The sequence below is a fragment of the Streptomyces sp. NPDC059994 genome, from assembly GCF_042737755.1.
GTDB lineage: Bacteria > Actinomycetota > Actinomycetes > Streptomycetales > Streptomycetaceae > Streptomyces.
Window position 1 is genome coordinate 1 of sequence record NZ_JBHWUR010000011.1, and the last position, 41,752, is coordinate 41,752.

Consider the following 41,752-nt stretch of genomic DNA (forward strand, 5'->3'; position numbering starts at 1 on the left):
CCCCTGCACCCCAGGCGGAGCTGCTACCCCGCACCCCTTCACGGGGCCTGCGGCCCCTGCACCCCTAGCGGGGGCTCTGCCCCCGGTACCCCTCTGGCGGAGCTGCGGCCCTGCGGCCCTTCGCGGGGGGCTACGCCCCCGGACCCCCGGGCGGGGCTGCACCCCTGCACCCCTGGCGGAGCTGCGGCCCCGCGCCCCTTCGCTGGGGCTCTACCCCTCGGTACCCCTGGCGGAGCTACGACCCTGCGGCCCCTGCACCCCGCTCACGGGGGGCCCTCGCCCCCGGTGCCCCGCTGGGGCTGCGCCCCCGCCCCCGGCTCCGCCCCGGGCCCCGTTCCTCTGCGGGTCGCCTGTGGCTGGGCGCGCAGTTCCCCGCGCCCCTGAAGGGGCCCGCTCCTTGCACGCCGGAGGGGCCGGGGGTGCCCAAGGGGCGCGGGGAACTGCGCGACCAGCCCCGACCGGTCCGCAGACGACGCACCCTGCCGCCCGGCTGAGGGCTTTCGGTGGAGCGCGGGGAACCGCGCGGCCAGCCCCCACCGGTCCGCAGACGACGCACCCGGCCGCCCGGCTGAGGGCTTTCGGGAAGGGGCGGGGTGGGGGATACACCCGCCGCAGGCGTCAGGCGCGCCGCACCTCGTAGAGGAAGCACCCGTACTCCAGCGCCCGCACATGCACCAACACCACCTCCGGGTCCGCGAACGCCTCCGCGAAGGCCTCCTCGTAGCCCGACGTCGCGTCCTCCGGGACCGACAACATACGGCCACCCACGATCCGCCCCTCCGCGTCGTACCGGCGGACCGTCCGCAGCGCGCCCGCGCGGGCGAACGGATAGCCCTCCACCCCGCGCCCCGGCCCGTCGCACCGCGCGCAGATGAACACCGGCCCCTGCTCGTCGTACGCCCCCGGCTTCGCCCACGTCTCGGCCGCCCAGCGGCGCAGCGGCGCGTACGAGACGAGCGCGATGCGCTCGCCCGGCTCACTGGGACGCAGGCAGCAGCGCAGCGGGGCGCCGCCCTCCTCGTCGGTGAAGGGGACACAGGGGTGCCCGGCGTCGTCCGTGGCGCGGAGCTCCTCAAGTGCGGCGGGCGGGATCGCGTGTGCGGTGTAGGCCGTCGTCTTCTTCATGGGTCCAGCGTGCCGACCCGTCCCGCCCCCCACCGGCGGAATTCGGACTTGGAGCCCCCGGGCAAAAGCCCTGTACGCCCCCGGTACGTCTCGTGCAAGGATGGCCGGAACCGTCACGATCTGATGGATCTAGCTGAGTTTTTCTGAAGGAGATGGCCGGGTGCCTGGCACGAATCTGACCCGTGAAGAGGCCCAGCGGCGCGCGGAGCTGCTGAGCGTCGACTCGTACGCGATCGAGCTCGATCTGAGCGGCGCGCAGGAGGGCGGGACCTACAGGTCCGTGACCACCGTGCGCTTCGACTCCGCCGAGGCCGGTGCGCAGACGTTCATCGACCTCGTCGCGCCCGCCGTGCACGAGGTCGTCCTCAACGGGACCGCGCTCGACCCGGCCGCCGTGTTCGCGGACTCGCGGATCGCGCTGGCCGGTCTGGAGGCGGGCCCGAACGAGCTGAAGGTGGTCGCGGACTGCGCGTACACCAACACGGGTGAGGGCCTCCACCGGTTCGTCGACCCGGTCGACGACCAGGCGTACCTGTACACCCAGTTCGAGGTGCCGGACGCGCGCCGCGTCTTCGCCTCCTTCGAGCAGCCGGACCTGAAGGCGACCTTCCAGTTCACCGTGAAGGCCCCCTCCGGCTGGACCGTGATCTCGAACTCGCCGACGCCCGAGCCCGCCGACGACGTGTGGGTCTTCGAGCCGACGCCCCGGATCTCCAGCTACATCACGGCGCTGATCGTCGGCCCGTACCACTCGGTGCACAGCGTGTACGAGAAGGACGGCCAGTCGGTGCCGCTGGGCATCTACTGCCGTCCCTCGCTCGCCGAGTTCCTCGACGCGGACGAGATCTTCGACGTGACCCGGCAGGGCTTCGACTGGTTCCAGGAGAAGTTCGACTACGACTACCCGTTCGCCAAGTACGACCAGCTCTTCGTGCCGGAGTTCAACGCGGGCGCGATGGAGAACGCGGGCGCGGTGACGATCCGCGACCAGTACGTGTTCCGGTCCAAGGTGACCGACGCCGCGTACGAGGTGCGCGCCGAGACCGTCCTGCACGAGCTCGCCCACATGTGGTTCGGCGACCTGGTCACCATGGAGTGGTGGAACGACCTGTGGCTGAACGAGTCGTTCGCCACCTACACCTCGATCGCCTGCCAGGCGTACGCGCCGGGCTCCAAGTGGCCGCACGCCTGGACCACGTTCGCCAACTCCATGAAGACCTGGGCGTACCGGCAGGACCAGCTGCCGTCCACGCACCCGATCATGGCGGACATCCGCGACCTCGACGACGTGCTCGTCAACTTCGACGGCATCACGTACGCCAAGGGCGCCTCCGTCCTCAAGCAGCTCGTGGCCTACGTCGGCATGGACGAGTTCTTCCAGGGCGTGCAGGCGTACTTCAAGGCGCACGCGTTCGGCAACACGCGCCTTTCCGACCTGCTGGGCGCGCTGGAGAAGACCTCCGGGCGCGACCTGAAGACCTGGTCGAAGGCGTGGCTGGAGACGGCCGGCATCAACATCCTGCGCCCGGAGATCGAGGTCGACGGCGAGGGCGCCATCACCTCCTTCACCGTCCTCCAGGAGGCACCCGCGCTGCCCGCCGGCGCCCAGGGCGAGCCGACCCTGCGTCCGCACCGGATCGCGATCGGCTTCTACGAGCTGAACGAGACGGGCAAGCTGGTCCGCACCGACCGCATCGAGCTGGACGTGGACGGGGCGCGCACGGCCGTCGAGCTCCCGGCGGGCACCCGCCGTCCGGCCGTCGTCCTCCTCAACGACGACGACCTCTCGTACGCGAAGGTGCGCCTCGACGAGGAGTCCCTGAAGGTCGTCACCGCGCACCTCGGCGACTTCGCCGAGTCGCTGCCGCGCGCGCTGTGCTGGGCCTCCGCCTGGGACATGACGCGCGACGGCGAGCTGGCAACCCGCGACTACCTGGCGCTGGTGCTCTCGGGCATCGCCAAGGAGTCCGACATCGGCGTCGTGCAGTCCCTGCACCGCCAGGTGAAGCTGGCCATCGAGCTGTACGCGGCGCCCGAGTGGCGCGAGACGGGTCTGGCCCGCTGGACCGAGGCGTCCCTGGAGCAGCTGCGCGCGGCGGCGCCCGGCAGCGACCACCAGCTGGCGTGGGCGCGGGCGTTCGCGGCCACGGCCCGTACGGCCGAGCAGCTCGACCTGCTGCAGGGGCTGATGGACGGCACCGAGACGGTGGACGGCCTGGCCGTCGACACCGAGCTGCGCTGGGCGTTCCTTGAGCGGCTCGCGGCGACCGGCCGGGCCGACGAGAAGGCCATCGCGGCGGAGCTGGAGCGGGACCGTACGGCGGCGGGCGAGCGCCACGCCGCCACCGCGCGCGCCGCGCGTCCGACGGCCTCGGCGAAGGCCGAGGCGTGGGCGTCCGTGGTCGAGGGTGACGCTCTGCCGAACGCGGTGCAGGAAGCGGTGATCGGCGGCTTCGTCCAGACGGACCAGCGGGAACTCCTCGCCCCCTACACGGAGAAGTTCTTCGCGGCGGTGAAGGGCGTGTGGGAGTCGCGTTCCCACGAGATCGCGCAGCAGATCGCGACGGGACTGTACCCGTCTCTCCAGGTCTCCCGGGCGACCCTGGACGCCACGGACGCATGGCTGGCCTCCGCCGCTCCCAACGCGTCCCTGCGCCGCCTGATCTCGGAGTCCCGGGCGGGAGTGGAGCGGGCGCTCCGTGCCCAGGAGGCGGACGCGGCGTCGTCGTAGCGGTTTTGCCCCCCACCCCCGCCCGTTCCCTCAACCCTCCGGGGGTGGGGGTCGGGGTGGGGTCGGGGTGGGGCCCTGGTTCGTCTGCGGGTTCGGTGGGGGCTGGTCGCGCAGTTCCCCGCGCCCCTAGGTAGGCAGAACGGGGCCCGGCCGGAATTCAGCCCCTCCGGCGTTCGCGGACCGGGGGCCGGGCGGAGCCCCGAAGCCGCAGGCCCCGCGACGGGGGTCCGGAGGCGCAGCCCCCGTGTTGCCCGCCGAGGTGGAGAGTCCGGCCTGGTTGACGGGGGTGTCGCAGACCGTGACGCCGAGGAGGGCGGCCGGCAGGAGGAGGCGCAAGTGGCGGCGGATCAGGGCCCGTTGGCGCCAGGTCTCGCGGGCCGCGACCGGCGCCACCCCACCGCGCCGCCACCGCCACCGCGCCGCCACCGCCACCCCACCGCACCGCCACCGCCACCGCCACCGCCACCGCCACCACCACCACCACCACCACCACCACCACCACCACCACCACCACCAGCGCGATGATCCAGCGCCAGAAGCCGGCCCGCAGGGGGGACCGAGTCGCGCAGGGCCCGGGAGGCGACGAAGCTGCCCGACCAGACGACGGTCGCGACGCCCGCGAGGGCGAGCCCGGGCCCGTTGGCCCGCCTCGCCCTCGTGAGGGTCGCGGTGGTTCGGTCACGCTCCAGGACTGCCCCGGCGGTCGCTGCCCCTTCGGTGGTCGGCGGTGGGTGCCGGATTACCGTCGCACCGCCGGAACCATCAGGTCCATCGAATCTTTTCGGCTGATCTGTCCAGTAGAACTGAACGGTTCGACCTTCGTCGGCGCCGTTCGGACCCTCGGCACGTACTGGCCCGCCAGCGTCGCCCCGAAGGCGATCGCCATCCCGGTGAGCTGGAGCGGGGTGAGCGCCTGGCCGAGCGCGGCCCAGCCGATGACGGCGGCGGTGAGCGGCGACAGCGGGCCGAGGAAAGTGACCGAGGTGGCGGTGAGGCGGCCGATACCGCGGAACCAGAGCCAGTACGCGACAGCGGTGTTGACCAGGGCGAGGTAGAGGTAGCCCGCGAGGTTGCGCCCGTCGAGCGCGGGCGGCGCGCCCTCGATCAGGAAGGCGACCGGCGCGATCAGCAGCCCGCCCGCGGTCAGCTGCCACGCGGTGAGCACCAGCGGCCCGACCCCCTCGGGCCGCCCCCACCGCTTGGTGAACACGGTCCCGGCGGCCATCGACGCGGACGAGGCGACCCCGGCCACGACCCCGACGGTGTCCAGCGCCCCCGTCGCCTTCAGGACCACCAGGCTCACCCCGAGGGCCGCCGCGATCCCGGTGAGCAGGGTCCGCAGGGACGGGCGTTCACCGAGGAAGAGCGCGGCGAGCCCGGCCACCCACAGCGGCCCGAGGGAGCCGATCACGGCGGCCATGCCACCGGGCAGCCGGTAGGCGGCGAGGAAGAGGAGCGGGAAGAAGGCCCCAATGTTGAGCGCCCCCAGGACCACCGCCTTCCACCACCACTCCCCCCGCGGCAATCGCCGGGTGACGAGGAGGAGTGCGAGCCCGGCGGGCAGTGCCCGCATCATGCCCGTGAACAACGGCCGGTCCGCCGGGAGGAATTCAGTCGTCACGGCGTAGGTGGAACCCCAGGAGACCGGGGCGAGGGCGGTGAGGGCGACGGTGGCTATGCGGCTCTGGGTTCGCTTCATAGGAAGTAGCTTACTCGTAAGCTACTTTCCGTCAAGCAACTTTCTTGCGTCCGATCCAATCCGCTCGGATACTGGTGTCCATGACTGCGACCCCCAGTGACCCCGTCGACGCCATCACCGCACAGTGGGCGGAGGTCAGACCCGACCTCGACACCGTTCCGATGGCCGTCTACGGGCGCGTCTACCGCATCTCCCGGGCCATGGGCGACCGGATCGAGAAGGAGTACAAGCGGTTCGGGATCTCGCGCGGTGAGTTCGACGTACTGGCGACGCTACGGCGCTCCGGCGAGCCCTACACGCTCTCGCCGCGCCAGCTCTCGGCGACCCTGATGCTCACCACCGGCGGGATGACCGGACGGCTGGACAAGCTGGAGAACGCCGGGCTGCTGAGCCGCAGCCCGGATCCGAACGACCGGCGCGGGCTGCGCGTCACCCTCTCCGACAAGGGCCGGGAGATCGTCGACGAGTCGGTGACGGCGGGCCTGGAGATGCAGCACGAGGTGCTGGACGGGGTGCTCGACGCGGCGGAGGCGGAGCAGCTGAACGCCCTGCTGCGCAAGCTGCTCTCGGCGCACTGAGGCGACCGGAAGAGCCGGGAGAGAACGAAGAAAAGGCGCTTTGCGGTACGAGTGCCACTCGTACCGCAAAGCGCCTCACAGCGCGTGAAACGTGGTCGGTCAGGCCTTCTTCGACTTGTCGAGGACCATGACCAGACCGGCGATGACCGCGAAGAGCGCGAGGGGCGCGATCACGTACAGGCCGATCGTGTCGAACACGCTCAGGCCGGAGCCCGGGTCGTCGCCGTCGTCGCGGGTGACCGCGAGGGCGGGGGCCGACATGAGCAGCATCATCAGCGTCGTACCGGCTGCCACGGCGCCGGCGCGCAGGGTGTTCTTCTTGTCCACGGTGCAAACGTAGCGAACGCCTAAGTGGGGCGCGCGCCCGGGGGTGCCGTACGAGTCCGCACACCCGCCGCCGCGGCGCCCGGGCCGGCCGCGAACAACCGCATCAGGCCGTGCAGCCGGGGTGAGGAGACCACGTCCTCCAGGGCGAGCGGGCGGCCGTCCGGCCCGGCCACCGGCAGGCGCCAGTTGGGGTACTGGTCCCAGGTGCCCGGCAGGTTCTGCGGACGGCGGTCGCCCACGGCGTCCGGCAGCCACACGCCGATCATCCGGGCCGGGGTGCGCAGCAGGAACCGGTAGACCGCCCGCACCGCGCCCTCCTCGCCCCGGGCGCCCTCGGGCAGCAGCCCGAGCCGGGCCAGATAGGACAGCCACTCCCCCACCTCGGCCGCGTCCTCGGCCTGTTCCTCGGCCAGCGGGCGGGTGAGCAGCCCCAGGCGGTGGCGCAGCCCGACGTGCTCGCCGGTGAGCCGGGCGGCCGTGGAGGGCAGGTCGTGGGTGGTGGCGGTGGCCACGCACGCCTCGCGCCAGGCGGCCGGGGGCAGCGGGCGGCCGGTGCCCTCCCAGTCGCGCTCGAACCAGAGCACCGAGGTGCCGAGCACCCCGCGCCGGCTCAGGGCCTCCCGTACGCCGGGCTCGACCGTGCCCAGGTCCTCCCCTATGACCACGGCGCCCGCCCGGTGGGCCTCCAGGACGAGCACGGCGAGCATCGCCTCGGCGTCGTAGCGCACATAGGTGCCCGCCGTCGGCTCCTGTCCCCGCGGTACCCACCACAGCCGGAAGAGGCCCATCACATGGTCGATGCGCAGGGCTCCGGCATGCCGCAGCAGATTGCGCAGGAGTCCTCGGTACGGGGCGTATCCGGAGGCGGCGAGGGCGTCGGGGCGCCAGGGCGGCAGCCCCCAGTCCTGGCCGCGCGCGTTGAAGGCGTCGGGGGGCGCGCCCACCGACATGCCCTGGGCGAAGGTGCGCTGCTGCGCCCAGGCGTCGGCGCCGCCCGGGTGCACCCCGACGGCGAGGTCGTGGACGAGGCCGACCGCCATCCCGGCGTCCCGGGCGGCCCGCTGGGCGGCGGCGAGCTGGGTGTCGGTGAGCCAGGCGAGCCGGGTGTGGAAGTCGACCCGGTCGATGAGCTCGCGCCGGGCGCGGGCGGTGGCGGCCGAGCGGGGGTCGCGCAGCCCGCCCGGCCAGCGGGTCCAGTCGGGCCCGTACCGCTCGGCGAGCGCGCACCAGGTGGCGTGGTCCTCCAGGGCCTGGCCCTGGTGCGCCAGGTAGTCGCAGTACGCGGCCCGCCGCCCGGGCGCCTGCGGCACCGCGTGGACGGCTTCCAGGGCTTCGCGCTTCAGTGCCCACACCGCGTCCCGGTCGATCAGCTCACCGTCGTCGAGCACCGACCGGCGCAGCGCGTCCGCCGCCTTCAGCAGCTCGTCGAGCCGCTTCCGCTCGCGTACGTAGGCGTACTCCGGGATGTCCTCGATCCGCAGGTGTACGGGGTCGGGGAAGCGGCGTGAGGAGGGGCGGTACGGGGATGGGTCGGTGGGGGTGCCGGGGACGGCCGCGTGCAACGGGTTGACCTGGAGGAACCCCGCCCCCACGGCCCGCCCGGCCCAGCCCGCGACCTCGGCGAGGTCCCCGAGGTCGCCCATGCCCCAGGAGCGGGCGGAGAGCAGCGAGTAGAGCTGCACGAGGAACCCGTGGGTGCGGGCGGGGGGTTGCGGGGTGCGCTCGGGGGCGACGACGAGGGTGGTGCGGGCCGCGCGGCCGTCGGGGGTTCGGGCGGTCGCCCGGTGGACGCCGAGGGGGAGGTCGGGCCAGGGGGCCCGCGGCCCGGCTCCCTTGGTGCCCGGCGCCGTCCAGTCGGCCTCCCCGCCGTCCTCCGTCTCGACGCGGACGTGGGTGCCGGGCGGCAGGGCGGCGAGCGACGGGGGCGCGGACGGCGGGGGCGCGGACGGCGGGCCCTGGGCGTGCCAGTGGACCACGGTCGGGGGCAACAGGCGGGCCGCCGAGGCCAGTTCGGCGGTGGCGAGGGACGCGCTCACCGCCTCCGGGGTGGCCGCGTCGACGCCCAGCGCCGCGAGGACGGCGACGACCGTGGCGTCCGGGACCGGGACCGTGCGGTCGGCCGACGGGGCGTAGGACGTGGCGACGCCGTGCAGCGCGGCGAGCCGGGCGAGGGTCATGGCGTCAGGCTCCGGCTGGCGCGGCCACCGGGGTCGGTTCGCTGGTCAGGGGCGCCGCCTCGGTCAGCGGAGGCTCGCTGGTCAGCGGGGCGGCGTCGGCCAGCGGAGGTTCGCTGGTCAGCGGGGCGGCGTCGGCCAGCGGAGGTTCGCTGGTCAGGGGCTGTTCAAGGGCGGAGACGGCCACGGAGGGCTCCACGAGGGTCGGCAACGGGGGACACAGCAGCCCTACCCAGTGGGCGGACTCCCAGACGTACAACGCCGGGGGTGTCACGACCGTCACCGCACCCGTGTGACTCAGGTCACCGGAACGGGCAATTCCGGCACAACAGTCACGCGCATTGACACCCTCGCCACGGGGGTGGTGGGCTCGGGGCCGGTTGCGGTGCGGGCGGTCGCAAGAGCGGTGCCTAAGGCGCTCCGCTGGAAACGGGGTTCGCTGTCTTCGGGCTGTCCGTGGCTCGTCGCGCAGCTCCCCGCGCCCCTGAAGTGGCGCGGTACCGCACCGGACTTCCACAAGTCCGCCCAGGCGAGGAGATCGGCGTGCAGTTCGGGCGCGGGAAGCGGGCGACGGCCGTCGCGGTCGCCGTCATCGGCGGGCTGCTCGGCGCGGCACCCGGCGCCCTCGCGGCACCCGTGGATCCCCCCGCCCCCGAACAGCCCTCCGCCACGGGCCTGCCGAAGGACGCGGTACGGGACGACACCCCGGCGGTCTGGCCCCGGCCGCAGTCCGTCAAGCACGCGGGGCCCGGGCTGCGCTTCGGCTCCGAGGCCGTCCTGATCGCCGACCCGGGCGCGGACCCGTACGCGGTGGCCGCGCTCGCGGACGTACTGGACCGGGCCGGTGTCACCACCCTGCACTACGGACTCCGGGGCGCCGGGCCGGTGTTCCGCGTCGGCGGGAGCGGCGCGCAGGACGCGCTGCGCGCCCTGCGGGTGGCCGAGCGCGGGGACCTGCCGTCCGGCGGGTACCGGATCGGCGTCGGCCGGGCCGGCGGGCGGGACACGGTCGCGCTCGACGGGGTCGGCGAGGACGGGCTCTTCCACGCCGTACAGACCCTGCGCCAGCTCCTCGGGCAGGACCGGCGGGGCGACGCCACACTGCCCGGGGTGCGGGTGCGCGACTGGCCCGCCACCGCGGTGCGCGGCACGACCGAAGGTTTCTACGGGCAGCCCTGGACGCGCGAACAGCGCCTGGGCCAGCTCGACTTCATGGGCCGAACCAAGCAGAACCGCTATCTGTACGCGCCGGGCGACGACCCGTACCGCCAGGCCCGCTGGCGCGACCCCTACCCGGCCGACCAGCGCGCCGGCTTCCGGGCGATCGCCGCCCGCGCCGCCGCCAACCACGTCACGCTCGCCTGGGCGGTCGCGCCCGGCCAGGAGATGTGCCTGTCCTCCGACAAGGACCTCAAGGCGCTGCTCCGCAAGCTCGACTCGATGTGGGCGCTGGGTGTGCGCGCCTTCCAGCTCCAGTTCCAGGACGTCAGCTACAGCGAGTGGCACTGCGGGCAGGACGCGCACACCTTCGGGCGGGGACCCGCCGCCGCGGCCCGCGCCCACGCGCGCGTGGCGAACGCCGTCGCCGCGCACCTGGCCGAGCGCCACCCCGGCGCGCAGCCGCTGTCGCTGATGCCGACCGAGTACTACCAGGACGGCGCCACCACCTACCGCTCCGCCCTGGCGGACGGGCTCGACGCGCGCGTACAGGTCGCCTGGACGGGCGTCGGGGTGGTGCCGCGCACCATCACCGGGCGCGAACTGGCGGGCGCGCGGGCCGCGTTCGGGCATCCTCTGGTGACGATGGACAACTACCCGGTGAACGACTGGGCGCCGGGACGGATCTTCCTCGGCCCCTACACGGGCCGCGAGCCCGCCGTCGCCACCGGCTCGGCCGCCCTGCTCACCAACGCCATGGCGCAGGCGTCGGCCTCCCGCATCCCGCTGTTCACGGCGGCCGACTACGCCTGGAACCCGCAGGGTTACGAGCCGGAGGCCTCCTGGCGGGCGGCCATCGCGGACCTCGCGGACGGGGACGCGCCGCTGGGCGAGGCGCTCACGGCGCTGGCGGGCAACGACTCGTCGTCGGTCCTCAGCAGCGCCGAGTCGGCCTATCTGCGCCCGCTGCTCGACGCGTTCTGGACCTCGCGCGGCTCGGCGGACGCGGCGGCGCGGGACCGGGCCGCGGCGCGGCTGCGGGCGGCGTTCACGGTGATGCGCCAGACCCCCGCGCGGCTCGCGGACAGCGGCGCGCTCGCCGACGAGGTGCGCCCCTGGGCCGACCGGCTCGCCCGGTACGGCCGGGCCGGGGAGACCGCCGTCGACATGCTCCAGGCGCAGGCGCACGGCGACGGCGCGGCCGCCTGGCGGGCCACGCTCGCCCTGGAGCCGCTGCGCCGGGCCGCCGCCACCGGCTCGGTCACCGTCGGCAAGGGCGTCCTGGACGTGTTCCTGACCCGCGCGGCCGGGGCGTCGGCCACCTGGACGGGCGCGGACCGGCCCACCGGGGACGTCAGCGTCTCGCCGGACGCGTACACCGTGCGCCTGGACCGGGTCCGCCCGGTGGAGGCGGTCACCGTCATGGACGACTCCGGCGCCGGGCCGAGCCCCTCGGTCGGCCCGGGCTCCGGCCCGCCGGCCTGGGCCACGGCGGGCGCCCAGCCCGTCGAGGACGCCGCGTGGGGGCCGGGGCCCGGTCCCGGGCGGGTCGCCTGGGCCGAGGGCGGGGCGCTGGTGCAGGTACATCTGCCCGGCGTGGGCTGGCGCAGCCTGGGGCCGCTCTCGCCCAGCGGCTGGACCCAGAGCGCCGCGCGGGGCGTGCGCGCCGACGCCGTCCGCGTGACCGGCCCGGCCTCCTCCGTACGGTCCGTACGGCATCTGGTCCCGTGGTTCGCCGACGAGCCGCGGGCCCGGCTCGATCTGGCCCGGGACGAGGCGGACGCGGAGATCGGCGGGAAGCCGCAGCGGGTGGCGGCCGTGCTGACGTCCACCCGGCCCGCGGATGTGAGGGGCACGCTCAGCGCGAAGGCGCCCCGGGGCATCACCGTCAAGGCCCCCGGCGCGCTCACGGTGCCGCGCGGAGCGGCGGTGAGCGTCCCGGTGGAGGTGTCGGTGGCGCCGGGCACCCCGGCGGGCGAGTACCGGGTGCCGGTCGTCTTCTCCGGGCAGGAGCGCGTCCTGACCGTACGGGCGTATCCGCGCACGGCCGGTCCCGATCTGATCGCGGGGGCCGCGGCCGCCTCCTCGGGCGACGAGACCCCGGCGTTCCCGGCGCGCGCGGCGTCCGACGGCGACCCGTCGACCCGCTGGTCCTCCCCGGCGCAGGACAACGCCTGGTGGCAGGCCGAGCTGCCGGCCCGGACCCGGATCGGCCTGGTGGTGCTGACCTGGCAGGACGCGTACGCCAGCGCCTACACCGTGCAGGTCTCCCCGGACGGCCGCACCTGGCGCACGGCGGCGACCGTGCGCGACGGCAAGGGCGGCCGGGAGGCGGTCCGCATGGACGCGCCCGACGCCCGATTCATCCGGGTGCAGGGCGTGACACGGGCGACCCCGTACGGGTACTCGCTGTGGTCGGTGGAGGCGTACGGCGTGGCGCCGTAGCAGGACACGGACGAGCTGGGGACCGGCGGACCGGTCCCCGCTCAGGGACGACGAAGGCCCGGTCTCAGGCGGAGATGCCGTCGATCCGGGCCAGGGCGTCGTCCGCGCCGAACGGTTGGAGGTACGGGAGCCAGCGTGGGTCCCGGTGCCCCGTGCCGATGATGCGCCAGGCCAGACCGCTGGGCGGAGCGGGCTGGTGGCGCAGGCGCCAGCCGAGCTCCAGCAGGTGCCGGTCGGCCTTGACGTGGTTGCAGCGGCGGCAGGCCGCCACCACGTTGTCCCAGACGTGCTGACCGCCGCGGCTGCGCGGAATCACGTGGTCGACGCTGGTTGCGACGCCACCGCAGTACATACAGCGCCCGCCGTCTCGCGCGAAGAGCGCACGGCGGGTCAGCGGAACGGGCCCCCGGTAGGGGACCCGTACGAATCTTTTGAGCCGGACCACGCTGGGAGCGGGCACGGCCCGGGTCGCGCTGTGCATGAAGGCGCCGGATTCCTCTAGGCAGACTGCCTTGTTTTCGAGCACGAGGACGAGCGCGCGGCGGAGCGGTACGACGCCGAGGGGCTCGTACGACGCGTTGAGGACCAGGACGTGCGGCACGGTGGATGCCTCCTTGTACGCCGGCGGCGCGTGGCTCGCGCCGGGACGATCTGCCTTCAGTCTCTCCTCATGCCTGGTCGAAGCGCCACCACGTCCGGGTAACGGCCCTGAAGTGTTTTCGACCACACTCCACTACATCCCCAGGTCCGCCGTGTCCCTCCCTCGAACACGGCAACCAAGCACTCCGGTTGCCCCGTTAGTGTGGTTGGCCTGCCGTCGCACCGTCGGCAGCGCAATGCCTGGAGGTTCCCCCCGTGCACTGGCCCGCTGTACTGGCCGCCGGATCCCCGTCCGATCCCACCGCTCCGACGACCACGCCGGTCACCCTCGACGACGCCCAGAAGTCGGCCACGGAGGCCGCGGGCTGGGTCGAGGAGAACTGGTCGACGTGGCTCGCCCTCGGCCTGCGCATCCTCCTGATCGTGATCATCGCGTCGGTGCTGCGGGTACTGGTCCGCCGGGCGCTGACCAAACTCATAGACCGGATGAACCGCAGTGCCCAGGCGGTGGAGGGCACGGCGCTCGGCGGCCTCCTGGTCAACGCGGAGCGCCGCCGCCAGCGCTCGGAGGCCATCGGCTCGGTCCTGCGCTCGGTGGCGTCCTTCCTGATCATGGGCACCGCGGCCCTGATGGTCCTGGGCGTCCTCAACATCGACCTGGCGCCACTGCTCGCCTCGGCGGGTGTCGCGGGTGTGGCGATCGGTTTCGGCGCGCGCAACCTCGTCACGGACTTCCTCTCCGGCGTCTTCATGATTCTGGAGGACCAGTACGGGGTCGGCGACTCGATCGACGCGGGCGTGGCCTCCGGCGAGGTGGTCGAGGTCGGCCTGCGCGTGACGAAGCTGCGCGGCGACAACGGTGAGATCTGGTACGTGCGCAACGGAGAGATCAAGCGCATCGGCAACCTCAGCCAGGGCTGGGCCACGGCGGCCGTCGACGTCCAGGTCCGCCCGACGGAGGACCTGGACCGCGTCCGCGCGGCCATCACCCAGGCCGCGGAGTCCATGGCCAAGGACGAGCCGTGGAACGAGCGGCTGTGGGGCCCGGTCGAGGTCCTCGGCCTCAACGAGGTGCTGCTCGACTCGATGGTGATCCGCGTCTCGGCGAAGACGATGCCGGGCAAGGCGCTGGGCGTGGAGCGCGAACTGCGCTGGCGCGTCAAGCGCTCCCTGGACGCGGCGGGCATCCGCATCGTGGGCGGCGCGCCGCTCCCGGCCGAGGACCCGGCCCCGGACCCGTCGGCCGCCGTGGCCGCCCCTTCGGCCCTGAACAACCCGACTTCTCCGCAGTCGCTGGCGACGGCGCCGATACCGCCGGGGCAGAGCTTGGCGAAGTAGTACCCGCGTACGTGGGCGAGGGGCGCCCCTGCCGGTGGCCGGCGGGGGCGCCCCTCGCGTTCAGGACGCAGCGCCTTCGGTATTCAGGTTCTCCACGCCACCAGAGCCGCCACGACGAAGCCCGCGACGGCGAGCCAGGCGATCCACTCCCCCACACGAAAATTCTTGCCCCACATCCTCGACGGCCCCAGCCTTCACATATGAGGTGATCTCGTGAAGGCGTCGACACTATGGGCGAATACATGGTTCCGGAGCGTCATATCCCGCCAGAAAGCGGCTCTCCGGGAACACGAGCCCCACAGGCCCCGGCCAACTCGCCACATATGCACAGGAGATGGGTCGAAGTGGGGTGCGACGCCGCCACGATCGCCGCCAACCCCGCCCAGGTAACGCTTTGGTAGCCCCCGGAGCCCCACCCATTGACGCCGCCTGAACCGCGGCCTACTTTCTCCCCCAACGGATAGGAAACTTTCCTAACAGTGACGTGGGAAAGCCGCCTCAGAGGTGAAGGGCAGGTGCAGCCGTCGTGGCCGGTACTACCCCGGGAACGCCGCGCGTACTCCGCGCCATGAACGACCGCGCCGCCCTCGATCTGCTCCTTGAGCACGGGCCCCTGTCCCGTACCCGGATCGGGAAGCTCACCGGGCTCTCCAAGCCGACCGCGTCGCAGCTGCTCGCGCGGCTCGAAGCGGCGGGGCTGGTCGTCGCGACCGGGACCACCGAGGGGCGGCCCGGGCCCAACGCGCAGCTGTACGCGGTCAACGCGCGTGCCGCGTACGTCGCCGGGCTCGATGTGACGCCCGAGCGGATCCGGGCCGCCGTCGCGGACGTCGCCGGGGACGTGGTCGGGGAGTTCGAGGTGCGCACCCCGGGGCGCAGGGCCGGCGAGTCCGTGGTGCGGCAGGTCACCGACGCGCTCGACGGCGCCGTGAAGGCCGCCGACCTCGTCCGGGGCGATCTGCACCGCGTCGTCATCGGCACGCCCGGCGCCTTCGACCCCGGCACCGGGCGGCTGCGGTACGCCTCCCATCTGCCCGGCTGGCACTCCCCCGCCCTCCTCGACGAGCTCGCGGCCGCGCTGCCGATGCCGGTCGAGTACGAGAACGACGTCAACCTCGCCGCCATCGCGGAGCAGCGGCTCGGCGCCGCGCGCGGCCACGACGACTTCGTGCTGCTGTGGAACGAGGGCGGCCTCGGCGCCGCGCTCGTCCTCGGCGGGCGGCTGCACCGCGGGTTCACCGGCGGCGCCGGCGAGGTCGGCTTCCTGCCGGTGCCGGGCGCCCCGCTCGTACGGCACGTCACCAAGGCGAACTCCGGCGGCTTCCAGGAGCTGGCGGGCGGGCAGGCAGTGCCCCGGCTGGCCAGGGAGTTCGGCGTCGCGGACATCCCCGGCGGCACGCCCATCGAGGTCGCCACCGCCCTGGTCGCGCGGGCGGCCCAGGCCATGGAGACGTCCGCCCCCGACGCCTCCGCCCCCGACTCCCCCACCCGCCGTCTCCTCGAAACCTTCGCCACCGGCCTCGCCACCGGTCTCGCCTCCATGGTCGCCGTGCTCGACCCCGAGCTCGTCGTACTGTCCGGCGCGCTGATCTCCGCCGGCGGTGAGCCGCTGCGCGCGCTCGTGCAGCACGAGCTGGGCGAGCTCGCCGCCTCCCGGCCCCGGCTCGTGATCGGCGAGGTCCGCCACCACCCCGTACTGCGCGGCGCGTTGGAGAGCGCCCTCGCCGCCACCCGCGACGAGGTCTTCGACACCTCCCGCTGACCCCCTTCGCACGTGAGAACCACACATCCCCGTTCCTCCGCCCCCGCCCCGGGAGACACCGCCATGTCCGGAAACAGCCCAAACCGCCGGAAGTCGGCCGCCGCGCTCGCCGTGACCGCCTCCATCGCCCTGTTCGCCTCCGCCTGTACGGGCCAGAGCAGCTCCTCCGCCGAGGACGACGCCTCCAAGGAGACGACGATCACCTTCTGGCACGGGTGGAGCGCCCCGGAGGAGGTCAAGGCGATCCAGGCCGACGTGGACGCCTTCCAGAAGGCGCACCCCAACATCCATGTGAAGGTCGTCGGCAACATCAACGACGACAAGATCAACCAGGCGCTGCGCGCGGGCGGTTCGAGCGCGCCGGACGTGGTCTCCTCCTTCACCACCAACAACGTCGGCAAGTTCTGCTCGTCCAAGGCCTTCGTCGACCTCGCCCCCTTCCTGAAGAAGGACGGGATCGACCCCGCGAAGACCTTCCCGAAGGCGATGAACGAGTACACGCAGTTCGAGGGCATGCGCTGCACGCTCCCGCTGCTCGGCGACGCCTACGCGCTCTACTACAACAAGGACGCCTTCAAGGCCGCCGGGATCGCCGGTCCGCCCAGGACGTGGGGCGAGTTCGCCGCGGACGCCAAGAAGCTGACCAAGGCGAAGGGCGGCTCGTACGAGCAGCTCGGGTTCATGCCGGACTACCACGGCTACGAGTCGACGACCGAGCACTACATCGCGCAGTGGTCGCCCACGTACTTCGACTCCAGCGGCAGGTCGAACATCGCCAAGGACCCGGTCTTCGCCAAGGGGTTCGCCTTCCAGAAGCAGCTGGTGGAGGACCTCGGCGGGTTCCAGAAGCTGGAGCGGTTCCGGTCGGGCTTCGGTGACGAGTTCGGCGCCAAGCACCCCTTCCACCTGGGCCAGGTCGCCATGCAGATGGACGGCGAGTGGCGGCTCGGAATGGCCGAGGACACCAAGCCGAAGTTCGAGATCGGGGTCGCGCCGCTGCCCGTACCGGACGACCAGGCCGCGACCTACGGGAAGGGCTACATCACCGGGACCATCGCGGGCATCGCCGCCACCTCCAGCAAGCAGAACGCCGCCTGGGAGCTGGTGAAGTACATGACGACCAACACCGAGGCGGTCGTGGACTTCGCCAACGCGATCCACAACGTGCCCTCCACGCTGGAGGCGCTCAAGTCGCCGAACCTGAAGTACGACCCGCGCTTCAAGACGTTCCTGGACATCGCGCAGAACCCGAACTCGACGACCAGCCCGGCCTCCGTCAACGGCGGACAGTACCTGGTGTCGATCCAGAGCCTCGGCTACGACGTCGAGAAGGGCAAGCAGGGCGACATCCAGGCCGGTCTGGAGAAGACCGCCAAGGAGATCGACACCGCGATCGACCAGGCCAAGTAGGCCGGGCCCGGACCGACGAGCATCGCGGAGCACCCATGACCACGTACACACTGCGCGCCAAGCGCCGCCGGGCGGCGCTGCGGACGGCCGCCTTCATGTCCCCGTGGCTGATCGGCTTCGGCGTCTTCTTCGCCTACCCGCTGATCTCCACGGTCTACTTCTCCTTCACCCACTACGACGGGTTCGCCGACCCCACCTTCAACGGGTTCAAGAACTGGTCGTACGTCTTCAACGACTACCCGCTGTTCTGGCCCGCGCTGCGCAACACGCTGTGGCTGGTGGTGGTCATGGTGGTCTGCCGGGTGGCCTTCGGGCTCGGCATCGGGCTGCTCATCACCAAGATCAAGACGGCCACCGGGGTCTTCCGGACGCTGTTCTACCTGCCCTACCTCGCGCCGCCCGTCGCCGCCACGCTCGCCTTCGTCTTCCTGCTCAACCCCGGTACGGGGCCGGTCAACTCGGTCCTGTCCGACCTCGGGATACCGGCGCCGGACTGGTTCACCGACCCCGCCTGGTCCAAGCCCGCGCTGACCATGCTCGCGGTGTGGGGCGTCGGGGACCTGATGGTGATCTTCATGGCCGCGCTGCTCGACGTGCCCAAGGAGCAGTACGAGGCGGCCGAGCTGGACGGGGCCTCGTCCTGGCAGCGGTTCCGGTTCGTGACGCTGCCGAACATCTCGCCCATCGTGATGTTCGCGGTGGTCACCGGGATCATCCAGACCATGCAGTACTACACCCAGCCACTGGTGGCCGGAAAGGTCGCCTCGGGGATCATCGGCAGCTCCGGGCAGCCGTTCGAGCCCGGCTATCCGGACAGGTCGACGCTGACCCTGCCGCAGCTGGTGTACAACCTCGGCTTCCAGCGCTTCGACTACGGCTCCGCCTGCGTGGTCGCCCTGGTCCTCTTCGCCCTCTCCATGGCCTTCACCGCACTCCTGATGCGGCGCCGTGGCGGACTGATCCAAGCAGGTGACTAGGCAGATGGCCGACATGACGTACGCACTGGATGCCCCGGTGACGACCCCGGCGGCCCGTGTCGCCCGCCGCAAGGCGCTCCTGCACTGGATCGGCGTGCACGCCCTCGGCGTCGCGGCGGCGCTCTTCTTCGTGCTGCCGTTCGTGTTCATCGTGCTCACCTCGCTGATGGACAACCAGCAGACACTCACCCGCGACCTGGTCCCCGACCACTGGCAGTGGTCCAACTACAAGAAGGTGTTCGACACCCCCGGCTTTCTCACCTGGTGGAAGAACACCCTGCTCTACGCCGGGCTCGGCACCGTCCTGACGGTGGTGTCCTCCGTCCCGGTGGCCTACGCGCTCGCCAAGTTCCGCTTCCGCGGCCGCAATCTGTCGATGATGCTGGTCATCTCGATGATGATGCTGCCGCCCCAGGTGATCATCATCCCGATGTACCTGTTCTGGGCGAAGCAGCTGGACCTGTCCGGCACGCTCTGGCCGCTGATCATCCCGATGGCGTTCGGCGACGCGTTCTCCATCTTCCTGCTGCGGCAGTTCCTGATGACCATCCCCAACGAGTACCTGGACGCGGCGAAGGTCGACGGCTGCGGGGAGCTGCGGACCCTGCTGCGGGTCGTGCTGCCGATGGCCAGGCCGGGGATCGCCGCGGTCGCGCTCTTCCAGTTCTTCTACGCCTGGAACGACTACTTCGGGCCACAGATCTACGCCTCGGAGAACCCGGGCGCCTGGACGCTGTCGTACGGCCTGGAGTCCTTCAAGGGCGCGCACCACACCGACTGGAACCTGACCATGGCCGCGACCGTACTGGTCATGGCCCCCGTGATCCTCGTGTTCTTCTTCGCGCAGAAGGCGTTCGTCGAGGGTGTCACGCTCACCGGAGTGAAGGGTTAGAAATGAAGCTCACCGTGGTCGGCGGAGGATCGACCTACACCCCCGAACTCATCGATGGATTCGCCCGGTTGCGGGACGCCCTGCCCATCGGGGAACTGGTCCTCGTCGACCCCGCGGCCGACCGTCTGGAGCTGGTCGGCGGCCTCGCCCGGCGCATCTTCGCCAAGCAGGGCCACCCGGGCAGGATCACCACCACCTCCGACCTGGACGCGGGCGTCGAGGGCGCCGACGCGGTGCTGCTCCAGCTGCGCGTCGGCGGCCAGGCGGCCCGCGAGCGCGACGAGACATGGCCGCTGGAGTGCGGCTGTGTGGGCCAGGAGACGACCGGCGCGGGCGGCCTGGCCAAGGCGCTGCGGACCGTCCCGGTGGTCCTGGACATCGCGGAGCGGGTGCGGCGCACCAACCCCGACGCCTGGATCATCGACTTCACCAACCCGGTGGGCATCGTCACGCGCGCGCTGCTGCAGGCCGGCCACAAGGCGGTCGGGCTCTGCAACGTCGCCATCGGCTTCCAGCGCAAGTTCGCGAAGCTGCTCGGCGTCGCACCCGGCGAGGTGCACCTGGACCACGTGGGCCTCAACCACCTCACCTGGGAGCTCGGGGTGCGCCTGGGCGGCCCCGCCGGGGAGAACGTGCTGCCGAAGCTGCTCGCCGAGCACGGGGACGCGGTGGCGGACGACCTGCGTCTGCCCCGGCAGGTCCTCGACCGGCTGGGCGTCGTCCCTTCGTACTATCTGCGCTACTACTACGCGCACGACGAGGTCGTGCGGGAGCTGGGCACCAAGCCGTCACGGGCGGCCGAAGTCGCGGAAATGGAACGGCGGTTGCTGACAATGTACGGGGACCCGGCGCTCGACGAGAAGCCGGAGCTGCTCGGAAAGCGCGGCGGCGCCTTCTACTCGGAGGCGGCCGTGGACCTGGCCGCCTCGCTGCTCGGCAACGGGGGAAGCCCCGTGCAGGTCGTCAACACGTACAACAACGGCACTCTGCCGTTCCTCGCCGACGACGCGGTGATCGAGGTGCAGGCACGGGTCGACGCGAGCGGCCCGGTGCCGCTGGCCGTGCCCGACCTCGACCCGCTGTACGCGGGGCTGATCGCGCACGTCACCGCGTACGAGGACCTGGCCCTGGAGGCCGCGCTGCGCGGCGGCCGCGACCGGGTGTTCCGGGCGCTGCTCGCGCATCCGCTGGTCGGCCAGTACGAGTACGCCGAGGGCCTCACCGACCGGCTGATCGCGCACAACCGGGAGCACCTCGCGTGGGCATGAGCGTGCTGGCGATCGACGCGGGCAACAGCAAGACCGACGTCGCACTGATCGGCCCGGACGGCACGGTCCTTGGCGCCGCACGGGGCGGCGGCTTCCGGCCTCCCGCCGTGGGCATCGGGAGGGCGGTGGACGCGCTGGCGGAGACGGTCGTACGGGCGTGGACGGCGGCCGGCGACACCGGGCCGGTGGCGGTCGACCACGTCTCCGCGTGTCTGGCCAACGCCGATCTGCCGGTCGAGGAGCGCCAGTTGGCCGAGGCGCTTGCGGCCCGCGGCTGGGGCGGCACGGTCAAGGTGTACAACGACACCTTCGCGATCCTGCGGGCCGGGCTGCCCGTCGGCGCCGAGCCGCGCGGGGTCGCGGTGGTGTGCGGGGCGGGGATCAACTGTGTCGGCATGACCCCGGACGGCCGCACCGCCCGCTTCCCGGCGCTCGGCAAGATCTCCGGGGACTGGGGCGGGGGCGGCGGACTCGCCGAGGAGGCCCTGTGGTTCGCCGCGCGGGCCGAGGACGGGCGGGGCGGGCCGACGGCGCTGGAGCGGGCGCTGCCCGAGCACTTCGGACTGCCGTCCATGTACGCGCTGATCGAGGCGCTCCACCTGGAGCGGGTGGCGCCCGCCCGCCGCCACGAGCTGGCGCCGGTGCTCTTCGCGGTCGCGGCGGACGGGGACCCGGTGGCCCGGGCACTCGTGGACCGCCAGGCCGAGGAGATCGTGGCGCTGACCGTGGTCGCCCTGGAGCGCCTGGACCTGCTGGACGAACCGACACCGGTCCTGCTCGGCGGCAGCGTCCTCGCCGCCCGCCATCCTCAACTGGACGGCGGGGTGCGTACGTTGCTGGCGGCCCGGGCGCCCAAGGCGGTCCCGCTGGTGGTGGCGGCCTCGCCGGTGCTGGGGGCGGGGCTGCTCGGGCTCGACGCGGTGGGAGCGCCGGCGGAGGTGTTCGGGAGGCTGCGCGGGCAGTACGCGTAGGCACTTGGGGGGGTGCGCGCGTAGGCGCGGCGGTGGTGCGCGCGTAGGCGCGGGGGGTGGTGCGCGTAGACGCGGGGCGGGCGCCGTCGCATCGGGTCGCGCCGAGTGGAACCGATCCGATCCCAGCGGCGTATACATGGTGGGGAGGCAGCGGGGGCAGGGGCGGAGCAAGCGGGTAACAAGATCAGGTCAACCCTTGTGTGGTGGTCGGTCCCTGCGTCCATACTGCTGGCCAGGCACTCGGTGACCAAGGGGGAGGTCAAGTGGCACACCCGCCGAGCACACGCGCACCGCAGGCGCCGGTGGCGGCACCGGCATCGGCACCACCGGCCCCGGGGCACCCGCCCGCCCCCGCACCGCGCCGGGGCGGCTGGGCCGAGTCCCGGGAGCGGCTGCGCGCCGCCGCGACGACCGAGCCGGGACGGCTGTGGATCATCGGCACGGTGGTCGCGCTGCTCGTCGTGGCGTTCGGCGCGGTGACCGCCTGGGAGGTCTCCGACCGGGCGGCCGCCGCCGACGACGTGGTGAGCCGCAGCCAGCCGCTGAGCGCCGACGCGGCCTCCATCTACCGCTCGCTCGCGGACGCGGACACCGCCGCCGCGAGCGGCTTCCTCGCGGGCGCCCAGGAGCCCCACGACGTCCGGCTGCGGTACGAGTCGGACATCGCGACCGCCTCCCGCCTCCTGGTGAAGGCCGCCGCCAACACGACGGGCGCCTCCGACTCCGGCCGCTCGATAGCCGCGCTCAACGAGCAACTGCCGGTCTACAACGGTCTGATCGAGCAGGCCCGCGCCAACAACCGCCAGGGCTTCCCGGTCGGCGGCGCCTATCTGCGGTACGCGAACGAGCGGATGACCCAGCAGCTGCTGCCCGCCGCCCAGAAGCTCTACGAGGCCGAGACCGGCCGGCTCTACGACGACTATGACCAGGCCGGGACCTGGCCGTACGCGGCGCTCGCGGTCGGCGTCGTGGCGCTCGGCGCGCTGTTCTGGGTCCAGCGGCGCAACTACCTGCGCACCAACCGGGTCCTCAACCACGGACTGCTCGCGGCCAGCGCCGCCTCGGTGGTCGTCCTGCTGTGGCTGGCCGCCGGACACGCGGTGGCCGCCGCCGACCTGTCGACCTCGCGCTCGCACGGGCAGGAGTCGCTGAAGGTGCTCAACGACGCCCGCATCAGCTCGCTCCAGGCCCGCGCCAACGAGAACCTGACGCTGGTGGCCCGCGGGGCCGTCCAGACCAAGGACGGCAAGGACCAGTACGACACGGATTACGCGGCGGAGATGAAGGACCTCGTGGCCAAGCTCGGCTCGGCCGGTGAGCTCGCCGACGACAGCTCGGGGCGTACGCCCGTGAAGGACGCGCAGGACAGCGTCACCCAGTGGCAGGAACGGCACAAGAGCGCCCGGGAGACGGACGACGCCGGTGCCTACGAGGACGCCCTGAAGCAGGTCATCGGCGCGTCCGGCTCCACCGGCCAGTCCTTCGACCGGGTCGACGCGGCCCTGGAGAAGGCGATCGACCACGAGCAGCACGAGTTCACCCGGGCCGCCTCCGACGGCAAGGGCGCGCTCACCGGGCTTCCGCTGGGCGCCGCGGTGCTCGCGGTGCTGGGCGCGGCGGCCGCCGGCGTCGGCGTCAGCCGCAGGCTCGCGGAGTACAGGTGAACACCGTGGGGTACAGGGGAACACCGGCCCGAGGGGCACAGCGGTCCTGGGAGGAGGCGCGATGAACAGGAAGGGCAGGCTCCGCGGGTGGGGCGGCGTCGGCGGGATGGCGCTCGCCTGTGCCGCCGCCGCTTCGCTGCTCGTTCCGCTGTCGCGGCACGGAGCGGGCGAGGACGGCGGACGCGTCGGCGGACCGGGAATCGCGCAGGGCGTCCAGGCGAAGGCCGACACCTGCAAGGACCCCGAGGCCAGCCTGCCGCCCTCGGGCGACGACGGGCCGACCGTCGCGAAGATCAGGCAGAACGGCAAGCTCCGCGTGGGCGTCGACCAGAACAGCTTCCGCTGGGGGTACCGCAACCCGGCGACCGGGCAGCTCGAAGGGTTCGACATCGAGCTGGTGCGGGCGATCGCCAAGAACATCCTGGGCGACCCGGACGCGGTCATCTACCGCACCATCCCCACCAGCCAGCGCGTCCCGGCGCTCCAGAAGAACCAGGTCGACATCGTCGTGCGGACGATGACCATCAACTGCAAGCGGATCGGCCAGGTCGCCTTCTCCTCCGCCTACTTCAAGGCCGGGCAGCAGGTGCTCGCGCCCAAGGACTCGACGATCACCGGGTACAACCCCACGCTCAAGGGCAAGAAGGTCTGCACGGCGGCCGGCTCGACCGCGTTCGACGCGCTGGAGAAGAACGCGTACGGCGCCCTCTACAAGGACCTGACCGTGCCCAGCCAGCTGGACTGCCTGGTGCGCCTCCAGCTCGGCCAGGTCGACGCGGTGGTCACGGACAACGCGCTCGCCGCGGGCCAGGCCGCGCAGGACCCGGCGGTGCAGCTGAAGGGCGACCCCTTCACCGAGGAGTACTACGGGGTGGCCGCCAACCTGCAGAGCACCGACCTGGTCCGGCGGATCAACCAGGTCCTGGTGGACTACCGCAGCGGCGGTACGAACAGCTTGTGGATGAAGGCCTACCGCGACTGGCTCGCCGCCGACCTGCCCGGGATATCCGGCCCGCCCGAGCCCAAGTACCTTTCATAGCACCCGGCTTGACCCCGGTTCGTACGACCGCAGAGCAACGCAGAGCAGAGAGGTGATCGATGGGCGCGGGATCCTTCCCCGGCTCCTCCTCGGGGAGGCCCGCCCGGCCGGTGCTCGACCGGGACGAGGTGGACCGTGCGCTGACCCGGCTCGACGCCGAGCACGAGGCGATCGAGACCTCGCTGCTCGCGCTCCAGGACCACGCGGGCCGGCGCCTGCTTGAAGGCGCCGGGCTCACCGGGGTCACCGAGCAGCGCTGGGCCGCCACCGAGCAGTCGATCACCTTGCTGTGGGCGTACTTCGACGCGTACAAGGGGGCTTTGGACAGCGCCCGCGAGCTGCGTGAGCGGCGCCGCTGGCCCTCCCGCGAGGACCTGGTGGAGCTGACCGAGCGGCTGCGCGGCGAGTCGGTGACGGTCGCCGGATCGGCCTCCCAGGCCGCCACACTGACCGGCCCGGCCCGGCTGACCGAGCGGTTCACCCTGGAGCAGCTGGTGAACCGGATGAACGAGCTGTACGCACGCTCGCTCGACCTGGTTGTCGCGGCCGACGCGGTGTGGTCGGCGCTGCCCGCCCGGATAGACCTCCTGGCGGCCGAGCTGCACCGCACCCGGGGCCTGGCCCACTCGGTGGGCGTGCGCCCCGGGGAGCACCCCGCGGGCGACGACCTGGAGTCGATCACCGAGGAGCTGACCTCGCTGCGGACCCAGGTGGTGTCGGACCCGCTGGCGTTCTGGGTGCCCGCACCGGGCAGCTCCGCGCCGGGCGGCGGCCGCCCGGACACCGAGCGCTACGACCGGGCGGCCCGCGCCCTGGAGGACGTACGCCGGGAGATCGACGCCGTACTGACGGTCCGTCAGGATGCCGAGCAGCGGCTGGTGCGGCTGCGGGACGTGCTCGTACGGGCGGACCGCACCCTGACCGAGGCGCGGGCCGCGCGCGGCGAGGTGCTCGCGAAGATCGCCGCCTCCGAGGTGCCCGCGGTGAGCGGCCCGCCGACCGCGCTCCAGGAGCGCCTGGTGGCCGCCGCCGAGTACCGCAGGCACTCCCAGTGGCACCGGCTCTCGCCGCTCCTGGAATCCCTGGAGCGGGAGGCCGAGGACGAACTGCTGCGCGCCCGCGAGTCGCTGACGGCCGTCACCGCGCCGCTGGCGGTCCGCGCGGAGCTGCGCGGCAGGCTCGACGCGTACAAGGCGAAGGTCGCCCGGCACGGCATGGCCGAGGACCCGCTGCTCATCGAACGGTACGACGCGGCGCGCCGGATGCTGTGGTCCGCGCCCTGCGATCTGCGCGTCGCCGAGCAGGCGGTGCTGCGGTATCAGCGGGCGGCGGCGGAGGTGCTGGTTCCCAGACAGCCCGGGCCCGTTGACCAGAGGGGGGAATCGTGAGCGACCAGAAGAAGTGCCAGCGCCCCGGTTGTGAGGGCTCCTACGAGGACATGGGCGGCGGTGAGCTGTACTGCGACACCTGCGGCCTGGCGCCCGTGGTGTCCGGATTGGGGTCTCCCCTGTTCGAGCGCAGCCGAGAACTTGGGGAAGGCAGCATCTCCTCGCCCGGGACCGGGATCACCGCGCGCGGCCGTAAGGACAGCGGCTCGTCGTCGGCCCGGTCCGCCCGCTCGGCGCGCTCCGCGCGGTCCTCGGCGTCTTCCCGCTCCTCCCGCTCCTCGACGTCCCGGCGCTCGGTGTCGGGGCGCCTGTCGCGCTCCCTGACGGGGTCGGGCAGCGCGCGGTCGGTGTCGGTGCGCAGCTCGGGCTCGGCGACCAGCGGCTCCGGGCGCAGCAGACTCGGGGCCGGACTCGTCACCGTGCCGGGAGTGCCGCGTCCCGACCCGGCCACGGCCGTGATGGAGCACCCGGAGGTCCCCGAGCGGAAGCGTTTCTGCTCGCGCTCGGACTGCGGGGCGCCGGTGGGCCGCTCGCGCGGGGAGCGGACCGGGCGCACCGAGGGGTTCTGCACCAAGTGCGGCCACCCGTACTCGTTCGTGCCCAAGCTGCACCGGGGCGACATCGTGCACGGCCAGTACGAGGTGATGGGCTGTCTGGCGCACGGCGGCCTCGGCTGGGTCTACCTCGCGGTGGACCGCGCGGTCTCGGACCGCTGGGTCGTCCTCAAGGGCCTGCTCGACACCGGTGACCAGGACGCGATGGCGGCGGCGATCTCCGAGCGCCGCTTCCTGGCCGAGATCGAGCACTCCAACATCGTGCGCATCTACAACTTCGTGGAGCACCTCGACCAGCGCACCGGCTCCATGGACGGCTACATCGTCATGGAGTACGTGGGCGGCAAGTCGCTCAAGGAGATCGCCAACGAGCGGCGCGGCCCGGAGGGCAAGCGCGACCCGCTCCCGGTCGAGCAGGCCTGCGCGTACGGCATCGAGGCCCTGGAGGCCCTCGGCCATCTGCACAGCCGCAACCTGCTCTACTGCGACTTCAAGGTCGACAACGCGATCCAGACCGAGGACCAGCTGAAGCTGATCGACATGGGCGCGGTGCGCCGGATGGACGACGACGAGTCGGCCATCTACGGCACGGTGGGCTACCAGGCGCCGGAGGTCGCCGAGGTGGGCCCCTCGGTCGCCTCCGACCTGTACACGGTCGCGCGCACGCTGGCCGTGCTCACCTTCGACTTCCAGGGCTATACGAACGTCTTCGCGGACAGCCTGCCGGACCCGGACAACATCGAGGTCTTCCGGACGTACGAGTCGTTCTACCGGCTCCTCGTGCGGGCCACCGACCCGGACCCGGCGCGCCGGTTCGCCTCCGCGCAGGAGATGGCCGAGCAGCTGACCGGAGTGCTGCGGGAGGTCGTGTCGCTCCAGACCGGCCGCCCGCGCCCGGCCCTGTCGACCCTGTTCGGGACCGAACTGCGCGTCACGGACACGTCGTTGTTCGCGGAACTCACCCAGGACGTGTCGGTGCTCGGGGCGCGGGTGGTGCCCGAGAGCCGGTGGGCGCGCAGGCCCGCTGCGGCCAACGGCTCCCCGGCGCCCGGCTCCGGCCCGGCCGGCTCCTCGCTGGTGTACACGGGCGCGGGCGCCGTGCCCGTCGCCGTGGCCGGGCCGACCGTCACCGCCGCGCCGCACCCCGCCCCCGGCACCGGTGCCTCGGTCCCGGCAGCCCCCGGCACCCCGACGCCGACCGCCGTCGTCCCCGCGCCCCGCGTCGGCGGCGCCCGGGGCGCGTACGGCCGGGGAGCGTACGGCGACGGCTATCTGCGGCCCCTCGACGCGTCCGCCACCGCGCTGGCGCTGCCGGTGCCGCACGTGGACCCCGGCGACCCCAACGCGGGCTTCCTGGCGGGCCTGATGGCCGCCGCGCCCGCCGAGCTCATCGCCGCGCTGCGCACCGCGCCCGCCAACTCCGTGGAGAAGCGGCTGCGCGAGCTGCGGGCCCGGCTCGACCTGGGTGAACTGGTCTCGGCGGCCCGGGGCCTTGAGTCCCTGGAGGCCGACCACCCCGACGACTGGCGGGTCGTCTGGTACCGGGGCGTGGCCTCGCTCGTCTCCGGCGACCACGAGAACGCCGCATTGTCCTTCGACGCCGTCTACGACGCGTTCCCGGGCGAGCCGGCACCCAAGCTGGCGCTCGGGGTGTGCGCGGAGGTCCTGGGGCAGCTGGACAACGCCGCCGAGTACTACCGGCTGGTGTGGACGACCGACCCGAGCTATGTGAGCGCCGCGTTCGGCCTGGCCCGGGTACAGCTGGCCGCGGGCGACCGCACGGCGGCCGTGACGACCCTGGAGTCGGTGCCGGAGGCCTCGATCCACTACACGGCGGCCCGGGTCGCCGCCGTGCGGGCCAGGCTGCGGCGGCGCACCCCGGGCGATGCGCTCCTGGGCGATCTGCGGGCCGCCTCGGGCCAGGTGGACGCGCTGCAGCAGCTCGGCCTGGACGCGGTGCGCCGGGAGCGGCTGGCCACCGAGGTCCTCGGCACCGCGCTCGACTGGGTACTCTCCGGAAGCCAGGGCGGGCCCGGCAAGGGCGAGCAGAGCCGGGGCGCCCCGTCCGGCGAGACCATACTGCTGGGCAGCGAGCTGGACGAGCGGGGCCTGCGGTTCGGCCTGGAGCGTTCGTACCGGGTGCTCGCCCGGCTCGCCGGCAGCGGCGAGGAGCGGATCGAACTGGTGGAGCGGGCAAACCGTTTCCGCCCCCGGACGTGGGTGTGATTGATGGCGCAGATGCACCAGCCGGCAGCCGGGTCGACGTGCCCCGGCTGCGCGGAGCCGCTGGAGACGGGCGACCTGTACTGCGGGGCCTGCGGGTACGACCTCTCGGCCGTGCCCGTGGCTCCGGTGGACACCCCGACGGTGGTCATGGGCAGTCCCGTGGCGGGCGAGGCGTGGCCCGCCGCCCGTGCCGCCGACGGCTCCGGCGCCCCGGTGCACCTGCCCACCGATCTCCCCGGCACCGACTCGGGCGGCTCCCCGCTGCCCTCGCACGCACGGTCCGACGGGCCCGGGGGCGAGTCCGAGCCCGATGAGTACCCCCTGCCCGCGCCCGATCCGCGCGCGGCCGACCCCGCCGGCCTCGGGGAGCAGGCCACCCTCCCCCATAGCCCCAAAGGCATGGGCGGTGCCCCCATCGGCGTGCCCGTGAAGGTCTGTGTGGCCTGCCGGGCCGGGCGGGTCGACGAGGACGGGTACTGCGAGAACTGCGGCCACGCCCAGCCGCGCGAGCGCGACCACATGGAGCGGGAGCTCGGCCCGGTGGCGGCGGTCAGCGACCGGGGCCTGCGCCACCACCGCAACGAGGACGCGTTCGCCGTGTCCACCACCGCGCTGCCCGACGGCTCGCCCGCCGTCGTGGCGATCGTCTGCGACGGCGTCTCCTCCGCGACCCGCCCCGACGAGGCGTCGGCGGCGGCGGCGGCCCGCGCCAACGAGTCGCTGCTCCAGGCGCTGCCCCAGGGCACGCATCCGCAGCAGGCGATGCACGAGGCGATCGTGGCCGCCGCCGAGGCGGTCAACTCCCTTGCCGACGAGCCCGGCCCGGCCGTGGAGCACGACCCGCACCGCCACCAGAACGCGCCGGCCTGCACCCTGGTCGGCGCGATCGCGGCGGGCGGGCTGCTCGTGGTCGGCTGGGTCGGCGACAGCCGGGCGTACTGGGTGCCCGACGACCGTACGACCCCGCCCGCCCGGCTCACCGAGGACGACTCGTGGGCCGCGCAGATGGTGGCGGCGGGCCTGATGAGCGAGGCCGACGCGTACGCGGACGAGCGGGCGCACGCGATCACGGGGTGGCTGGGCGCCGACGCGTACGAACTCGACCCGCACACCGCCTCGTTCAAGCCGGACCGCTCCGGTGTGGTCGTGGTCTGCACGGACGGGCTGTGGAACTACGCGGAGGGCGCCGAGGAGATGGCCGGGACGGTGCCCGCGGACGCCGCCGAACGGCCGCTGCACAGCGCCCAGGTGCTGGTCGGCCACGCCCTGGACGGCGGGGGCCACGACAACGTAACAGTGGCCGTCGTGCCGTTCGCGGTCCCTCTGCCGGGGGCAGGATCCGCCTACAACTAGGCCTTGGCACCGGATTCCCCCACATTCTTGTCTCTTCAGGCCCAGAAGCCTCAAGGAGCCTTTCAGATGGCCAACTTCTCCAAACCGAACGCGCCGCAGTTCTCCGTCGAGGTCTACCAGAACGCGTACCTGCCGGAGGGCGGCCGCGAGGTCAACGCGATCGTCACCGTGACGTCGACGGGCGGAGGCACTGCCGGCGGGGCCGCACTCACCGGAGCCGCGCTGTCGCCCTCGTCCATACCGGGGCAGGCGGCCGGCGCCGCCGTGGTGATCATGGTCGACTGCTCGGGGTCGATGGACTACCCGCCGACGAAGATGCGCAACGCGCGCGACGCCACGGCCGCCGCGATCGACACCCTGCGCGACGGCGTGACGTTCGCGGTGGTCGCGGGCACCCACCAGGCCAAGGAGGTCTACCCGGGCAACGGGCGCCTGGCCACCGCCGACGCGCAGAGCCGCGCCCAGGCCAAGGAGGCGCTGCGCAAGCTGAGCGCGGGCGGCGGCACCGCCATCGGCACCTGGCTGCGGCTCACCGACCGGCTGCTGAGCTCGGCCGACGTACCGATCCGGCACGGCATCCTGCTCACCGACGGCCGCAACGAGCACGAGTCGCCGGCCGACCTGAAAGCGGCGCTCGACGCCTGCGCGGGCCGGTTCACCTGCGACGCGCGCGGGGTCGGAACCGACTGGGAGGTCAAGGAGGTCACCGCGATCGCCTCCGCGATGCTCGGCACCGCCGACATCGTGGCCGACCCCTCGGGCCTGGCCGCGGACTTCACGCGGATGATGGAGAACGCGATGGGCAAGGAGGTCGCGGACGTCGCGCTGCGGCTGTGGACCCCGGTCGGCGTGGAGATCAAGTTCGTGAAGCAGGTCGCGCCCACCGTCGAGGAACTGACGGCCCGTCGGACCGAGGCGGGGCCGCGCGCCGGGGACTACCCGACCGGCTCGTGGGGCGACGAGTCCCGCGACTACCACGTGTGCGTCCAGGTCCCGGAGGCCGGCATCGGCCAGGAGATGCTCGCCGCCCGGGTCTCGCTGATCCTGCCCGACCCGGCGGGCGGGACCCCGCAGACGCTGTCGCAGGGGCTGGTCCGCGCGGTGTGGACCGAGGACATGGCCGCCTCCACCTCGATCAACCCCCAGGTCGCCCACTACACGGGTCAGGCCGAACTGGCGCAAGTCATCCAACAGGGCCTCGATGCCCGCAAGTCGGGCGATATCGATGGCGCCACCGCCAAGCTCGGCCGCGCCGTCCAGCTCGCCGCGGCCTCCGGGAACGCGGATACGGCAAAGCTGCTCGCCAAGGTGGTGGATGTCGTCGACGAGGCGACGGGTACTGTGCGACTGAAGGCCAAGGTCGCGGAGGCGGACGAGATGACTCTCGAAACCCGCTCGACCAAGACCGTACGCGTGAAGAAGTAGCCCGAGACATATCCAGCAATGCCGCACACAGCGGTACGCGGTAGCGAAACCACTTGAGTGCCTCGGCCCGAGGGGCCGGACGAGGAGAGGGGGAAGCGACTCCATGCCGACCTGCCCGAACGGACACCAGTCGGGTTCCGACGACTGGTGCGAGGTCTGCGGCCATCGCATGGGCGCCGTGCCGCCGCCTCCCCCGCCCCCGCCCGCCTTCCCGGGGCCGCCCCCGCAGGGCGGCTACGGCTACCCCGCCCCCGAGGCCCCCGCCGCCCCGGCGGAACTGTGCCCGCAGTGCCGCACGCCCCGGGAGGGCAACACGCCCTTCTGCGAGGAGTGCCGCTGGAACTACCTCACCCAGACGGCGACCTCGTACACGCCGCTGGCGCCCAACCCGGCCCCCGGGCGGGGCGAGGGCCTCAATCTGCCGCCCGGGTTCCAGTCACCGCCGCCCCCGCAGCAGCGCGACCCGTACGAGTACCAGAGCTCGCGGCCCTCGCAGGTCAACCGGCCCGCCGAGCCGCTCACCGGCGACCCCGCGCAGCAGGGCCCGCCGCCGTTCCGCCAGGGGCCGCCGCCGCCCCCGCCGAACGGTGACCCGTCCCTGCGCCAGGGCCCGCCGCCGCACTTCCAGCAGGGGCCGCCGCCCCCGCCGGTCTTCCAGCAGGCGGGGCCGCCCGCGCCCCCGGCGTTCCCGCAGCCGCCGGCCCGGGCCGAGAACGACGACTGGATGATCCAGCCGCCCTCCCAGCCGCAGCCGCCGCAGCACACCCAGGCGCCCCATGCCCCGCAGCAGCCCCAGCCGCCCCAGCAGCAGTTCCAGGCGCCGCAGCAGCCGCTCCGCTGGATGGTGACCATCGGGCCGGACCGCGACTACTTCATGGCGATGATGCAGCGCAGCGGGCCGGAGGCGTCCGGGCTCAACCTGCCCGCGTACTCGCCCGAGCAGCAGCGCCCGCTCACCGGCAGCCAGCTCACCATCGGCCGCCGCCGCCACTCCACCGGCGAGGCGCCCGACATCGACCTGGCCGTGCCGCCGGAGGACCCGGGCGTCTCGCACCAGCACGCGGTCCTGGTCCAGCAGCCCGACGGCAGCTGGGCGGTGGTCGACCAGAACTCCACCAACGGCACCACCATCAACGGCGCGGAGGACCCGATCCAGCCGTACGTTCCCGTCCCGCTCCAGGACGGGGACCGGGTGCACGTGGGGGCTTGGACGACGATCACGGTCCGCCGGGGCTGATGCTCCGCCGGAACGACGCGTTCGGCTGCGGGCCGTCCGTGGCTGGTCGCGCCCACGTGGCAGAGCCGCACATGTCACAGCCCCGCGCCCCTGAAGGGCCCGGTTGCCTCAGACGTTTCCGGGGACCACATCCCGCAGGGGCCACGTGTGTGGTCCCTGCGGGTCGTCCAGCCAGGCCCACTGGCCCTCGTCGGTGACCGTCACGCCGAACCGTTCGCGCCGGGGGCGGTCCTCGCGCCGCCACAGTTCGTACGCCTCGTACGGGTCCAGGCTGTCCGCCGTGAGCGCCAGCAGGAAGCGGAAGAGCTCGTTCTCCAGGCTCGGGCGGGGCAGCCCGCCGGTGTACGGGGCGCCGGGCGCGGGCGCCACGCCCCGCAGCGGCACGAAGTAGGCCGGGGTGTGCAGGAAGCGCCCCTCCGCGTGCCCGGCGTCGCGCACCTTCAGCAGGATCAGCCCGGTGGCCAGCGGGGCCTCGATCAGCGCCCCCGGTGTGCACTGCGCCAGCCACCCGGCCGGTACCGACGGCAGGGTGCAGGTCGCGATGATCCGGTCGAAGGGCGCCCGGGACGGGCAGCCGCGCGCCCCGTCGCCGGTCACCACCGCCGGGCGGAAGCCCGCCGCCACCAGATGCGTCCGGGCCGACTCGGTGATCTCCGGGTCCAGGTCGACCGTGGTGACCAGCTCTTCGCCCAGGCGGTGGCTGAGCAGCGCCGCGTTGTAGCCGGTCCCGGCGCCGATCTCCAGGACAGCGTGTCCGTCCCGGACGTCCAGGGCCTCCAGCATCCGGGCCATCAGCGACGGCTGGCTGCTGGAGGAGAGCAGCTCCCCGTCGCGCAGCCGGGTGGCCAGCGGCATGTCCGTATAGACCCCGTCCAGCCAGCGCGCCCGCCGGCCGGGGTCCGGGTCCTCGCCCCACAGCCGCTCGTAGCCGCCGGGGCGGCTCACGAAGTAGTAGGGCACGAAGAGGTCGCGGGGCACCTCCTCGAAGGCGGCCCGCCAGGCCGGGTCGGCGAGCTCGCCCCCGGCCACGATCTCCGCGACGAGGGCCGCCCGCGCCCTGGCGGCCGAATCCCGGTGTGCGCCCATATGTCCACTGTGCTGCGCCCGGGCCCCGGAGGCGAGTGGTCCTACGTCCCCGGTCCTCGGTCGGCCCATCTGAGACCATGGACCCGTGCTGCATTTCCCGGGGACACCCCCCGGACCCCCGGCCGAGTCCAGGGGGCCGGGCCGAATGACATTGCGAGGCATACACAGGTGAACGAGATTCCGCGCGGCACGCTTCAGGAGCAGACCTTCTACGAGCAGGTCGGCGGCGAGGAGACCTTCCGGCGCCTGGTCCACCGGTTCTACCAGGGCGTCGCCGAGGACCCGCTGCTGCGGCCGATGTACCCGGAGGGCGATCTGGGCCCGGCCGAGGAGCGGCTCGTCCTCTTCCTGATCCAGTACTGGGGCGGCCCGCGCACCTACAGCGACCACCGCGGCCACCCCCGGCTGCGGATGCGCCACGCGCCGTTCACCGTGGACCGGGCCGCGCACGACGCCTGGCTGACCCATATGCGTACGGCCGTCGACGAGCTGGGGCTCTCCGCGGAGCACGAGACGACGCTCTGGAACTATCTGACGTACGCCGCCGCCTCGATGGTCAACACGGCGGAGTAGGCCGGAAGTTCACGTTCCGCCCGTCCCGACCCCGGAATGCGGCGCTCCGTGATCGCATTCCGGTCACGATCGGGCAAGATCGGGCCGCAAGCGGTTTCCATGGCCCCGTGCCCTCTGAAAGCATCCGGACAGACTTTCGGGGGCAAAGCGGGGATCTGGGGGCCGTGTGGCGGGTTTCGTGTTTCTGCGGGTGCGCGCGCACCGGCTGCTGCTGGCCGCCGCGCTGCTGGCCGTCCTGCTGACCACCTCGGTCCTGGCCGCCCTGACCGCCTTCTCCGGCTCCATCGGGGACGCGTCCCTGCGCCACACCCTGGCCACCCGGTCGGCCGCGCCCTCCGCGCTGATCGTCAAGGCGACCGTCCCCGAGGCGAAGCGGCAGGCCGCCGACGCCGCCGTACGCGAGGGAGCGCGCCGCACCTTCGACGGACTCCCGGTCACCACAAGGACGTTGACCCAGTCCGGCCCGTACGCGCTGCCGCGCACCCTCCAGTCGCCGGACGCCCGCAAGGGCACCGAGCCCGACCTCACGCTCTTCGCCGCCGTCGACCGCACCCGCGTCCGGCTGACCGGCGGCAGCTGGCCCGCCCCGCCGGGCACCGGCCGCGAGATCCAGGCCGCCCTCCCCGAGAACGCCGCCGCCCAGCTGGGCCTGCGCCACTGGCCCGTCTCGCTGACCCTCGCCGACCGTATGAGCGGCCCGGCCGTGCAGGTCCGCGTCACCGGCGTCTACCGTCCCGTCGACGCCACCGAGGCGTACTGGCAGCTGGACGACCTCGGCGGCCGGGGCACACGCCGGGTCAACTTCACCACGTACGGGCCGCTGCTCACCGACCCCACGGCGCTCACCGGCGGCCGGCTGAGCCCGGGCCAGACGTCCTGGCTGGCCTCCGCCGACTTCTCCACCCTGACCACCCGCCGGATCGGCGCCCTGCGCGCGGCGGCGGCCCAGGGGCCCAAGTCCCTGGTGGAGGGCAAGGCGTTCGCGGGCGACGCGACCGCCACCACCTCGCTGCCCGACGTGCTCGACCGGGCCGAGCGCTCGCTGCTCGTCTCCCGCTCGACCCTGCTGATCGTGGCCCTGCAACTGGTGCTGCTCGCCGGGTACGCGCTGCTGCTGGTGGCCCGGCTGCTGAGCAGCGAGCGGACCGGCGAGACCGAGCTGCTGCGGGCGCGCGGCGGCTCCCGCTCCCGGCTCCTGGGCCTGTCCGCCACCGAGGCACTGCTGCTCGCCGCCCCGGCGGCGGTGTGCGCACCGCTGCTCTCCGGCCCGCTCACCCGGCTCCTCGCGGGCCACGGCCCGCTCGCCCGGATCGGCATCCACCTCGACACCGGCCCGACCGGCACGGTGTGGCTGGTGGCGGCGCTGGTCGCGCTGGGGTGCGCGGCGGCCGTGGTGGCCCCGGCCCTGTCGGCCGGGCGGGCCACCCGCGCCCGGGCCGCCGCACTGCCCGCCTCCGTGCGCGCCGGGGCCGACATCGGGCTCCTGCTGATCGCCGGCGTCGCCTACTGGCAGCTGGACCGCCAGACCTCCGGCTCCGGGGCGCTCAGCGGCGACCGCACCGGCGGTCTCGGCATCGACCCGCTCCTGGTGGCCGCGCCCGCGCTGGCGCTGCTCGCCGGGACCGTACTGACCCTGCGGCTGCTGCCGCCCGCCGCCAAGCTGGCCGAACGGCGGGCGGCGGGCGGGCGCGGGCTCCCGGCGGCGCTCGCGGGCTGGCAGTTCAGCCGCCGTCCGCTGCGCGGCGCGGGCCCGGTGCTGCTCCTTGTGCTCGCGGTCGCCATGGGCATGCTGGCGATCGGGCAGTCCGCCTCCTGGGACCGCTCGCAGGAGGACCAGGCGGACTTCCGCGCGGGCACCTCGGTACGGGTCTTCGGGTCGAGCCTGAGCGGCTTCGGACAGGCCGGTTCGTACGACACGGTCCCGGGCGTACGGGCGGTGGCCCCGGCCGCGCGCTCCTCGGTGGAGCTCTCCGGCGGCCGCTCCGGAACGCTGCTCGCCCTGGACACCGCGCACACGGACGGGCTGCTGCTCCGCTCCGACCTCGGCGGCAGGCCCGCCCGCGCGCTCCTGGGCGAGCTCACCCCGCCCCGGACGGCCCGGCCCGGTGTGCTGCTCCCGGCGGACGCCGCCGAGCTCGCCCTCAGCCTGCGGCTCGGCGCCGAGGGCGCCCCGGGCGGTGCCTCCCCGAGCGGGGTCACCGCGAATCTGACGGCGGTGGTCGAGGACCGGTTCGGCATCCAGTACCGCCTCCCGGCCGGGGCCCTGGAGGCCGACGGGCGCCAGGCCGAACGGCGGCTCTCCCTCGATCTGGCGGCGGGCGCGCCGGTGGGCCGCCCGGCCGCGCCGCTCGCTCTCACCGGTTTCGAGCTGGACTTCAACGTGCCGTTCGAGAAGGCCGAGCAGCACCGCTTCACCGTGCGGGAGCTGCGGACCGTGGCACGGGACGGGCGCACCGCGCCCGTCGCTCTGCCCGCCGCCGACCGCTGGCGGGCCTCCTCACTGGAGTCCGGCGAGGGCCCGGGCGGCCTGCTGAACCTGACCCCGCAGACCGACGGGCAGTCGTTGTCGGTGCCGTACGCCACGGGCTCGACCACGGTGACCGCCGGCTCCTGGGAAGGGATACCGAGCCGGACGGTCAGACTCGCCGCCGTCCGGCCCGCACCGCCCGCGCTGAATGCGATCGCCACCGACCGGTTCCTGGCCTCCAGCGGAACCCGGGTCGGGCAGACCGTCACAGCCGTCCTGGCCGGGCAGACACTGCGCGCGAAGGTCGTCGACCGGATGGCCGAGGTCCCGACGACCGGGCCCGGCGCCGAGACCGCCGGTGGCGGCGGCCGTGACGGCGGCGCGCTCCTGCTCGACCTGAGCGCGGTCAACGCGCGGCTCGCCGCCGACGCGGGCGGCAGCCTCGCCCCGACCGAGTGGTGGCTCACCACCGGCACCGGCGACGCGGCCCGCGCGGCGGCGGCGCTGCGGGCCCGGCCGGACATCGACCCGCAGCAGGTGGTGGTGCGCGCGGAGGTCGCCGAGCAGCTGCGCGACGACCCGCTGGGCGCGGGCCCGCAGGCCGCGCTCATCGCCGCCGCGATCGTGGCGGCGGCCCTCGCCGCGGTCGGTTTCGCGGTGAGCGCGGCGGGGTCGCTGCGCGAACGCGGGGCGGAGTTCGCCGTGCTGCGGGCCCTGGGCGCCCCGCGCCGCCAGCTGGCCCGGCTGATCGCGGCCGAGCAGGGGGTGCTGATCGCGCTGGCGCTGCTCGTGGGCCTCGCCCTGGGCGAGGTGCTGACGCGCGCGGTGGTGCCGTTGATCGTGCTGACCGGGCAGGCCACCCAGCCGGTGCCGAAGGTGCTGGTGGAGCTGCCTGCCGGGCGGCTCGCCGTACTGCTGGCGGGAGTCGCCGCCGTACCGCTGCTGATCGTCGCGACGCTGGCGCTGCGGCGGACCGACCCGGCGGTCTCGCTGCGCCACCAGGGGGGCAACTGACATGAGCACCAAGGCCGTTGCCCCCTGGGTGCGGACCCGGCTGCGGACCGCGCCGGGCGCCGCGGGCGCGCTCGCCCTGCTGGTGCTGCTCACCGCGTTCCTGGCCGCGACGCTGCCGCGCGGGGTCGACGTGTACGAGGACCGGGGGCTGCGCCACGCGGTGGAGTCGGCGGCGCCGGAGAACTCGATGATCCGGCTGTCCGGCCCGATGCCCGTCAACGGCGACTCCGCGCTCGGCCCGCAGGCCATGGAACGGGCCTACCGGGACCAGCTCAAGGCGATCCCGGCGCCGCTGCGGGCGGACAGCGGTCAGTCGGCGTACGGGGTGCGCACCACGGAGAAGGTGCACGCCGCCTCCCCGCTGGACTCCTGGCTGCCGAGGCCCGAGGGCCTGCCGCCGCGCCTGCTGATCGCCTCCCGGTCGTCGCTCTCCGACCACGCCCGTCTGGTGAGCGGGCGCCTGCCCACCGCGAAGGCCGACGCGACCTCGCACACGGCGGAGGCGGCGGTGACGGCGGCGACCGCCAAGGCGCTCCGCATCTCCCCCGGTTCGGTCATCCACGTGCCGGGCGCGGGGGGTGAGCCGCTCGCGATCCGCATCACCGGCGTCGTACGGCCGCTGCTCCCGGACGGCAGCTACTGGGCCACCGAACCGGTCCTGCGCGAAGCCCAGCTCATCCCGGCGAGCCCCAAACCCGACGAGCCGCACTACTGGTACGCGGGCCTGCTGCTCGGCCCCGACTCGGCGCCCGCGCTCCTCGACGCGGCGGGCAGCCCCGAGGTGTACGCGGACATCGCCCCGGCCGCGGGCAGCATGAACGCCCGCCAACTGCACGGCCTCGCCACCTCCGTGGCCTCCCTGGAGGGCGGCCCGGCACTCGCCGCCCTGCGCCAGCTGGCCGGCCCGGGCACCATGATCTCCACCGAACTCGACGCGATCCTGGAGGAGTACACCTCCGTACGCGACTCGATCACCCCCGTCGTCGCGGTCGCCACCTTCGGCACGGCGGCGGTCGCGGCCGTGGTCCTGCTGATGGCGGGCGGCCTCGCGGCGGCCCGCCGGAGCACCGAACTCGCCCTGCTGCGCGCCCGGGGCGGCTCGCTGCCCGGCATCGGCGGCCGCCTCGCCGCCGAGACGGCGGTGGTGACGGTCCCGGCGGCGGCGCTCGGCCTGGGCCTGGCGGTCCTGACCGTACGCGGCGGCCGGCTCGGCCCCGCACTGCTCGCCGTGGCCACGGTGGCGGTGGTGTCCTGTCTGGCCCTGCCGGTACGGGCGGTGCTCAGCCACCGCAGGGTCCGCACCGCGTCCGACCGCGACGACCTCGTACGCGTCAGGCCCACCCGGCGCCGTACCGTGGCCGAACTGACCCTGCTGGTCCTGGCGGTGGGCGCGGTCGCGGCGCTGCGCCGGCGCACCACGGCGGCGGGCTCCGACTCGCTGGTCAGCTCGGCGCCGGTGCTGATCGGCGTGATCGCGGCGCTGGTCCTCATACGGCTGTATCCGCTGCCCCTGCGCTGGGCGGCCCGCCCGGCCGCGCGGCTGCGCAGCACGGTCGGCTTCCTCTCGCTGGCCCGCGCGGGCCGCGCCCCCGGCGGCGGGGTGCTCCCGCTGCTCGCCCTGCTCACGGCGCTGACCACGGCCGCGTTCGGCGGCTCGGTGCTCGCCGGGGTCGCGGACGCGCGGGACCGGGCGGCGCTGTACACGACGGGCGCGGACGCGCGGGTCGACAGCGTGACACCGCTGCCGCCGGGCCTGGCGGACCGGGTCGCCAAGGCCGACGGGGTGTCGCAGGTGGCCGCGGCCCATGTCGACTACGGCGTCGAGATGCCGTACGGCGACAGGATCGCGGTGATCGGCGCGGACCCGTCCTCGTACGCCCGCCTCACCTCCGGCACCGGCCTGGGCGCGATCCGGGCCGACGACCTTAGGGCCCGCCCCGGCAAGGCCCTGGCGGCGATCGCCTCGCCGAAGGTGGCGGCGGGCCTGGGCAAGGATCCCCGGGAGGTGCGGGTGGCGGGCTACCGGCTGATGGTCCAGGTGGTGGGGGTACGGGAGCGCACCCCCGCCGTCCCGCGCAGCGACTTCCTGCTGGTGGACGCGGCCGGGCTGGGCTCACGGGAACCGACGACGCTGCTGCTGGCGGGGACGGGCCTGGACGGCAGGGACCTGCGCAGGACGGTGACGGCTCCCCGCGCCGCGGGCGACCCTCCCACGGTCCAACTGCGCACGGAGACACGCCGCAAGCTCGTCGACTCACCGCTCCAGTCGGGTGCGGAACGGGTCTACGGGGCGGCCGTGGCGGCGGGCGCGGGGTACGCGGTGCTGGCGCTGCTGCTCTCGCTGCTGCGGGGCGCGCCGGAGCGTTCGGCGCTGCTCGCGAGGCTGCGGACGATGGGCCTGACCCGCCGCCAGGGCCGCCGCCTGCTGATCCTGGAGGCACTGCCCCAGGCGGTCCTGGCCGCGCTGGGCGGCGCGCTGACGGGCTGGGCGGCAACGGAACTGCTGGCCCCCGGCGTGGACTTGACGGGCCTGGCCCTGGCGGCGTCTCCGACGACCGCTGCGGCGGGCGGCGGGTTGCGCACGGACCCGATGTCGCTGCTGATACCGGCGGTGTGCGTGGTGGCGCTGGCGGCGGGGGTCGCGGCGACCCAGGCGTGGTGGACGAGCCGGCGCGGCTCGGTGACGGAACTGAGGGCAGGAGATACGCGATGACGGGGACGGGGACGAGGGCGGGGGCGGTGGCGGGGGCGGCGGGGACGGAAGTCCGGACGCTGTCCGAGCTGGAGGAACGGGCGGCGGCCCAGCGCGACCGCCCGGCGTACGGCCATGACGCCCTGATCGCCTGCGACCGCCTGGTCCGGATCTTCACGACGGACGGCGTGGAGGTCCAGGCCTTGCAGGGGCTGGACCTCCTCGTGACGGACGGCGAGCTGATGGCCCTGGTGGGAGCATCCGGCAGCGGCAAATCCACCCTGATGAACATTCTGGCGGGCCTGGACGTGCCGACGGCGGGCCAGGCGAAGGTGGCGGGCCGGGACCTCCTGTCGATGGACGCGAAGGCGAGGCTGGACTACCGGAGGGAGGTGGTCGGCTTCGTCTGGCAGCAGACGGCGAGAAACCTCCTCCCCTACCTGACGGCGGCTCAGAACATCTCGCTCCCCACGCAGTTGCGGGGCCGCCGACGCGGCGCGAAGGGCAAGTCGACCCGAGCGGACGAACTCCTCACCATGCTCGGGGTGGCCCACTGCCGCGACCGCCGCCCGCACCAGATGTCCGGCGGCGAACAGCAGCGCGTGGCGATAGCGGTGGCCCTCGCCAACAACCCCTCGGTCCTCCTGGCCGACGAGCCGACCGGCGAACTCGACTCCGCCACGGCCGAACAGATCTTCGCGGCCTTCCGCACGGCGAACGAGGAACTGGGCACGACGATCGTCATCGTCACCCACGACCAGACGGTGGCGAACGAGGTCCGCCGCACGGTGGCCATCCGCGACGGCCGCACCTCCACGGAGGTCCTGCGCCGCACGCATCTGAACGAGCAGACGGGCGAGGAGTCCGTGGTCTCCCGCGAGTACGCGATGCTCGACAGAGCGGGCCGCCTCCAACTCCCCACGGAGTACACGGAGGCCCTGGGGATGGAACGAAGGGTGCTGCTGGAGCTGGAGCAGGACCATATTCAGGTATGGCCGGACGGGGGCGGGGAGTAGCCGGGTTCCGGCGTTCGCCTGCGGGCTTCGGCGGGGGCGGCCCATTCTGGCCCGGGAGTTGCCTGCGGCGCGGTGAGGGGCAGCCCTGCCTGGCCCGGGAGTTGCCTGCGGCGCGGTGAGGGCGCGGCCTTCTTGGCCCGGGTTTGTCTGCGGGCTGTCGATGGCTGGTCGCGCAGTTCCCCGCGCCCCTCAAGGCAGAACGGGGCGCGGGCCACATCTCAGCCCTCAGGCACTTGAGGAGCCGGGGGGCAGGGAGCGAAGCTCCCGCCCTTCAGGGGCGCGGGGAACTGCGCGACCGGCCACAGACGGCCCGCAGACGAACGGAGTCCGGGGCGGAGCCCCGAGAGCGGGGAGCGGGGGGCGGAGGGCAGCGGACGAAGCCCACCCACCCCGGGCAGGAGCGGAGGCCCCCACCCCCGGGCAGGGGGCGGGGCCCCGGTCAACCCACTTCCTGCGCAGGGTCCGGGGCGGAGCCCCGAAAGCGGGGTGCAGGGGCCGCAGGCCCCGCAACGGGGTCCGGGGGCGCAGCCCCCGGGAAACCACCTCAACCCCCCACCCACCCC

General features: G+C 73.7%; 28 protein-coding genes and 1 pseudogene. 21 read left to right on the plus strand and 8 right to left on the minus strand.

The window, feature by feature from the left end:
• Positions 1-618 precede the first annotated feature (618 nt).
• Positions 619-1,125: a DUF1203 domain-containing protein gene (locus ACFWA7_RS08845; RefSeq protein WP_385542334.1), complete on the minus strand. Its 507-nt coding sequence runs from the start codon at positions 1,123-1,125 to the stop codon at positions 619-621.
• 160 nt (positions 1,126-1,285) lie between these two features.
• Here ACFWA7_RS08845 and pepN point away from each other — a divergent pair, with 160 nt between their 5' ends.
• On the plus strand, positions 1,286-3,856 hold the full coding sequence (gene pepN, locus ACFWA7_RS08850; RefSeq protein ID WP_385821855.1) for an aminopeptidase N: 2,571 nt from the start codon (positions 1,286-1,288) through the stop codon (positions 3,854-3,856).
• 511 nt (positions 3,857-4,367) lie between these two features.
• Here the strand turns inward: pepN and ACFWA7_RS08855 are convergent.
• Both ACFWA7_RS08855 and ACFWA7_RS08860 read right to left on the minus strand, forming a co-directional pair.
• Positions 4,368-4,545: pseudogene (locus ACFWA7_RS08855) on the minus strand (EamA family transporter); the annotation flags it as partial.
• 50 nt (positions 4,546-4,595) lie between these two features.
• The gene (locus ACFWA7_RS08860; protein WP_385821857.1) at positions 4,596-5,555 is read right to left on the minus strand and encodes an EamA family transporter; all 960 of its coding nucleotides are present in this window, start codon (positions 5,553-5,555) and stop codon (positions 4,596-4,598) included.
• A gap of 80 nt (positions 5,556-5,635) precedes the next feature.
• Here ACFWA7_RS08860 and ACFWA7_RS08865 point away from each other — a divergent pair, with 80 nt between their 5' ends.
• Positions 5,636-6,133, plus strand: a complete 498-nt coding sequence (locus ACFWA7_RS08865; RefSeq protein ID WP_385821859.1) for a MarR family winged helix-turn-helix transcriptional regulator — start codon at positions 5,636-5,638, stop codon at positions 6,131-6,133.
• Positions 6,134-6,232: 99 nt separating this feature from the next.
• Here ACFWA7_RS08865 and ACFWA7_RS08870 read toward each other — a convergent pair whose 3' ends face one another.
• The 3 genes from ACFWA7_RS08870 to ACFWA7_RS08880 are packed head-to-tail and all read right to left on the minus strand — an operon-like array spanning position 6,233 to position 8,845.
• Positions 6,233-6,460, minus strand: coding sequence for a hypothetical protein (locus ACFWA7_RS08870; protein ID WP_371652754.1), 228 nt, complete (start codon positions 6,458-6,460; stop codon positions 6,233-6,235).
• Between the two features lie 20 nt (positions 6,461-6,480).
• Complete coding sequence (gene malQ / locus ACFWA7_RS08875; RefSeq protein ID WP_385821861.1) at positions 6,481-8,637, minus strand: 4-alpha-glucanotransferase; 2,157 nt, start codon at positions 8,635-8,637, stop codon at positions 6,481-6,483.
• Positions 8,638-8,641: 4 nt separating this feature from the next.
• Entirely contained in the window at positions 8,642-8,845 is a 204-nt protein-coding gene (locus ACFWA7_RS08880) for a hypothetical protein (protein WP_385821968.1), read from the minus strand.
• 332 nt (positions 8,846-9,177) lie between these two features.
• Between ACFWA7_RS08880 and ACFWA7_RS08885 the strand changes: the two genes are divergently transcribed.
• Positions 9,178-12,237, plus strand: a complete 3,060-nt coding sequence (locus tag ACFWA7_RS08885) for a beta-N-acetylglucosaminidase domain-containing protein (RefSeq protein ID WP_385821863.1) — start codon at positions 9,178-9,180, stop codon at positions 12,235-12,237.
• A gap of 64 nt (positions 12,238-12,301) precedes the next feature.
• On the opposite strand, the gene ACFWA7_RS08890 is transcribed toward ACFWA7_RS08885, so the two are convergent.
• Positions 12,302-12,838: an HNH endonuclease gene (locus tag ACFWA7_RS08890; protein WP_385542348.1), complete on the minus strand. Its 537-nt coding sequence runs from the start codon at positions 12,836-12,838 to the stop codon at positions 12,302-12,304.
• A gap of 254 nt (positions 12,839-13,092) precedes the next feature.
• Here ACFWA7_RS08890 and ACFWA7_RS08895 point away from each other — a divergent pair, with 254 nt between their 5' ends.
• From ACFWA7_RS08895 to ACFWA7_RS08960, 14 genes are all read left to right on the plus strand, one after another.
• Complete coding sequence (locus ACFWA7_RS08895) at positions 13,093-14,175, plus strand: mechanosensitive ion channel family protein (RefSeq protein ID WP_385542350.1); 1,083 nt, start codon at positions 13,093-13,095, stop codon at positions 14,173-14,175.
• Positions 14,176-14,701: 526 nt separating this feature from the next.
• A complete protein-coding gene (locus tag ACFWA7_RS08900; RefSeq protein WP_385821866.1) occupies positions 14,702-15,937 on the plus strand; it encodes an ROK family transcriptional regulator in 1,236 nt (411 codons plus the stop codon).
• A gap of 63 nt (positions 15,938-16,000) precedes the next feature.
• Positions 16,001-17,347 carry an ABC transporter substrate-binding protein gene (locus ACFWA7_RS08905; protein ID WP_385821868.1) on the plus strand — a complete coding sequence of 449 codons (1,347 nt, stop codon included), beginning with the start codon at positions 16,001-16,003 and terminating at the stop codon, positions 17,345-17,347.
• Positions 17,348-17,382: 35 nt separating this feature from the next.
• A complete protein-coding gene (locus ACFWA7_RS08910) occupies positions 17,383-18,324 on the plus strand; it encodes a carbohydrate ABC transporter permease (RefSeq protein WP_385542356.1) in 942 nt (313 codons plus the stop codon).
• A 13-nt stretch (positions 18,325-18,337) separates the two neighbouring features.
• A complete protein-coding gene (locus tag ACFWA7_RS08915) occupies positions 18,338-19,216 on the plus strand; it encodes a carbohydrate ABC transporter permease (RefSeq protein ID WP_385542385.1) in 879 nt (292 codons plus the stop codon).
• A 2-nt stretch (positions 19,217-19,218) separates the two neighbouring features.
• Positions 19,219-20,484, plus strand: a complete 1,266-nt coding sequence (locus ACFWA7_RS08920; protein ID WP_385542358.1) for a 6-phospho-beta-glucosidase — start codon at positions 19,219-19,221, stop codon at positions 20,482-20,484.
• Entirely contained in the window at positions 20,481-21,455 is a 975-nt protein-coding gene (locus tag ACFWA7_RS08925) for an N-acetylglucosamine kinase (RefSeq protein WP_385542360.1), read from the plus strand. The genes ACFWA7_RS08920 and ACFWA7_RS08925 overlap by 4 nt, the downstream gene beginning before the upstream one ends.
• Positions 21,456-21,718: 263 nt before the next feature.
• On the plus strand, positions 21,719-23,119 hold the full coding sequence (locus tag ACFWA7_RS08930; RefSeq protein ID WP_385821870.1) for a hypothetical protein: 1,401 nt from the start codon (positions 21,719-21,721) through the stop codon (positions 23,117-23,119).
• 61 nt (positions 23,120-23,180) lie between these two features.
• Entirely contained in the window at positions 23,181-24,158 is a 978-nt protein-coding gene (locus ACFWA7_RS08935; RefSeq protein ID WP_385821872.1) for a glutamate ABC transporter substrate-binding protein, read from the plus strand.
• A gap of 59 nt (positions 24,159-24,217) precedes the next feature.
• The gene (locus ACFWA7_RS08940) at positions 24,218-25,546 is read left to right on the plus strand and encodes a hypothetical protein (protein WP_385542366.1); all 1,329 of its coding nucleotides are present in this window, start codon (positions 24,218-24,220) and stop codon (positions 25,544-25,546) included.
• Between the two features lie 50 nt (positions 25,547-25,596).
• Positions 25,597-28,326 carry a tetratricopeptide repeat protein gene (locus ACFWA7_RS08945; RefSeq protein WP_385821970.1) on the plus strand — a complete coding sequence of 910 codons (2,730 nt, stop codon included), beginning with the start codon at positions 25,597-25,599 and terminating at the stop codon, positions 28,324-28,326.
• Between the two features lie 3 nt (positions 28,327-28,329).
• Entirely contained in the window at positions 28,330-29,679 is a 1,350-nt protein-coding gene (locus ACFWA7_RS08950) for a protein phosphatase 2C domain-containing protein (RefSeq protein WP_385821874.1), read from the plus strand.
• A 66-nt stretch (positions 29,680-29,745) separates the two neighbouring features.
• Positions 29,746-31,104, plus strand: coding sequence for a VWA domain-containing protein (locus ACFWA7_RS08955; protein ID WP_385821876.1), 1,359 nt, complete (start codon positions 29,746-29,748; stop codon positions 31,102-31,104).
• Positions 31,105-31,207: 103 nt separating this feature from the next.
• The gene (locus ACFWA7_RS08960) at positions 31,208-32,341 is read left to right on the plus strand and encodes an FHA domain-containing protein (RefSeq protein WP_385821878.1); all 1,134 of its coding nucleotides are present in this window, start codon (positions 31,208-31,210) and stop codon (positions 32,339-32,341) included.
• Between the two features lie 108 nt (positions 32,342-32,449).
• Here ACFWA7_RS08960 and ACFWA7_RS08965 read toward each other — a convergent pair whose 3' ends face one another.
• The gene (locus ACFWA7_RS08965; protein ID WP_385542374.1) at positions 32,450-33,427 is read right to left on the minus strand and encodes a methyltransferase domain-containing protein; all 978 of its coding nucleotides are present in this window, start codon (positions 33,425-33,427) and stop codon (positions 32,450-32,452) included.
• 168 nt (positions 33,428-33,595) lie between these two features.
• On the opposite strand from ACFWA7_RS08965, the gene ACFWA7_RS08970 reads away from it, so the two are divergent.
• The 4 genes from ACFWA7_RS08970 to ACFWA7_RS08985 all read left to right on the plus strand — a co-directional run bounded on the left by ACFWA7_RS08970 (position 33,596) and on the right by ACFWA7_RS08985 (position 41,189).
• Positions 33,596-34,000, plus strand: coding sequence for a globin (locus ACFWA7_RS08970; RefSeq protein WP_385542376.1), 405 nt, complete (start codon positions 33,596-33,598; stop codon positions 33,998-34,000).
• Positions 34,001-34,166: 166 nt separating this feature from the next.
• Entirely contained in the window at positions 34,167-37,481 is a 3,315-nt protein-coding gene (locus ACFWA7_RS08975; protein WP_385821880.1) for an FtsX-like permease family protein, read from the plus strand.
• A 1-nt stretch (position 37,482) separates the two neighbouring features.
• Positions 37,483-40,194 carry an FtsX-like permease family protein gene (locus tag ACFWA7_RS08980; protein WP_385821882.1) on the plus strand — a complete coding sequence of 904 codons (2,712 nt, stop codon included), beginning with the start codon at positions 37,483-37,485 and terminating at the stop codon, positions 40,192-40,194.
• The gene (locus ACFWA7_RS08985; protein ID WP_385821884.1) at positions 40,191-41,189 is read left to right on the plus strand and encodes an ABC transporter ATP-binding protein; all 999 of its coding nucleotides are present in this window, start codon (positions 40,191-40,193) and stop codon (positions 41,187-41,189) included. Before ACFWA7_RS08980 ends, ACFWA7_RS08985 begins: the two co-directional genes overlap by 4 nt.
• Positions 41,190-41,752: the final 563 nt, after the last annotated feature.

Coding starts and splice junctions, on each gene's coding strand:
- ACFWA7_RS08845 (WP_385542334.1), bottom strand. CDS start 1,125: ATGAAGAAGACGACGGCCTACACCGCACACGCGATCCCGCCCGCCGCA.
- ACFWA7_RS08860 (WP_385821857.1), bottom strand. CDS start 5,555: ATGAAGCGAACCCAGAGCCGCATAGCCACCGTCGCCCTCACCGCCCTC.
- ACFWA7_RS08865 (WP_385821859.1), top strand. CDS start 5,636: ATGACTGCGACCCCCAGTGACCCCGTCGACGCCATCACCGCACAGTGG.
- malQ (WP_385821861.1), bottom strand. CDS start 8,637: ATGACCCTCGCCCGGCTCGCCGCGCTGCACGGCGTCGCCACGTCCTAC.
- ACFWA7_RS08905 (WP_385821868.1), top strand. CDS start 16,001: ATGTCCGGAAACAGCCCAAACCGCCGGAAGTCGGCCGCCGCGCTCGCC.
- ACFWA7_RS08910 (WP_385542356.1), top strand. CDS start 17,383: ATGACCACGTACACACTGCGCGCCAAGCGCCGCCGGGCGGCGCTGCGG.
- ACFWA7_RS08915 (WP_385542385.1), top strand. CDS start 18,338: ATGACGTACGCACTGGATGCCCCGGTGACGACCCCGGCGGCCCGTGTC.
- ACFWA7_RS08920 (WP_385542358.1), top strand. CDS start 19,219: ATGAAGCTCACCGTGGTCGGCGGAGGATCGACCTACACCCCCGAACTC.
- ACFWA7_RS08925 (WP_385542360.1), top strand. CDS start 20,481: ATGAGCGTGCTGGCGATCGACGCGGGCAACAGCAAGACCGACGTCGCA.
- ACFWA7_RS08935 (WP_385821872.1), top strand. CDS start 23,181: ATGAACAGGAAGGGCAGGCTCCGCGGGTGGGGCGGCGTCGGCGGGATG.
- ACFWA7_RS08940 (WP_385542366.1), top strand. CDS start 24,218: ATGGGCGCGGGATCCTTCCCCGGCTCCTCCTCGGGGAGGCCCGCCCGG.
- ACFWA7_RS08945 (WP_385821970.1), top strand. CDS start 25,597: ATGGGCGGCGGTGAGCTGTACTGCGACACCTGCGGCCTGGCGCCCGTG.
- ACFWA7_RS08950 (WP_385821874.1), top strand. CDS start 28,330: ATGGCGCAGATGCACCAGCCGGCAGCCGGGTCGACGTGCCCCGGCTGC.
- ACFWA7_RS08955 (WP_385821876.1), top strand. CDS start 29,746: ATGGCCAACTTCTCCAAACCGAACGCGCCGCAGTTCTCCGTCGAGGTC.
- ACFWA7_RS08960 (WP_385821878.1), top strand. CDS start 31,208: ATGCCGACCTGCCCGAACGGACACCAGTCGGGTTCCGACGACTGGTGC.
- ACFWA7_RS08965 (WP_385542374.1), bottom strand. CDS start 33,427: ATGGGCGCACACCGGGATTCGGCCGCCAGGGCGCGGGCGGCCCTCGTC.
- ACFWA7_RS08980 (WP_385821882.1), top strand. CDS start 37,483: ATGAGCACCAAGGCCGTTGCCCCCTGGGTGCGGACCCGGCTGCGGACC.
- ACFWA7_RS08985 (WP_385821884.1), top strand. CDS start 40,191: ATGACGGGGACGGGGACGAGGGCGGGGGCGGTGGCGGGGGCGGCGGGG.